The following is a 57,671-nucleotide window of genomic DNA, read 5'->3' on the forward strand; positions in this document are numbered from 1 at the left end:
CACTCACTTATCCTTAACAGAGAAGCTGGTTCATGGTTTTTCCTCGGTGAGTTGCTGATTAATCTTCCCCTGCCGATAGATCTTCCACAAGAAGAACAATGTGGACGCTGTGTCGCCTGCATGACAACCTGCCCAACCGGTGCAATTATCGCCCCTTATACTATTGATGCCCGCCGTTGTATTTCCTACCTCACAATTGAATTAGAAGGCATTATTCCTGAGGAATTTCGTCCACTAATGGGAAATCGTATTTACGGTTGTGATGACTGCCAGACTATTTGTCCTTGGAATCGCTTTTCCCAATTGACAGATGAAGATGATTTTAGCCCTCGTGCAACATTACATACACCAAAGCTATTGGATTTATTCAATTGGAATGAAGAAAAATTCCTACGAATAACGGAAGGTTCTGCAATTCGCCGCATCGGCTATTTACGCTGGCTACGCAATATTACTGTTGCTTTAGGAAACGCACCCTATCAGTACAATATCATTCTGGCTCTGCAACAGAAACTCGGATTAAACACTATGCTAGATGAACATATTCATTGGGCTATTGAACAGCAAATCATTCGCCGCAAAACGAACACTATTAATGTACAAACATCACAACAGAAACGACTTATTAGAGCGATAACCAAAGGCTTGCCTAGAGATGCTTAATTATTAGCCATCTCTATAACGTATACAAAGATTCAGATAATTTTCCTGTGAATAAAATAAAAACCCCTTGCTGATCAATGCGCAAAAAAAGCGCAAGTGATCACTATGACATTTCTTAATAAAGGATCATTCCGAAAAACTATCAACAAGTTACAAAATAAATACTCATTTTATAACATTCAAAATCAGGAAAATTCAGACGCAACAGCCTGTGGATAAGTCTGTGTGATAATTTTAAAGCATCATACTTATTTACTGAGAAACCAGCTTCCGAGCTGTGGATAAAAAATAGAAAACTGTACTATGAGGATATAATCCAAAAATCAAATCTAAAGTAAGCGAGCACAACTATTGAGGAAGAAATTTGGAGCGGGAGATAAATCCTTTGAATATCAGCTAATTCATTGATTTAACAGATATTTTTCCCACGCCTCATTGACGAAAGGAGTGCATTATGTACTACCTCAAAACGTTTGGCAAGCAGAAGTTGAAAAAATATTTTGCAATTAAAGAATAATACTTTCTTTACCCCCTATAAATACCACACGATGAACTAAATACAATCAGAATACCAATATCAAAAAAGACAAAAAATCTACAACCAAACAATACCCCTTTAGGCATAAAACATCACACAATATCGGTAAAGCCAACGCACAGATTCAGACATTCAGCCAAAGCCTTCGCTTGATCCACTGTTATTCCAGTGAGATTCTTTTTACTTAATCAAGGAGGATCTAAACAACCATGAGGAATCAATAAGCAGGCAATTTTCATGTGCGCTAATCATATTGGATGTCGCACCGCTATTGCATGCAGGTAACAGTAAGATAACTAACTAGCAATGAGGATTGAAGAATGAAAATATTTACCAAAATTGCAGTAGGTTTTCTAGCGTTAACCACGGCTCAGATCGCCTTTGCCGCTACCAGCACTTGGTCACAAACGAACCGTGCCCCAAATGTTTATGCTGCCGGCTTCACCAACTCAAATTTCTTTACTACGCCCTCTTCGGTACCGACAAAGGCAACTATCACGACAGTATCTTGGAATATCGGTTTATATAACAATGGTGCGACAACTCAGACTTTCAACGTTTGTTACACCCCACGATATTCATCCACCCCATCGCAATGCCTGGATGTCTCCGGCGCCCTAAATAGCACCACAAATGCCTTTAGCGGCCATGATGCCAAAGGTTCCTTTAGAATTAGCGGGATTCTCAACGGAGGTACTTACCCCGTTTACCCGTCCCATTACAATATGATCAAAGTTGATTATCAGTATTAAGCAACCAGACCTGAAGCCTCATGGCCTCAGGTCATTAATAGGAAAGTTACTTTAGACAATTTTTTCACGTTCTAAGCACAAACAGTATGTTCTTATCCCTCCGTGGAGTTTCAGACGAATTTATTCCAATAAATGACACTCAGCGAACCTACAAAAAACTCCTGATGGGATTTGATGCAATCACCTCTTGCGAGATAAAAGAGCTTTATAAATTCAAAATCACATTAACTCAAATAAACGAGCACGGCCTCTCTCTCCCTGAGATTTGCCTGATCCATAAAGCATTCAGCGCCTGGGTAAAATTTGATTACGAAAACGCGAGATCGCTTCTAGCCCAATATATTCGAGCATACCCATCTGATATTGGTTGGGTGACACTTTGATCTTTGGCTGTGTTTTAAGCTGGGTTGCTTATAGCGTCTTCTGCAAGAACATTGTGAACCAAATCGGCCCGCTACATACCGTTACATACTCCATCCTGGCAGGCGCTATCATGCTGACAACAACGGCTATTTCCACCGGACAAATGAGTTTATCTGCAATACATGCATTATCCATGACTGATCTCTACAGCTTACTTTATCTCGGCGCAGTCGGTTCAGCAGTGGCCTATATCTGGTATTACGACGGAATCCAAAAAATTGGCTCCACTCGCTCTGGCGTATTCATCGCGCTTAACCCTTTGACCGCTGTATTGCTCGGCGCAGTACTATTAGATGAGAGATTAACATTCCCAATGTTTATCGGAGGCGCTTTCATAATCGGAGGTATCCTGATCTGCAACAAGAGAGCAACCAGTAAAAAACTTATTCCACACGAATCTAAACCTGGGATCAACCATATGATGAAAACAAAGAGTTACAGGAGATAAACCAGAAATTTCCCCTTATCGACACTTTGGTACAGAACAGAAGCGTCGATTTTACAGAGACCTGATGGCTAGCCTGATTTTTGAACTTAAAAACCGTGAATGTAAGAAATTTCAATGGATATTTGCATATCAAAAATGGGAGCGGAGAAATGCAACTCACAAACCATCTCTAACAAGCAAAAAAATAATAATTTTTCCTACATTACCTCATGCCAATAGACTTGCTTGTTCTACTTTTACAAAATCGGCATTTGCTTAATTTGCTCAGTCATTTTACAATCAATTTATTGACTTTTTATAGTCTATATTTAGTCTTTTTTGATGTGAGGGATTCTATGCGTTATTCAGAACAAATTAAACCTATCAGTTACCTTAAAGCCAATGCAGCTACGGTGATGACGACACTCTCTGAGTCCCGCTCACCGATGATTATTACACAAAATGGCGAAGCAAAAGCGGTGATCCAGGATATTGCTTCTTATGAACAGATTCAGGAAACTATGGCGTTGTTAAAGATTTTAGCTTTAGGACAACAGCAGGTTAAAGCGGGCGAAATCACTCCGGTAAAGGATGTGGTTCAACGTTTAAAGAATAAAAGAAAGTTTTCCTAATGCCATATCAGGTGGTACTGACTAAAGATGCCGAGGCGGATTTAGAGGATATCTACGATTACATTGTCGAAAATGACAGTTCAGGGAAAGCCGATTATGTATTGGATCAGTTGCTGAAAACAGCAAACAACTTGGCTAACTTTCCTGAAAAAGGCAATTATCCCAAGGAGTTGCAGGAGCTAGGGATCCGCGATTTTCGCCAAACATTTTTTAAATCTTATCGGGTCATTTATCAGCTCATTGGTCAACAGGTGGTGATTTTTGTAATTGCCGATGGTCGGCGGGATATGCAAACCCTGCTTATGCGCCGGTTGCTGAATGGTTAGATTTTCCCTGTATGTATTACGTTATCAAACAATGGATATGAAACTCACAAGTTAAATACAAAAAATTTACCAATAACCCAGACGATGTTTACAACATCATGCAACATGTTTATCACGTGAAAATAGGACTGGCAAAGGAGAAGGATATTTAGGTTATCGACATGATAAGGAAGACTTGGAGCGGGAAACGAGACTCGAACTCGCGACCCCGACCTTGGCAAGGTCGTGCTCTACCAACTGAGCTATTCCCGCATTACTGACTGGTGATAACCTGAAATGATACATTAATTCCAAGATATCAATTGCGAATCTAAATTTGGAGCGGGAAACGAGACTCGAACTCGCGACCCCAACCTTGGCAAGGTTGTGCTCTACCAACTGAGCTATTCCCGCGTCACTAACTGGCTAATAATAACCAGAAATAACACACTAATTCCAAATCAAAATTTGGAGCGGGAAACGAGACTCGAACTCGCGACCCCGACCTTGGCAAGGTCGTGCTCTACCAACTGAGCTATTCCCGCATATCTTTTAGTACGCCATCCATACCTTATGAAATTCTTCATCGGTATGGGGAGCGCATTATACGAAAAATCGTTGCGCCCGCAAGCCTTTCAACGCAAAAAAACAAATTTTCCGGTCAAATGACGATTTAAAAGCCAAATTAGGTTAATTAATCGTCACTAAAATTCTTTAACTCACCGTTGAATAAAATGCTCCCGATAATAGGCTAACTCAGCAACTGATTCACGGATATCATCCAGCGCCTGATGAGTATTCTGTTTCTTAAATCCAGCAAGGATTTCCGGCTTCCAGCGACGGGCTAATTCCTTAAGCGTGCTGACATCCAGGTAGCGGTAATGAAAATAAGCCTCCAATTCTGGCATATAACGGAACAAAAAACGCCGATCCTGACTAACGCTGTTACCACAAATGGGGGAAGCACCTGCCGGAACCCATTCTTCCAAAAATTCAATCGTCGCCTTCTCTGCCTCACGATCATCAATTTTACTTGCTTTAACACGTTCAACCAGCCCACTGCCCGTATGGGTGCGCACATTCCATTTATCCATCAGAGCAAGTTGTTCATCAGACTGATGAACCGCAATGACAGGCCCTTCCGCCAGGATATTCAGATTTGCATCGGTGACAATTGTCGCAATTTCAATAATGCGATCCCGCTCTGGATCTAAGCCCGTCATTTCTAGATCTATCCAGATAAGATTGTGCTCACTTTTTGACATGTTATATCCTAGATTGGAGAGATAGTTCTTATTAATGGTGTATCATAGCGCTTTTAAGCAATAACAGCGATAAGAGTGGAACAAGTGAGGTTCGGTGTCTAAGCATAAACTATCCAAAGGCCAGCAACGGCGAGTACAGGCAAATCATCAACGTAGGTTGAAAAAACAGGATAATAAACCTGAAATGGATGATAGCCAATTAGGTGAACCTCAGGAAGGGCTTGTTATCAGCCGTTTCGGCCAACATGCTGATGTCGAGGCAGCAGACGGTTCTATACAACGCTGTAATATTCGCAGAACTATCCGCTCATTGGTAACGGGCGATCGGGTGGTATGGCGTCCTTCGCTGCAAACACAAACTGATGTTAAAGTGAATGGTATTGTTGAAGCCGTTCACGAACGAACTTCCGTACTCACGCGGCCTGACTATTATGATGGCATTAAACCTATCGCCGCCAATATTGACCAGATAGTGATTGTGTCAGCCATTCTTCCTGAGCTATCACTGAATATTATCGATCGTTACCTTGTTGCCTGTGAAACACTGGGCATTAAGCCATTAATTGTACTGAATAAAATTGACCTACTGGACGAAGAAAGCCGTGAATGGGTCAACGAAATCATGTCCACATACCACAACATTGGTTACAGAGTATTGAAGCTATCAAGTCATACTGGCGAAGGTATGGAAGAATTAACGAAAATTCTCGCAGGTCGAATCACTATTTTTGCCGGTCAGTCTGGTGTAGGTAAATCAAGTTTACTCAACACACTCCTGCCAGAAGATGAAGAAGAGATTCTGGTCAATCAGGTTTCAGATGTTTCCGGTTTAGGTCAGCACACCACCACGGCATCCCGCCTTTATCATTTCCCGCATGGCGGTGATGTTATTGATTCTCCCGGTGTTCGGGAATTTGGCCTCTGGCATTTAACACCGGAGCAGATAACTCAGGGTTTTATCGAATTCCGTGATTATCTGGGCGGTTGTAAATTCCGTGATTGTAAACATCGGGATGATCCAGAGTGCGCATTACGAAAAGCGGTAGAAAATAATGAAATAACCCAAGAACGTTTTGAGAATTATCACCGCATTCTCGACAGTATGGATCAAATTAAACCACGCAAAAATTTTACAGATAACGATAGCTAACTGACATCAAATGAAAGGGCGGGTACAATGACGCCTTTTGTCTAATTTTGCCAATAGAATCCAAGAGGTTGACGTGCTGGATAACATTAAAATCAGGTTGCAATATTTACTGCCTAAACAGGGGATAACTCATTTGGCAGGCTGGTTTGCTAACAAAAAAGCTGGCTGGTTGACTCAACTGGCAATCAAGGCGTTTGCCCGTGTTTATAAAGTGGATATGAATGAAGCGAAAGCGCCCGAGTTCTCAGCATACACCACATTTAATGAGTTCTTCATCCGCTCACTAAAAGATGATATTCGCCCAATCGTCAGCAATGAACACCAATTAGCGCTACCTGCTGATGGTACTATCAGCCAGTTAGGCAATATCCGAACCTACCAGATCCTTCAGGCCAAAGGGCATCACTACACGCTTGAAGCTCTACTCGCCGGCAATCATCAGTTAGCAGAGATATTCCGTGATGGGCAGTTTGTAACGACTTACTTATCACCTAAAGATTATCACCGTGTACATATGCCTTGCGATGGATTACTAAAAGAGATGATCTATGTCCCAGGCGATCTATTCTCTGTCAATCCATTGACTGCCGCCAACGTACCAAATCTGTTTGCTCGGAACGAAAGAGTCATTTGTCTGTTTGATACTCAATTTGGGCCCATGATACAGATTCTGGTTGGTGCAACCATCGTCGGCAGTATTGAAATGACTTGGTGTGGTACGGTTACACCACCACGGGAAGGCATTATCAAACGTTGGACTTACCCCGAAGCCGGTGCAACTGGTGCAATTTCTTTCAAAAAAGGTGAAGAAATGGGGCGTTTCAAATTGGGTTCTACCGTCGTTAACCTGTTTGCACCAAATCAGATACAGTTAGCCGGGCATTTGAGCAGTGGCTCAACAACCCGCATGGGTGAACTGCTAGCCCAAGCTATCATGCCTGACGAATCCACTGACAACATAAGCTAATCCCTTGCCAAAGAGAGCCCTTTATCGTGCGCCTGATTATCAGCTTATTACTTAGCCTGCTCTTTATTAATCCGGTTCTTGCTGCAATTTCACTTGATGAAAATCAGCTTAAACAAGAGCTGAAACAAATTGAATCCAGCAAAAATCCGCAGGATGCAGAAGTTGCTCAGGCGTTGCAAGGGGCGCTCAATTGGATTGCCGATACTAAATCGGCTAATGACAGAACACAGAAGTATCAGACCGCCATTGATGATTTTCCTAAAATTACTAAAGAACTTCGTCAAAAATTACTTACTGAAAGTGATACTCCCCGTCCAATTCCTGCTAACCAACCCATTGCAAACATTGAGCAACAGATCATTCAGGTCAGCAGTCGGTTGTTAGAACAAGGGGGGCAATTACAGCAAGAGCAGGACAAAGGGCGGGAAATCAGCGACTCTCTAGTACTATTACCGCAACAACAATCAGAAGCGCGACGCCTACTAACTGATGCATCCTCTCGCCTGCAATCATTAGGAACCCCATCCACCCCATTAGCAGAAGCTCAATTTGCCTTAGCTCAAGCCGAAGTCAATGCGCACAAAGCAACAGTCAATGAACTTGAAATAGCTCAACTTTCCGCTAACAATCGGCAGGAAATTTCCCGCATGCGGGTTGAACTGTTCAAAAAGCGATATCATCGACTTGATCTTGAGCTGCAACAACTTCGCAGCCAACTTAATGCGCAACGTCAGCAAAAAGCAGAATTAGCCCTAGAACATACCGAGATGCTGGCGGAACAGAGTGATCAGCTACCAAAATTCCTGCTTGATGAATTACAACTGAACCGGAATTTATCTCAGGAATTAAATCAGCAAGCACAACGAATGAATATCATCGGCTCAAAGCAACGACAAGCCGCCAGTGATATTATTCAGGTCCGGCAAGCATTGAATACCATTCGTGAACAGGCACAATGGCTCGGTGGCTCCACAACGCTCGGAGAAGCGCTCCAAACTCAGCTTGCCCGTTTGCCTGACATGTCTAAACCACAGCAACTTGATCGGAATATTGTCAAATTCAGAGTCGATCGTCTGAAATACGAAGACATGCTCGAACAGTTACAAAAAGACACAAAACCCGGACAGAAAAGCAACATTGCATTAACTGCTGAACAAGAGCGGATTTATGATTCTCTTACCCGCACCCGCAAAGAATTACTCAATTCATTATTATCTGGTTACGACAGTGAAATCCTTGAATTGACCAAACTGAAAGTCGCGACCAATCAGCTAAATGATGCGCTAACAGAAGTTAAAGAAGCCACACACCGTTATCTATTTTGGGTCGCTGACGTTAATCCTGTTTCGCTCAATTACCCAATCAGTGTTGTGCAGGATCTAACCCGTCTATTATCGCTGGATACTTTTTCTCAGCTAAGCGGCGCCCTGATCGTCATGCTGACCACTCAGGATACGCTGCTGTACTTATTTGGCACGCTATTCCTGGTTATATTCAGCATCGGCTCTCTCCGCCATTATTACGCATTCCTTGAACGGGCGAGTAACCGTATCGGCAAAGTCACCCATGATCACTTTTCCCTCACTTTACGTACCGTATTCTGGTCGGTTGTGGTCGCATTACCTTTGCCGATGCTCTGGTCCGCAATTGGCTATGGGCTGCAAAGCGCCTGGCAGTACCCTATGGCGACGGCTATCGGTTATGGCGTCAGTGCTACGACGCCCGTTCTATGGATCTTCATGCTGAGCGCCACTTTCGCCCACCCAAATGGATTGTTCATTGCCCATTTTCGCTGGCCGGAAGAACGTGTTAAACGAGCTTTACGATTTTACCAACTATCTATCTTTGCCATTGTGCCATTGGTCATGGCATTAATAACGTTTGAACATTACAGCGATCGAGAATTTGCTTCCACACTTGGCAGGCTTTGCTTCCTAATCCTGTGTATCTCCTTAAGCCTGATCACTAACAGCCTGAAACGGGCAAGAGTCCCGCTCTATCTAGATAAAAATGGTTCTGGAGAAAATGTTATCAATACCGCTCTCTGGTGGATTTTACTCTCTGCGCCGATAGTTGCAGCGCTAGCTTGCATATTGGGGTATTTCAGCACATCACAAGCACTGCTTGGGCGTCTGGAGACTTCCGTTGCTATCTGGTTCTTCCTGCTGGTTATTTACCATATTATCCGTCGTTGGATGTTGATTCAGCGACGCCGGATCGCCTTTGACCGGGCCAAACAACGGCGAGCAGAAATTCTGGCTCAACGCGCCAAAAGCGAGGACGATTCAACCGGTTCAAGCAGTATCGAAGGTTCCATTGAAGTTGAAGAGCCTATTATTGATCTGGATGCAATCAGTGCTCAATCACTAGGATTAGTCCGTTCAATTCTAACCTTGCTTGCCTTAGTTTCACTCATTTGGCTCTGGTCAGAACTTCATTCCGCTTTCTCATTTCTAGAAAATATCCGACTGTGGGACGTCACCACCACAATAAATAATGTAGAAACTGTTCAACCTATCACCGTAGGTTCTGTCTTGATTGCTATCTTGGTGATTATTATCACCACTCAACTGGTGCGTAACCTACCCGCATTGCTTGAATTGGCCTTACTACAGCATTTGGAACTGACACCTGGTACCGGCTTCGCCATCACCACACTCACCAAATACACCATTACTTTGATTGGTGGTTTAGTCGGTTTCTCGCTAATTGGTATTGAATGGTCAAAATTGCAATGGCTTGTTGCCGCGTTAGGGGTTGGATTAGGTTTTGGCTTACAGGAGATCTTCGCCAACATCGTTTCTGGCTTGATGATCTTGTTCGAAAAACCGATCCGTATCGGCGATACCGTGACTATCCGCAACCTGACCGGTAGCATCACCAAGATCAATACACGAGCAACAACCCTTTCAGACTGGGACAGAAAAGAGATCATTGTTCCTAACAAAGCCTTTATTACTGAGCAGTTTATTAACTGGTCATTATCTGACACTATCACTCGTGTTGTACTGACAATTCCTGCGCCGGCAGAAGCTAGTTGTGAAGAAGTCACCCAAATCCTATTAACCGCCGCTAAACGCAGCGCTCTGATCCTTGATAACCCGGCGCCGGAAGCTTATCTGGTTGATCTTCAACATGGCATTCAAATATTTGAATTACGTATTTATGCTGCTGAAATGGGGCATCGCATGCCTGTTCGTCATGAAGTCCATCAGCTTATTTTGCAAGGATTCCGCGAACACGGCATTACTCTGCCATTCCCACCATTTCAAGCAAGTATTGATGTTATTGGTCGGAATATTCGCAGCGCGACGACCAATATGTCAGGCCGTAATCCACCACGTCAACCGGGTAGTTTGTAAAAAGATAATGAAGCACTGAACATCCGTACTTGAATCAACTAGCCCTATTTCAGGCAGAATATGGCCTTTTATCGCCATCTTATGCTTGAAATAGGCTTTGCGAAGCAATCAATGTCGCGCCACAAGAGGTTTTCATTCCCTCCAGTGCGTACATTTGTCCATTGGAGCTGACTATTTTAGGAGTTCCTTCCACAATAGTTTGATTGCCGCCACATTTTGGACAGGATACAGCATCTCCAACCCGAGCCGCTTTCTTCCCTAACACATCAAGGCCTTGATCACCTGCTAACACCTTGCCGCCATGCGAAGTCGAATCACCAACTAAAATAATAGAACGTGACATATTTCCCTCCATCAACTAATGACTTAAATATTAATTTCAGCTTCCAACATATGGCTATCATGACGCCATAATTTGATTAAGAAAAATTTATACAAATAAAAATCATTGAAATAAATTACATAATTAAGTTACTTGAACACTTAATAAATTTACATTATTAACTGTTTTAAACAAAAAATTACACATAATTAAATTATCAACCTTGATATCCATCAGCTCAAAATATAAATTTACATTAATATTTGATCGGAAAAAAGACAAAGGTAGATATGAAAAATTTTGAGGACTTCTAGGGAAGCGCTTTCACAAATAAAGCATGATATGCACAACGCCGCACAGGAACACCCACACCTGGCTCCATTTACCCCTGAATCTGGCGACCCGGATGTTCTCCGAGTACTGGAAGGCTTTGCGTTTATAGCTGCCGGTCTTCAGCAGAAAATTGATGATGGTTTCCCGGAAGTCATCAACCCTCTTTTGCGAAAGGTATGGCCGATACCTTTACATCCGATCCCTTCAACCAGCATTGTCCAGTTAGATATTCAACCGGGCAGCATGACTGAAACTACAAACATTGCCAAAGGCAGTGAAATTTCTGCCATACAACATAAACAATCAATTACGTTCAGAACCACCCAAGATATCAGTATTGAACCAATTACCCTGATCCATAAGACGCTGACACACAGCCAAGACAAAAGCCTGATATCACTGACCTTCCAATATCATGGGCCAACTACCAAGTGGAAGACAGGGCAAGTCACGCTTTTTCTGGGAGAAGATCAAAAATTGGCGTCTTTACTGACGAAATACATCGATCAATCACTGAATAACACTTATCTGAAAACATCCCTTGAAGAGAAGGAGATGTGGCTGTCTATTGAGAGCGCTCCCCGCCAGAAGGAAAATTTGGTACTGCCGAGACCACACGACTATTTCTGGCCGTTGCAGGTGTTATACGAATACCTCTATCTGCCACATGTTAATGACTTTATGTCATTTGATTTATCGGAGGAGATCGCTGAGCTCCCTTTGGGAGAAGATAAGCAATTTACCATTATTTTAGAATTCGACTGTAACATTCCCATAGAGGATATTACACCCGCATTTATCCCCCACTGCGTACCCGTTATCAACCTGGTTCCGACAAGAACAAAACCGATAACATTTAAAAAGGGTAAATCGCGTTACGTATTAGAAGCAAATGAAATCTTTGGTATTGCTAACGTTAAACTCCAATCCGAACCTGAGGAAACATCTAGCGGATCTGATCACAGCGTTCCTCTTATTAATAACGCGCAACTGACAGCCTGCCATTTTGCCGAACCAGGTGACAAAATATTACTTTTTGACTATATACGAGAAGAATCGCCATCTGGTGGAAGTCAAATTAATCTCACGTTTTATGATCATCAAGCAAAACCCGTAACAGAACACCACTATTGCGAATTTTACTGCCAATATTACAGATTTCATAAGCAAGCACGGACATTGAGCATCGGACAGATCTGTATACCAAGCGAGCAGATACCCAGCCATATTCAGGCCAGGAATATCGTGCCGGCGTCAAAAGATCTTCCTGCCGTAGTAAACAGCCATCAGCATTGGCCGATACTATCGTTGCTATCTATTGGGCCATTTTTCCTTGGTCATATTGAATCAGTCAGATCGCTGGTCAAACAACTTGATACCTTCGCACATCTGGACGCCCCGCATAGCCGACATATTCAGCGCATGGCCGATGGTCTCAAAGCTATCTACATTGAACCATACTACCGCCTTGACAAGGGAATTCCCGTGAGAGGCCAAGCCATCACACTGCACATGACACCAGAAAATTATGAACATGAAGGAGAAATGTATGCTTTTGCCAAAACATTACACACCACTTTCTCCCTCTATCTGGTTGAAACCAGTTTTCACAAATTAACCGTTATCAATAACGGCACCAATGAATGCTGGGAATTTTGCAAGATACCTGGGCATCAGAAGATCATGTAATAAGGAAAAATTATGAAAACCGGACTCCGCTTTACCTGCACTATCGGCAACCTGGAAGCCAAAACTTTTGCCGTGGTTGATTTTACGTTAGATGAGGCGCTTTCATCGTTATTTACCCTGTCTCTGACGTTAGCGGCACCTCGTTCAGATATTGATACCGATACCCTCCTGCTCCAAACCGCGCGGTTCACCGTCACCCGTGACGATATTCTGCAACGCGAAGTGACAGGATTGGTTGAAAGCGCGGTTGTTGGGACCACAAACCGGCATCAAACCCAGTATCACCTGACAGTCAGGCCAGAAATGTGGCTTCTGACACTCGATCAGGACAGCCGTATTTATCACCAAATTAGCATTCCCGATATTTTACAAAGCCTCCTGAAACAGAAGCAACTCAGGGCCAATATACATTTGAATAACCCACATTCAACGCGAGAATATGTCACCATGAAAAGGGAATCATCCTATGATTTCTTTACTCGCCTGGCGGCTGAGGAGGGGATTTTCTTCTGGTTCGCCGATGACGGGCTCCATCTAAGTGATAGCCACCTGAACATGAGAGCGCCGGATACACTGATCTACAACCCGGACATTACCAGCGCAGTAGAAGAAAATGTTATCTACAAATGGCTGTTTGGCTCCCACATGCGCCCTGAATCTACCGATCAAAAAGACAGAAATTACCACAATCCCAATTATGCTCTGCAACACAATGCAACAGATTTTGCGGCAGAAAACGACACACTCTTTCATATTTTCGAAAGTTACGGGCGTTTTCAGAAAGATAAAGAAGCCATTCCGTTTACCCAGTACCGGCTGGAAGCCCTGCGCGCTGACAGCAAATCAGGGATAGCGAACAGTAATTGTATTCGATTAATGCCGGGCAGAATCTTCACATTAACCAACCACCCGATTGACGCCATGAATGACCGCTGGCAAGTCATCTCTTCCCAACATACAGGGCATGTCCCTGCGGTTTTAGGCGACGGCGGAACCGGCACTACCCTGAATTCACAAACCCGGTTTATACCAGGCCGCAACGATTGGCGTCCGCCATACCGCTATAAACCCCTGGCTGACGGCGATGAAATCGCAACAGTTGTCGGACCGGGCACTGAAGAAATTTACGTCAATAAAGATGGGGCGGTTCGCGTTCACTTTCACTGGAACCGTTATGACGCGCCTGACGACCGGGCTTCTTGCTGGGTGCGGGTTGCACAAGGGTGGAATGGCAACGGATTTGGTTTTCTGGCAACGCCGCGAGTCGGTCAGGAAGTGATTATCTCCTATCTCAACGGCGATATTGACCGGCCTATTATTACCGGATGCACTTACAACGGCCTTAACCGCCCGCCGCTGAATTTACCCGCGGAAAAGACGCGCACCACGTTCAGAACCAAAACACATAAAGGTAACGGCTTTAACGAATTGCGTTTTGAGGATGAAAATGGCAGCGAGGAAGTGTTTATTCATGCCCAGCGGGATATGAATACCCGGGTTCTGAATGATGAAGCCTGTAATATCGGACACAACCGGACACATCATATCAAACATGATGCCCATTTACGCATTGACAATGAGTACCGCGTACAGGCGGGCAATGATATTTCCCTATCTACGGAGCAGAAACTCCATATCAAGGCAGATGATGCCCTGTTAACTCAAAGCGGTAATGAAATTCACCTAAGTTCCGGCGCTAAAGTCGTGATTGATGCTGGCAGTGAACTGACTCTACAGGCCGCCGGGCACTTCCTTAAAATCGATGCGGGCGGTATTACCAGCAGTGCGGGCATTAACTTTGGCAGTGGATCACCCGGCAGCGGCTCAGGTTGGGGCGGCAAGCTGCCAGATAAGCTGGATAAACTGAAACAGGCGAGCGTCGTACAGGCAGAAAAAGCCCTGACGGCGCCGTTGAAAGAAATCTGTCTGACCTGCCTGATGAAAGCAGAACAGGATGGCACAGCAATGGTTATCAGGGGGCAGTCATGACGCCGGAATTACAGAAAGAATGGAGTAAATACAGAGAAATGCATCCCGAAATGAAATGGTATGCCTTAGTCAGCGGCCTACAGTATGAGCGTCATTTTTCTGAGGAGATTAAGTATATCGCCGGCACGAATAATCCTCTGTTCCGGCAATACCCGGATGCCAAAATTGCGTTCGCGGGGCCGTGGTTGTTTGATATGGCTTATGCGAAATCATGGGAAGAAAAGTTATCTGCGCTGGAAAAGGTTGCACCTTCGGTGTCTTGGCTACACACCACGCTGTCTTTGGACAAACTAACCCGTCACCTTGAAAACTACCTGAATATCGAGTTGGAAACAGGGGAAACGGCATTGCTGCGTTTTTACGATCCCCGCATCTTGCATCAGATCCGGGATATTTTCAGCCCAGAACAATTGTCGGCATTCACTGACGGTATTCATGAGTGGGTGTATTCTTTTGATAATAATGACCATTTTGTAAAAGGAGTCTAGTGATGATAAAACTCAGCAAGGAGCAGGTCGCTAAATTTATTAATGCGGAAGATGAGGCTTATGTGACCCAGATCCGACAACGTATTCTAGTTGAGCACAGTGAATTAGTCGAAAATGAAAGTGAACACAACCTACATCAGCGGTTAAAGAAGGCTTATCTGGATTTAATTGCGATGGGGTTTAAAGATGAAGCGTTGGTCCGCTCTTATTTATACTTCGTTGCGTTTAATCATGATTTTCACGGCTCATCAGAAATCCAGAATATGTTGAACACGGGAGATAGCCCAGAACAACAATACCGTGATTATTTGCGGGTCATGGATAATTTATTGAAAAGGAGAAATTGATATGCCATTACCACTTCTTGCGCCAGCGGCTCCTGCTCTTTTAGCTGCTGCTGAATGGACACTGGCTGCTTGTGCAACAGGATTAGCCGCCGTTGGTGTGATGGAAAACACCAAAAATAAAGAAGGTGAACAAGACAAGGCAAAAGCGAATACACAAACAATTGCTTCGTCCCGTACCGAATGTGAGAAATGTCCGGCAATTGGCAACGTTACGATGGTTTGGGAAAAGACCACATCGTATTCAGAAATAACTATTGCTTATCAAACAAAAATTGCCGGGACGATATACAACCCTGAATTAAACATAATCGAGACTTGGTTATGTATGGATACAAATTTCGATGGTTGGAAACCTGCACAATGCTTATTTCTTGAGGCTAAAGCGAATTACGATCAATTTTTTAAAAATGGGGAACCTAACGGTTTTTATCGTAAAGTAAAGTTAAGTAAGAAAAAACTGTCTGGACATGATAGTATGTTGAAGCAAGCCAGAAAACAAAACGAAGTATGTATCGCATTAAATAACATTCCAAAATCTCACTGGCATTTTCTACAACCTGTATCTTATTCATATTTTACAGAAGCTTTTGCTCCATATCTCAATATTAAAACTTTTAATACTATGATGTCTTAATAACCAGAATAATTTATAGGAGAATTGAAATATGTTCATTATACACCCAAGAATAAAATTATTTTATGATCTTAGAGAAACCATCACACCGGAATTAGCATTGGCCGATACGTATCAGTTAATGAATAACATTAATAACCTCAGTAACAATTCAAGTGGTTGGTATTTACCTGGATATAGTGAAGAAGAAATTAGAGAAAATAATGTATTTAATGAAGATGGCATTACTGAATATGCTTTAAAAGAATTCAAGAGAATTTATGAAGGTGACGGAAGATCTATTATAACGTCACTATTTGACAATCCTAAAATTGATAATTATGAAAGTGAAAAATTAGAAAATAATATTACATATATTGTCCAAGATGATATTCACTCTAATTATAATAGATTGGGAAAAACGAACATATCTATTAATCTTGCACTTGAAAAAGAAAAATTCAACCTTACAAACTTCATCGACTTTATTAAACATTTAATTTTTCATAGATATTCTCCATTTATTATGATAGATACTAGAGGATATAGATTGAAAAAAAAGCAAGTATTTCCAGACCGAATAAGTGCTGGCTGGATGCTCTATTTGCCAATAGAAATAGACCCGACTTTAGTCCCAATGGCGGAAGAAATAATATCTATTTCTGATAAAAATGACAAAAAAGGCTCATTAATTATCACGACAAAAGATATTTTTGATATTGAAAACCAGGAGCATATCAATAAAGCCAATGATATTGAAATCTGCTTGCGGGATCTACAAATACTCCCCTTGATGACAGAGTTATAAATATGACAAACAGAGCCGTAATCCGATTAAACGACCTAACCGATCATGGGGGTAAAGTCATTACCGCCATTGATAATTACCTGTATCAAAGCGTACCTGTTGCCGCTAAAGGTGATTTAGTAAGCTGCCCTAAATGCAAAGGGGTTTTCCCTATTGTGGAAGGAAGCAACGACTTAAAGCATCAGGGAAAACCTATTGCATTGGAAGGTATGCAAACAGCCTGTGGCGCAAAACTGATTGCCAGCCAGAAAGATTTTCTCGCTTAATGAGACGACAATCATTTTGGCCTATTTTAAGCAATACTGGCGTACTGCACCTGTCTTCTCCATTTTACCGGGCTAATACATTAATCCGGTAAAATGGAGAGACGAGAAAAATATCGTGACTATTCGCGGGTCATAGATAATTTATTGAAAAGGAAAAATTGATATGCCATTACCACTTCTTGCGCCAGCGGCTCCCGCTCTTTTAGCTGCTGCTGAATGGACACTGGCTGCTTGTACAACAGGATTAGCCGCCGTTGGTGTGATGGAAAGCAGCAAAGATAAAGAAGGTGAACAAGACAAGGCAAAAACGGATACAAAAACAATTGCTTCGTCCCGTACCGAATGTGAGAAATGTCCGGCAATTGGCAACGTTACGATGGTTTGGGAAAAGACCACATCGTATTCAGAAATAACTATTGCTTATCAAACAAAAATTGCCGGGACGATATACAACCCTGAATTAAACATAATTGAGACTTGGTTATGTATGGATACAAATTTCGATGGTTGGAAACCTGCACAATGCTTATTTCTTGAGGCTAAGGCTAAACATGATCAGTTTTTTGAAAATGGTAAACCCAAACCTTGGTGGAAATCGTCAGACTACTCAATACAAAAACAAGGAAAAAGACAACAGTGGGTGTGTACTTCATTAAATGATATACCAAATTCTCATTGGCATTTTATGCAACCTATAAGCTACGCCTACTATTTAGAGAAATTGTCTATTTATTCCAATATTAAAGTATTTCATACCCCTTATTAACCTAATAATTTCTAATAGGAAAAATGAATGACTATTTTATCTTTAGATATAGAAATATATACAGATTGGAAAAACCCATTAACTCCAGACATTGCAGTTAATGATACCTATAAAATCGTAAAACAATTGGAAGATATCTTCTTTGGATACTCTAAAATATGGTACTTAGGAGGAAATAGCCGCGAAGAAGCATTAACTCGGGTAGCTTTTGATGAGAGAGGAATAACAGACGAATGTATAAACGACTTTAAAGAAAATTATACGGAAGAAGATCCTACGGTTATATCAGGGGTCTGGGATGGAGGGGAGGATGGGCAAGCATGCTCAGTTAGTTACTTTAATTATCATGTTGAAAGACAAGGTCAAACAAAAATAGAGATTAATATATCCACTAAAGGAAAAGAGTTTCACTTTCTTAAGTTGATTGATTTTATCAAGTTTCTGGTTTTTAGTCATAATTCACCTTATATTATGGTAGAAACTAATAATTATAGAATAAGAAGAAAACAGGTCTTCTCAGATCGTTTAAGTGCTGGCTGGATGCTCTATTTGCCAATAGAAATAGATCCGACTTTAGTACCAATGGCGGAAGAAATAATATCTATTTCTGATAAGAATGACAAAAAAGGCTCATTAATTATCACGACAAAAGATATCTTTGATATTGAAAACCAGGAGCATATCAATAAAGCCAATGATATTGAAATCTGCTTACGGGATCTACAAATACTCCCCTTGATGACAGAGTTATAAATATGACAAACGGAGCCGTAATCCGATTAAACGACCTAACCGATCATGGTGGTAAAGTCATTACCGCCATTGATAATTACGTGTATCGAGGCGTACCTGTTGCCGCTAAAGGTGATTTAGTAAGCTGCCCTAAATGCAAAGGGGTTTTCCCTATTGTGGAAGGTAGCAACGACTTAAAGCATCAGGGAAAACCTATTGCATTGGAAGGTATGCAAACAGCCTGTGGCGCAAAACTGATTGCTAGCCAGAAAGATTTTCTCGCTTAATGAGACGACAATCACTTTGGCCTATTTTAGGCAATATTGGCGCACTGTACCTGTCTTCTCCGTTTTACCGGGCTAATACATTAATCCGGTAAAACGGAGAGACGAGAAAAATACCGTGATTATTCGCAGGTTATAGATAATTTATTGAATAAGGAGAAATTGATATGCCATTACCACTTCTTGCGCCAGCGGCTCCTGCTCTTTTAGCTGCTGCTGAATGGACACTGGCTGCTTGTGCAACAGGATTAGCCGCCGTTGGCGTAATGGAAAGCACCAAAAATAAAGAAGGTGAACAAGACAAGGCAAAAGCGAATACACAAACAATTGCTTCGTCCCGTACCGAATGTGAGAAATGTCCGGCAATTGGGAACGTTACGATGGTTTGGGAAAAGACCACATCGTATTCAGAAATAACTATTGCTTATCAAACAAAAATTGCCGGGACGATATACAACCCTGAATTAAACATAATTGAAACTTGGTCATGCATGGATACAAATTTCGATGGTTGGAAACCTGCACAATGCTTATTTCTTGAGGCTAAGGCTAAATATGATCAATTTTTCAAAGATGGAGAACCTAATGACTTTTATAAGAATATAAAGTTAAAGGGAAAAATGTCTGGATATGACAGTATGATTAATCAGGCTAGAAGGCAGAATGCGAGACATTAAATAATATTCCAAAATCCCATTGTCACTTCCTAGAACCAATATCTTATGAACACTTTCTTACGGCACTTTCTATATTTTCTAACATTACGGTATTTAACACTGAACTTTAATTATTCTCATAAAAAGGAGAGTTAAAAATGTCAATTATCTTTTCAAGAATAAAATTATTTCATGATTCAAATGAGGCTTTAACTCCTGAAAACGCATTACTTGATTTATATCAGATTACATGCAAGATAAATAAGTTAACAACTAGAAAAAGTGGTTGGTGTTTACCTGGTTATACTCAAGAAGAAAGATTAAAAAATAATGCATTTGATGAAAATGGACCTACTAAATACGCTATAGAGGATTTTAAAGAAACTTATAATGAAAACTCCAAATTTATTGTAAAATCATTATCTGACGGAGTCGACGAGAACAACAATAGTATTCTATATATGGGAGAAGATAAAACCCATATTAACCCTGTCAGATTAGGTAAAACTAATATATCTATAAGCATCAATTTAGACAAAGATAGATTTAATTTTCAAGATATTATTGAATTTTTAAAAAATTCAATATCGGTTCGAAACTCTCCATTTATTTTAGTAGATACAAGAGGCTATTCGTTAAAACAAAAACAAGTTTTTCCAGATAGGGTTTATGCCGGTTGGATGCTCTATTTACCAATAGAAATAGACCCGACTTTAATCCCAATGGCGGAAGAAATAATATCCATCTCTGATAAAAATGACAAAAAAGGCTCATTGATTATCACGACAAAAGATATTTTCGATATTGAAAACCAAGAGCATATCAATAAAGCCAATGATATTGAAATCTGCTTGCGGGATCTACAAATACTACCATTGATGACAGAGTTATAAAGAATACACCTTAAATGTGGATATTTATTTTAAAATTAGGATTAAAAATATGAACATAATACACGCTAGAATAGAAATGTTTTATGATTTAAAAGAAAAGATAACACCGGAATTAGCATTGGATGACACATACTGCATCATGCAACAAATAAACAAGGTATCTAATAGTTCAAGTAGATGGAATCTACCAGGATATGATCTAGACGAAATAAAAGAAAATAATGTTTTTGATGAAAGTGGCATTACTGAATATGCCATAAACCAATTCAAAGAAAGTTATGATGAGAGTTTTAAGTCTATCATAAAAACATTATTTGATATTCCAGGTGATGTAAAGTTAAAAAATAGAATTATGTATTCAAGCCGTGACTATGGTAATAGGCTAGGAAAAACGGATGTAAGCATTGATCTTAATTTCGAAAAAGAAAAATTTAATTATTCTAATTGTATTGATTTCGTAGCTTATTTAGTTAGCAACCATTACTCTCCAATAATCATGATGGATGCCAGAGAATATTCTCTAAAACAGAAACAAGCTTTTCCAGATAGGGTTTATGCCGGTTGGATGCTCTATTTGCCAATAGAAATAGACCCGACTTTAGTCCCAATGGCGGAAGAAATAATATCTATTTCTGATAAAAATGACAAAAAAGGCTCATTGATTATCACGACAAAAGATATCTTTGATATTGAAAACCAGGAGCATATCAATAAAGCCAATGATATTGAAATCTGCTTGCGGAGTCTACAAATATTACCTCTGATAATAGAGATATAACTATGGCAGGCATTTATAAAAATTTTCTATTTGTCCCAATATTAAAGTATTTCATACTATTTAACATTTAAATAAGGGTGAAAGAAATGACTACGTTATCATTAAATATGAAACTATATACGGATTGTAAAGAACCATTAACTCCAATAATAGTTCTTACCGATTTATATAAAATTACACAACAATTAGATATATTTTTTGGACGGCATAAAAATTGGTATTTACCCGGAGATACTCATCAAGAATCTTTACAACATATTGCTTTTGATCAACAAGGAGCAACAAAAGAAGCAATAAAAGAGTTTGAAGAAGAATATACAGAAGAAAATCCTATAGTTATTAAAGGAATTTGGGATGGCGAAGATGATGACCATTCATGTTCAATTTGTTATATGAATTATCGTCGAGATCGGTTAGGACAAACTCAAATAGATTTTCATATATCTATCGAAGAAAATGAATTTCAGCTATCACAATTGATCAGCTTTATTAATTTTCTGATTTCTACTCATAATGCACCTCACATTATGGTAGAAAACAATGCATATAGAATAAAACGAAAACACGTTTTCCCAGACCGAATAAGTGCCGGCTGGATGCTCTATTTGCCAATAGAAATAGATCCAACTTTAGTTCCAATAGCAGAAGAAATAATATCTATTTCTGATAAAAATGACAAAAAAGGCTCATTGATTATCACTACAAAAGATATTTTTGACATCGAAAACCAAGAAAATATCAATAAAGCCAATAATATTGAAATCTGCTTGCGGGATCTACAAATACTACCCTTGATGACAGAGTTATAAATATGACAAACAGTAAATTAATAAAAAAACAGCGCCAATAGCGCTGTAATTACAATGGATAATAAATTAAACCTGATACATTTCGCACAAATAATGGGAAACTGCATCATCAGCGTTTGAGCCAATCACTTCCATTTCTGGCAGGATATCTTTCAAGCGCTGGTGAGCATCCTGCATAATACAGCCCTTACCTGCTACCGTCAGCATTTCAAAGTCATTCATGCCATCACCAAAAGCAATACAATCACTCAGTTTATAGCCCATAGATTGGGCTACCCGCTCAAGTGCATGACCTTTCGACACTCCACCTGCCATCACTTCCAGGCAATTGCGCAACGAGAAACTCACATTGACTCTATCACCCCAACGTGTTTTGATTTTCTCTTCCAACACAACCAATAGATCATGATCTTCGCAGGTAAAATAAACTTTACATACATCATCGGTTTTAAAATTGTCACGCTCAAAAAGTTGATAATGAAACACTGATTCCTGAAAAAACTCTTTCTGCTCAGGGCATTCACGATTCATATACCAGTGATCATGGCAATAATAATTCGTCAGAATATCAGCGTTATCAAACTCCATTAAACACAAATCACGCACAATCTCAGGATCAACATTGTGACTGAAAACCAGTTCACCCATAGCATTGTGTACCCGAGCGCCATTGGAAGTAATCATATAGGCATCAATACCAAGAACATCTCGGATTTGCGCAACATCTACATGATGACGACCAGTAGCAAAAATAAAATTAATGCCTTTATTGGTCAGTAAATTAAGGGTTTCCTTGGTGTAAGAAGTTAATTTGTGATCAGGAGATAGCAAAGTGCCATCTAAATCTGAAGCAACAATGTAATACATAGTTATCATTCCTATAATTGAATCAATTCTGGTCAAAAAAATCACAAATGGCGTTGAGTGCCTGGCTACGTAATTTATCTTTTTCAAACAGGATCTCATGATGCGCACCTTGAATAATCAAAGGTGACCGTTCTTCAATGAAAGCCCTCTCTTTGTTACGTGATTCACAAAAAGCCCGTATTTTCTGATTATTAACGACTTTATCCTCACTGGCTTTTAAGATCATCAACGGTGTCTCAATTTCTCCGGCTTTTTTTATCAACATATCGCCAACCCACATACTTTCCCTCATCCAATGATATGTTGGGCCACCTATGCGTAATTCCGGGTAATCCGCGCAATAGTGGAGGTAACGGTTATAACGCTCATAACTGTGTGTCAGAAGGTTTATTAAATAAGGCAATGGACGCCATTTTCCGGTTAATATCGCATAATCGTTACGCACATCTGACCGCTTTTCTGCCCGATTTACCAGGAAAGTCGCCAACCAACGTGGCATAGGAAAGTTAATACCAAACATAGGAGCGCAAAGGGCTGCCGCATCAAACACCTGGCTGTGACGTAATAAGAATCCCCCTAATATTGCCGCTCCCATTGAATGAGCTAACGCATAACAGTGAGAATAATGACGAGGAAGAATTTCTCTTTCTATTAATATTTCAACGTCATCAATATAGTCATCAAATTTTTCTACATGCCCTTTTTGTGGATCTGCAAGCATTCTGCTGGATCGCCCCTGCCCACGATGATCAATAATAAAAACGTCGTAGCCAAGGTGATAAAAATCAAATGCCACTTCCGAGTATTTGACATAACTTTCACTACGGCCAGGAAAGATAACAACCGCTCTATAATTTTTTACTGTTGCACAAAAACGGATATAACGTATCAGTACATTATCGACCCCAATAAATTCACACTCTTCCCTGACTTGCCAAAAATCTAACAGAGGCCCGTTGGCAAAAGCAGAGAACTGTGTCTCACGATTAAGCCAACTTTGTTTCAACATTTCTGGCGTCATAAGTTACCCTCAGACTAGCCAAACTCCTCTAAATGTTCACTAATTAAGGCCATAAAGACATTACCAAAACGTTCCAGTTTCCGTTGCCCTACGCCGTTGATTAATAACAATTCATCAGCCGTAACCGGGCATTGCTCTGCCATTTCAATTAGCGTGACATCGTTAAATACAACAAAAGGCGGGATATTTTCTTCATCAGCAATGGATTTCCGTAACTTACGTAGCTTGGCAAATAGTTTGCGATCATAATTACCGCTATACGATTTACTCTGCTGAGTGCGCCCTTTTAGGCTCTGAATTCGTGGAACAGCTAGTTTTAGCGAAACTTCGCCACGCAATATTGGGCGCGCCGCTTCTGTTAATTGTAATGCAGAATAATTGGCGATGTTTTGACTGATAAAGCCTAAATGAATAAGCTGCCGCAATACACTCATCCAGTGTTCCTGACTTTGATCTTTACCAATACCATAAACCGGCAAATTATCATGTCTCATATCACGGATACGCTGATTATTCGCACCTCTAAGTACTTCAACAACATAGCCGATACCAAAACGCTGCCCAACCCGGTAAATACAAGAGAGCGCTTTTTGAGCATCCACCAAGCCATCATAATTTTTCGGTGGATCAAGGCAGATATCACAGTTACCACAAAGGGTTTGTTTACTTTCACCAAAGTAGTTTAATAACACCAAACGACGGCAAGTTTGCGCTTCGGCAAAAGCCCCCATCGCATTGAGCTTATGTCGCTCAATATCCTGCTGTGTACCCGCCTCTTTCTCTTCCAGACAACGGCGAAGCCATACCATATCCGCGGGATCATAAAACAGCACCGCTTCCGCCGGCAGACCATCACGTCCAGCACGTCCCGTTTCCTGATAATAGGATTCGATATTACGTGGAATATTAAAATGCACCACAAACCGAACATTGGGTTTATTAATGCCCATTCCAAATGCCACAGTCGCCACTACAACCTGCAAATCATCACGCTGAAATGCGTCCTGCACCCGTGCACGCTGACTGTTATCCAACCCGGCATGGTACGGCGCAACACTCAAGCCACGTTTTTGTAAACGCTCTGATATTTCTTCAACTTTGTTGCGACTGTTGCAGTAAACAATGCCGCTTTTACCTTTCTGACCGCGAATAAATAGCCACAGTTGATCTAATGGTTTGTATTTTTCTATCAAGGTATAACGGATATTGGGACGGTCAAAACTGCTGATATGGATAAGTGGATTATGAAGATTCAGTAGTCGGACAATATCATTGCGGGTAGTTTCATCTGCGGTGGCCGTCAACGCAATGACAGGTAATGTCGGAAAGCGTTGCCTGAGCTGCCCCAACGCCCGATATTCCGGCCGGAAATCATGGCCCCATTGTGAAATACAGTGAGCTTCATCCACAGCCAACATTGCCGGTTGCCATTCCAGAAGTTGTTCAAGGAAGTTATCCATCATCAAGCGCTCAGGGGCGATATACAGCAATTTAATCATTCCCTGACGGCAACGCCGGATCACATCAATCTGCTGTTCACGGGCCTGAGTTGAATTCAAGCAATCTGCCGCAACGCCATTTGCTCGTAGTTGATCCACCTGATCTTTCATTAAAGAGATCAACGGGGAAACAACCAGAGTTACCCCTTCCTGTACTAGCGCCGGAATTTGGTAACACAATGATTTACCGCCACCAGTCGGCATAATGACCAAGCAGTCACGCCCTTCAAGAATGGTATTGATAACTTGTTGCTGACCAGGCCGGAATTGCAAATAACCAAAGGTTTTCCGCAATACCTGCTCTGTCAGTGATATCGTATTCATGACCTCTGCGGTAGACACACTTTTCCTCAACCATGTTAAAAAATCACAGACGCCATCCAAAACGCCTGTACATTATGCTATCTCACTCTCGAAATAATTACAGCATGTCATTGAACATCATCTCGGATAAAAGCAGGTTTTGTTAAAGTTTATAGCCGTTCAAAAATTCTCCCCACAATTCATCTTTCTCACCCCAATGCAGCGCCATAACGCCACATTTTTGACTGCTATTTAAACAAAACCAGAGTAAATCCTTACACTTACACAGTTGTTAATGATAATAATTTGTATTAATGTTATCAAAATTGAATACCCCAAAAGTCGCCTGTCTAAGAGAACCGAAATGAATATCTGGAAAAAGGATGCTTATATTCGAAAATTTCAGAATTAAGCGTACCGATTTGTTTCCAGCGTATAGCGACTATGTTGGATATGATTTTTGATTATGAATAGGGATTGTTATCACCATGAGTTCACTACATATTAACTCTGATAATCACACTCTGCACCTCAACGCAGAGAACTGGCTCTATGCCAATCGCCATCTGGTGACAAAAATATTACGTGAGCTATGTCACGAAAAATTAATTAATCCTACCTATCATGGACAGCAACGGTATTCTCTGGCAATCGGTGACTACCAATACCATTTTCAAGCGGAGGCTTATCAACTCGATCATATTGATATTAATGCCGCTTCCGTAACCAAATTCAGGGATAATCAATCTCAGCCACTTGATGCTATTCAACTAATTATTGAGCTGCACCCGCTGTTGGAAATCCCGGAAAAAATGCTGCCGATTTATCTCGACGAGATATCTAGCACCCTCTACGGTCACGCTTTTAAATATCAGTACAACCGACTTACAGCCCAAGATTTAGCCCATGCCGATTATCAAGTCGTTGAAACGGCAATGAGTGAAGGTCATCCAGTCTTTATTGCTAATAATGGTCGCATTGGTTTTGATGCCGATGATTATCAGCGCTATGCTCCTGAAAGCGCTAGCCCCGTGACTTTAATTTGGATTGCAGTACATAAAAATAAAGCTATTTTTTCTGCACTGTCCGATCTTTCATACCAACAATTAATAGAAGAAGAATTGGGGAAATATCTGCCAGCCCAATTTGAACGTCACCTGAATATGTTGGGATTATGTCCATCAGATTATTATCTGATGCCCCTCCATCCCTGGCAGTGGCAACACCGTATCGCCATCAGCTTTGCAGCAGATATTGCCAATAATCATATTGTTTATCTTGGAGAAGGTCATGATCGCTACCTCGCACAGCAATCTATCCGTACTTTCTTCAACATTACTCAACCGAAAAAGAATTACGTTAAAACCGCCCTATCCGTGCTGAACATGGGCTTTATGCGTGGGCTCGATCCACACAGCATGGTCACAACCCCATCAGTCAATGAGTGGCTCAGCAACTTAGTCCATAATGACAGTTTCTTCCAACAGAAAGGTTTTACCGTATTACGGGAACGTGCTGCTCTCGGTTATTTCAATAACTACTTTGAATCAGCCATTAAGAAAGACAGCCCACATAAGAAAATGTTGTCAGCACTGTGGCGCGAAAGTCCAATGACGCTGTTGCAGGATAACCAACGCTTGATGACAATGGCTTCGTTACTGCATGTTGACCATCAGGGTAATTCCGTTATTGCCGCTTTGGTAAAGGATTCAGGTTTAATAGCAGAAGAGTGGGTGTCACGTTATCTCGATGCTTATCTCTCGCCATTATTGCGCTCTTTCTTCACCTATGATCTGGTGTTTATGCCACATGGTGAAAACCTGATGTTGGTATTGGACAATAACCGCCCGACAAAAATGTTGATGAAAGATATTGGTGAAGAAGTTGCTATTTTAAATGGTGATCTCCAATTGCCTGAAGAGATTAATTTCTTGCACGTCACTATCGAAGACGACATGAAAATTAACTATATCTTCCTTGATATTTTCGATTGTTTCTTCCGCTACCTGATTCCACTGTTGCAAAAAGATCTTAATCTACCTGAAGAGCGTTTCTGGTTACTGGTTGCCCGTTGTGTCCATAATTATCAATCACAACATCTGCATCAGATTGAAAAATTCCGTAAGTTCGATCTGTTTAAGCAGGAATTTATTCGTACCTGTCTGAACCGTCTGCAAATGGCGAACAATCAACAGATGATCGATCTTGACGACCGTGAAAAGAATCTTAAATTCGCCGGAACTTTAGTTAATCCACTGTACGCTTTACGCCATGAATACTCGGTTATTCTTCATCAAGCCGAGCAGTAATAAATAAAAATATCAACATAGATAAATACCAAAAGATTTAATCCGGGGATGGAATGAATAATAAGAAAGTGATGTATCCTTTTTTGCAAAAGGATTTCATGATTAAAAAAACAACTCTTGCAATAACTATACAATTAGTACTGATGGGAAATAGTTATGCAATCACGGAAAGTGCGCAAAGTACAAGTGATAAAACCGCTGCCCAAAATGAAAGCACGATTCTTGTCACCGCTTCACGGCCAGAAAATGAAGGAGTGACCGAAGACACCGGTATGTACAATACCACTTCGATGGTCACCGCCACCGGTCTGAATCTTTCAGCACGTGAAACGCCACAAACCGTCAGTGTCATCACCAAACAACGTATGCTTGACGAAAATCTGGGCAGTGTTAATAACGTCATCAATAGCACAACCGGTATGAGCATACGCCAGCTTGATAGCGATCGTTTCGGGTTTACCTCTCGAGGCATGGCCATCAATAACATCCTGCGTGATGGGGTTGCGACCTACTACGATACCCGTTTTAACTATGGTGACAATCTGTTAGATGCTGACCTGTTTGATCGTGTTGAAGTGGTACGTGGGGCGGCTGGTTTGATGGTTGGCCCAGGCAATCCTTCGGCAGCCGTTAATCTGATTCGTAAACGTCCAACCCGCGATTTCCGTGGCGAATTCTCTGCTGGCGCCGGTTCCTGGGATAAATGGCGCACTGGCCTTGATCTCTCTGGCCCGTTAAATGACAGTGGCAACCTACGTGGACGTTTCGTTACTGCCTATCAAGCGGCCAACTCCTTTATTGATCGCAATAACAACGAAAGATACCCATTCTATGGCGTCCTTGAAGCGGATTTGACAGAAAATACATTGCTGACTATAGGTGCTGATTATCAACGTAATCACACCCGTGGCGGCATGTTTGGTGGTTTGCCAATCTATTTTGCAGACGGCAGCAAAACAAATTATAAACGCAGCGACAGCTATGCACCCGATTGGGCTTTTTCAAAAGTTCGGACCTTCTCTACCTTTACCAGCCTGCAACATAACTTTGACAACGGCTGGAGTGTGAAGGGCACCTTTACTTATGATAATAACGCTCTGGACCAAAAAGTCCTGTGGGCAACAGGTTTTCCTGACCGTAATACCAATATTGGTATGGCGCCAGGTAACATGACACTGATTGATGGCAGCCGCCGCCAGAAGAACTACGATCTACAAGTAAATGGCGACTACCGGTTATTCAACCGCACTCACCATGTCAGCTTCGGCTTAAATCATCAGCAACAGGATTTCCAAAACGATTACTTCAACGCAACCTGTATGCTCAAACGCAATTGCACCGGACTGGGTGACTTCACCTCTTCGGGCTGGCAATATCCTGAACCAGAGTGGAGTAATACGCGCACTTATGGCTCAGAAGGACGTAATGAACAGACCGCAGGTTATGCAGTCACTCAGATTTCACTGGCAGATCCTCTGACCTTGATCCTTGGCGGCCGGGTAACCAGTTGGCAAACACGCGGTGATAATTTCAATACTCCACAGAATGCCAGCTACAGTGACGAATTTGTTCCTTATGGCGGGTTGATCTACAACATTACTCAAGATTTGTCGGTTTACACTAGTTACACCGAAATATTCAACCCAGAAAATCACCGTGACCGCAATAATAAACTGCTTGCTCCAGTATCTGGACAAAACTATGAAGCGGGCCTAAAAGGTGTTGCCTTCGATAATAGTCTTGATTACTCACTGGCAATCTTTGAAATCCGTCAAGATAACCTGCCATTAGTCGATAACAATGCACCGAAACTACCGGATCTCTCCATTCCTCGTTATACCGTGGATGGCACCAAAACTCGCGGGTTCGAAGCAGAAATCAGTGGTCAACTGACGGATAACTGGCGTCTTTATACGGGTTACACGCAATTCCGCGCAACAGATCCTAACGGTGTGCGAATCAATAGCAATATGCCAAACAGGCTGTTTAAGCTGTTTACCACCTACACCCTACCGGGGGAGATGAGTAATCTGACCATCGGTGGCGGCGTTAACTGGCAGGATAAAACCTGGTTGACCGTTGATGGACCTGGAAAGAGATCAATGCAAGCGGAACAAAACAGCTTTGCTGTGGTTAACCTGATGAGCCGTTATCAATTCACGCCGGATCTCTCTTTAACGGTTAACCTGAATAACGTCTTTGATAAGACCTACTACACCCAGTTCGGCCAATATTCTCAGTACTATTATGGCGCACCTCGCAATATTGAAGCGATCTTGCGTTATAAGTTCTGAGTTTAATTCGTTATAGCATTACATAGCACTATGAACGGCAAACCTTATGTTTCTATTTATTTGAAGGAAAGCGAACAATGAAATTGAAGCGTTGCAAAGGGTTTGCCGTACTGTTGGTGCTGTCGGTCAGTCTGTTGGCTGGCTGTGATAAGCCAGCCAGCACAAACAATGCACTGTCAAATAAGCCCGGTTATCCAAAAGAAATTACTACCGCATTGGGTACGGCGGTAATTCCACATCAACCCCAACGTGTTGTTGCCTTGGGCGCAGGAGCGGAAGATATCGTACTGGATCTTGGCATCGTCCCTGTCGGGATTGAATCCCATCGTTGGGGCGGAGATGAACAAGGTTATCTGCCGTGGTTTAAACAAGCGATACAACAGCGTGGCGAAACGTTGCCCGCTGTGATAGATATGTACCCCGAATTAGACATTGAGAAGGTCATTAGTCTTAAGCCTGATCTGATTGTGGCAACCCAATCAGGCATTACCCAACAGATTTATGACCACTTGTCACATTTCGCTCCGGTGATCGCTTATCCATCTGCCCCTTGGCTCACGACGCCACAACAGCAAATTGAATTAATTGCCCGTGCGCTAGATAGGCAGCCGCAAGGAGAGCAACTCACTACTGAACTGGATGCCATATTACGCGAAGCAGGTAATACCATCCCACATATCAGCGGCTATACTTTCGTCTACATCAAAGCAGGCATCAGTAGCAACATGTTATCGGTATATGTCAAAGGCGATCCACGCGTCGATACTTTAGTGCATCTTGGTTTGACGCTACTGCCATCGGTCAGCGCACTGGCCGATCCCTTCGGCAGTTTCGCCGCCAATATAGGGCTGGAAAATGCCGATTATCTTAACGGCGCGGATATCTTAGTGACATGGTTCAATAATGAACAAGAACGTAAAGCAGTGGAAGCACAGCCGTTATTTCAATCTATCCGTGCCGTCCATCAGGGAGGTTATCTCCCGTTAACCGACCAATCATTGGTTGTTGCTATGTCTTACGGTACACCACTTAGCTTGCGCTGGGGCTTATCGCAATTTATGCCCGTGCTGGCAGAGGCAATTAAATCATCATGACAAATCCTAAACGGCGATTCTTACTGCTACTTGGCCTAGGTTTCATGATATTGCTGACCTTGATTTGTATTACAGCCAGTCTGAGTCTGGGCGCAAAAACGTTGCCACTATCAACCATATGGCATCACTATTGGTTGGGCGACAGTGGTAGCTATAGCGATCTAGTGATTAATGCCCGCAAACCACGCACGTTAATCGGCATCATGGCTGGCGCAGCACTAGCGCTTTCTGGCGCTGTAACACAGGGATTGCTGCGTAATCCGTTAGCCGAGCCGGGTTTACTGGGTGTTAACGCCGGAGCTGCCGCGGTGGTTGTCAGTTTCTCTTTCATCCCCATACTGAACGAACTGCCGCGCTTCTGGACAGCATTTATTGGCGCAAGTCTGGCTACATTGCTGTTCTACCTGCTCAGTGGCGGGCAACGTAATAGCAATCCAACTCGCATGGTGTTGACTGGCGCTGCCATTAATGCCTGCCTATTTGCTTTTGTACAAGGCTTCGTATTAATGAATGCGCATGTATTGGATAGCTATCGCTTCTGGACGATTGGATCGCTTAGCGCGATGTCTCTGGCAGAAGCGAGTACGCTGATACCCTATCTATTATTTGCCTTGATATTAACTCTTTCACTCAGCTCTTCCCTGAATGTGATGGTGTTTGGTGAAGGTATCGCCAGCTCACTTGGCGCTAATGTTGCCCGCACCCGCGTGTTATCGCTTATTACTGCCACTATGCTGGCGGCAGTGGCTACCGCTATGGCAGGCCCTATTGCCTTTATTGGCTTGGCTGCTCCCCACTTGATGCGGGCTTTAGTTGGCAACGATTTCCGCTGGCTACTGCCCTATTGCCTGTTCGCCGGGCCTTGCCTCCTGCTCGCTTCCGATATATTGGCTCGATTGGTGATAGCACCGGGGGAGATCATGGTGGGAATTATCACTGCGGGAATTGGCGGACCGTTGCTCTATCTGGTTATTAAAACCCATCGTGGAGTTAATTATGTCGCGGATTAACCTATCCAGACCGGCAAAAACTCGAACCTTTATGTTAGGGAACGCTGTTTTTCTTGTACCTCCACAACGGACTCAAAAAGCAATCTTATTGATATTGTTACTGCTTGCAGTACTGTTTTATCTTTCTCTGGCACTGGGTAAACAAGGTATCGATAACCCTTGGCTAGCAACCTCAACTCCTTATCAGGAATTTATTCTCACACAGCTACGTTTACCCCGCGCATTAGTAGCTATCGGGGCGGGTGCAACTCTGGCACTCTCTGGTTCACTTTTTCAACTGACAACCCGCAACGCACTTGGCAGCCCAGATATTATCGGCGTCAATGCCGGTGCAGCCGCCGGGATCGTCGCCACTTTGATCATCTGGCCTAACGTATTGCCAATTCCTTTAGGTGCGTTGCTAGGAGCCAGCTTTGCTGTCCTGCTGGTCTATGCCGGGAACATTAGCAGCTCTGGACAGATGCAGACAACTAAGATTGTCATCTCTGGAATTGCTATCGCCGCTCTCTGTATGGCATTTGTTAATTTTGCTATCTCGAATGTGCGTATTGAACAAGCACAACAACTCGCTTCGCTGCTGCACGGTAGCCTCGCCAACCGAGGTTGGCAAGATGTTGGGTTAATTTATGGAACGACACTGTTCGTCCCCTTTCTACTCTGGTTAGGACGGCAATTAAACTACGTCAATCTCGGCTATGAAGTTGCTAATACGCTTGGTGTACCAGTACGTATAATTCAGCTCATGAGCTTGTTACTGGCGGTCATATTAGCCTCAATGGCGGTATTGGTTGTCGGGCCCGTGGCGTTTATCGCACTTTCTGCGCCGCAAATTGCCCGCCGCTTGGTACGGGCAAAAGGTTCTGCTCTGTTCTGCTCCGCATTGGTGGGAGCATTACTACTGCTCGCTTCCGATTTAATTACTTTGCTACTTCCTACTTCGGCACGTTTGCCAATAGGGGTTATCACCGCAGGGGTAGGCGGTGTCTATTTGATGTATTTGCTGTACGCTGAATTAAGGAGAACAAAGTAATGTCACTTGATATGAATTCCCCAACTAGCGCTTCACGATTGGTAGCCCAAGATCTCTCGCTGGCATACGGAAAGAAAACAATTATTGAGCACTTAAATATTTCTATTCGTGATGGTGAATTCAGCGTCATCATTGGCCCGAATGGTTGTGGAAAATCAACCCTGCTACGCGCCATTAGCCGAGGTATAACGCCACAGCACGGTGAGATCCTGCTTGATAGGCGCAATATTCGACATTACAAACCAAAAGCAGTAGCACGTGAGCTATCTCTGTTGACACAAGGGGCAACCATCACCGAAGCGTTGACAGTATATGATTTGGTTTCACGTGGGCGTTACGCTCATCAATCCTTTTTACGGCAGTGGTCAGCAAAGGATGAACAAGTCGTTAACGACGCTTTACAGGCGGTTGAACTTCAAGACATGTCGCAACGATTAGTCAGTGAACTTTCCGGCGGCCAGCGTCAACGCGCTTGGTTTGCGATGACATTGGCACAACAAACACCCATTGTACTGCTAGATGAACCAACCACTTATCTGGACATCACCCATCAGATTGAAATGCTCGATTTTTGCCAACGTCTACATTTACAAGGGAAAACGTTAGTGCTGGTACTACACGATATTAACCTAGCACTACGTTACGCCTCACATTTAATTATGATGAAGAACGGCAAAATTTACGCCGAAGGGGTGCCAGAAGAGATTATCAATGAGCAGAGTATCGCTGATGTGTTTGGTCTGGCCTGCCGTATTATTTGCGACCCAGAATCTGGTAAGCCATTGATTATCCCAAAATATAATCCTATCTGAACGGAAAATGAGCTACCTGTAATTTTATCGTATTAACAAGCAATATAGGCGCTCAAAAGATTTACCACTTGATAATGACAATGATAATAATAATAATTATCATAATTATATTTACAATGATTAGTCATATGTAAGATACTACAATCAGGTTGTACGGACGTGTAAACAGGGAGTTGGTGGTGTCAAATACAAAGCATTCAATTACACCTTTAACCATAGTGGTAATTGAAGATATCATCCAGTTATTTGAACAAACATTCAGCCATTTTACTGCCACAATGAGAGTAAATGCAGATAATATCCCTGCTACCAGCATGAGCTTTCCTCAATGGTCAGATACAAGGAAGTTTCCAGTATTAATTCAGCGCTATCAGGATGAATATTACGGTGACAATGATATAAAACCTAACCCAAAAGCCCTATATTCCTTATGGACCCAATGGTATTTTGGTTTAGTTATTCCGCCAATGATGTTAATGCTGCTGGAATATCCACAAGCAGTGGATACCCATTACAATCTTTTTCAGGTTGAATTCCATGACAGCGGCAGGCCAGATATTTTTTACTATAATTTAACCTGGCTGAATGAAGCGCCTCCATCATTACTATATCGCCATTATTCTCTCTTGGATCGTCATATTATTCCCGTATGTGAAAAGATTGAATCATATCAAGGGATAAATAGACGTCTCCTGTGGAATAATATCGGTTATCTTATGTATTGGTATCTTACCGAATTCAGTACAAGAATAAATAGCAAGTTATATCAAGAAATTATAAATGGTCTTTTTATGGAGCCGCAATTACCTGATGGTAGAGATAATCCCCTTTACCGTACGGTTATTTTACGGCATAACAATATGCAACGTCGCAGTTGCTGCCAGCGAAATAAACTACCTGGCGTCGGTAATTGTCATGATTGCCCTTTAGAATCCAAAGTAGAAAGTAAACATTAACATTCTATTCTATAATTTTTAATTCTTATCTGTTTAGGCAGAAAGAGATTATTATGATTTAATCGCGATATTATTCAATAGTTATTTAATCTAACCAAATATTACACATAATAAAATCAATTATGTTGGGCAATAACCAAATTATAACCTATATATGAGATAAAAAGGACATATAATGTACGGAGACGCTCTGCTATTAAACCATTCACTCACAGAATATAGTCATATAACGGAGGAAGATTTTTCCAGATATTTTTTAAATATGCAGAGTGCTGGAGACTATCTTGATGACGCTTATAATGTCATTACCAGAATAAAGAGAATATTACAACGGGTAGATAAGCCTTTCAGTGGGATATTACCCAATGAGTTATCTCCACTATTTTCTAAAGTGAATTTAGATCTTCCCCTCACCTCTTTAAACCAAGCTTTAGATGAGCTACAGCAACTTTATCTTAAAGATGCTGTTTATTTTCATCATCCAAAATATGTGGCTCATCTTAATTGTCCACTGGTATTACCCGCTGTTCTGGCAGAAACCATTATTGGCGCGATTAATTCTTCATTGGATACCTGGGATCAAAGCGCTGGCGGGACACTAATAGAGCAAAAAGTTCTCGACTGGACACGAGATAAAATGGCATTAGGTACAAATGCCGATGGTATCTTTACTAGTGGCGGCACCCAATCAAATCTGATGGCAATGTTATTAGCGCGGGACCATTTTTGCCATCAGCGCGATCCTGAACATAAAAACCAGTTACATGGCCTGCCGGCAGATTTCCATAAGCTGCGTATTTTTACCTCGACAGTCAGCCATTTCAGTACACAAAAAGCCGCCGCTATCCTTGGTTTGGGGTACAACGCCGTTGTCTCTGTTCCTCATGACAGTGAGTTCCGTATGGACCCTCAAGCATTGGAACAAAGCATTAACCAATGCATCGAACAGGGCAACATTCCTCTTGCCATTGTCGCGACAACCGGTACCACAGATTTCGGCAGTATCGATCCACTTCACCCTATCGCTGCTATCGCCAAACAGCATGGCATCTGGCTACATGTGGATGCAGCATACGGATGCGGTTTACTGGTTTCGCCTCGTCGCGCTCATCTACTGGAAGGCATTAATTTAGCCGATTCTGTCACCGTGGATTACCATAAGTCGTTCTTCCAACCCGTTAGTTGCAGTGCTTTCTTCGTCAAAAATAAGCAGCACTTATCCCATTTGACTTATCATGCCGAATATTTGAATCCACTCAGCGCCTCACAAGAGGGCACACCCAATCTGGTTAATAAAAGTATCCAGACAACTCGTCGTTTTGATGCATTGAAAATGTGGCTGACATTACGAATTATGGGCGCCAAACGACTTGGGCAAGCTTTTGATAAAGTTGTCGATACAGCTCAAGATGCCTATCGATTAATGGCGCAGAATCCCTATTTTGAACTGATTCATTATCCAGAATTAAGTACTTTGGTTTTCCGTTTTATTCCTAAACAAAAATTACCCGATGCAGATATTGACGCCACCAATGCAGCCATTCGCAAAGCGCTATTCCGTGAAGGTAATACCGTCATTGCAGGTACCAAAGTCAATGGCAAACAATATCTAAAATTTACTTTCCTTAACCCGGCAACAAACCAACAACATCTACAAGAAATTGTGCATAGCATCGTATTGCACGGAAACGATTTTCTGGCAACCCATAACAATAACTAATGAAATTCATATTATTCACCAGGAGAAAATTTTATGACAACTCGCCCTTATGATTTTATTGCCATTGGAATAGGTCCTTTTAATCTCGGACTGGCCTGTTTAACTCAACCACTAAAAGATGTTCATTGCCTGTTTATCGATCAAAAACCGGGCTTTGATTGGCATCCGGGAATGATGCTGGAAAATTCCACCATGCAGACCCCTTTTATGTCAGATCTGGTGACCCTCGCATCACCCACGCACCCACTTAGCTTCCTTAATTATATTAAGCAAAAAGGGAGAATATATTCCTTTTATATCCGGGAAAGTTTTTTCCTGATGCGTAAGGAATACAATCAGTATTGTCAATGGGCGGTAGAACAGTTATCCAATTTACGCTTTAACACGCGCGTTGACAGCATTAGTTACGATGAACATACCTCGCTATATACATTACATTGTTCAGATACGTTAACGGGACAACAACATCAATTTGTTTGTAAAAAATTGGTATTGGGTACCGGGCCTTCACCCTATATTCCAAAGTGCTGCCAACCCTTCGCTGATCAGATGGTGACATCTGGTAATTACTTGAAGAGCAAAGAGGCCTTACAACAAAAGCAATCTATTACCGTTCTGGGCAGTGGACAAAGTGCCGCGGAGATTTTCTACGATTTGCTCAGTGATATTGATAAATTCAATTATCAACTCAATTGGCTTACCCGTTCGCCACGTTTTCTCCCGCTGGAATATACCAAGCTGACACTAGAAATGACCTCACCAGAATATGTAGATTATTTCTATAACCTCCCGGAAGAGAAGCGTGATGCATTAAATCTGTCGCACAAACAACTTTATAAAGGCATTAATAGTTCATTAATCAATGATATTTTCGATTTAATGTACACTAAACGATTAAACGGTGAATTAAACGTTAATTTATATACCAATAGTGAATTACGGCAAGTTAGCCATACCGAAAATGAACGCGACCTGACATTAACGTTATTCCAACATGAGCAGGAGCAATCATTTTCTCTGGATACCGCAGGCGTTGTTGTGGCAACTGGCTATCAGTATCAGCCTCCAACTTTTATTGAAGGTATACGCCATCTTATTCGTTGGGATGAAAAAGGGCGTTATGGTGTACAACGTAATTACAGCATTGATCGCAACAATACTATTTTCATACAGAATGTGGAATTACATACCCACGGTTTCGTCACGCCGGATCTGGGAATGGCCTGTTATCGCAACTCTTGCCTGATTTATGAAATTACCGGTACTGAACATTACCCGATTGAGAAAAGTATCGCTTTCCAGCAGTTCAGCGTTGCTACCGAAGGAGCGTGCTAATGTCCGTCTTTAATCCTACGCTGTTTGAAAAATCCTTGCCTGAAATAGGCAGCTTTGCATTACGCCCACTGGATCTGGAACGGGATATTCCCATATTAACTGACTGGGTTAACCGGGATTACGCCCATTATTGGGGAATGCAAAATAATACTGAAAAACAAGTATGGGAGTTTTATCATGATTTAGAATCACGCCATCCGGGCAGTGTATTTATTGGAATATATCGGGAGCAACCGGCTTTTCTATTAGAATGTTATCGTGCACAAGATGATCTGATTGGAAAATATTATCCAGCACACCCAGATGATATGGGAATGCATATTCTGGTTGCCCCGCCGCAAGAAAAAATCAGGCATTTCACTTGGGGAATTTTCCAAACCATCATGGCCTTTATTTTTAGCGATCCTACTGTGGCTCGCATGGTGGTTGAACCTGATATACGTAATGAGAAAATTCACAAGCTTAATCTGCGGGCCGGTTTTGTTTATCAGAAGGCATTGGTATTACCTCATAAAACCGCCAAGTTAGCCTTTTGTACCAGAGAGCAGCATCAGATTGCGTTACAGCGGGAGCATCAAGCAATAACATCAACCTCCTCAAGCTCATTGACAACAAATGCCACACATTTGCAACCTGCGGTCTGGCAGAAAGTCAATCGTCTGCACTTGTGTAAAGCTATTTCTGAATTTTCACATGAATGTCTACTCGCGCCTCAAGAGTTAACTGAAAAAGCAGATAGTGACGGATATCGCCATTACCGTTTGGAGAGTGCTGATCATCTGGTCAGCTATACTTTCCGGGCACGGCGTATGGCACTGGATCACTGGCTGATTGATGCCGATTCGTTACAGAAAAATGCCAGCGGAGGAGAAGCAGCTCTCGATTCCTTGCTATTCATTATTGAGTTCAAACAACAACTTGGCATTAGCGACATCGTGATGCCTACCTATCTGGAAGAAATCACTAGTACTCTCTATAGCAGTGCTTTTAAGCATAACAGAGTCGGTATCAGTGCAATGGATCTGGTGAACACTGATTTTCAGGCGCTGGAAGGGGAGATGATGGAAGGACACCCTTCTTTCGTCGCCAATAATGGCCGGATTGGTTTTGATATTGGCGATTTCCAGAACTTTAGCCCCGAAGCAGCCTCTGCTATGCATTTAGTATGGCTGGCCGCACATAAGAGCAAGGCACATTTTGCTTGTATAGAACAACTCAACTATCAACAGTTGCTGGAACAGGAACTAGGCACCACCACAATGGCTGAATTTGATCAGCGGTTGATCGCGCTTAATCTTAATCCAGAGGATTACTTACTGATGCCTGTTCACCCCTGGCAATGGCAGAACAAGTTGGCATCGGTGTTTGCGCCCGATATTGCTAATCAGAAATTAGTCTACCTTGGTATTGGCGCTGATACCTATCAGGCACAACAGTCGATTCGTACTTTATTCAATCGCAGTCATCCTCAGCGATATTATGTGAAAATGGCGTTGTCTATTCTAAATATGGGATTTATGCGCGGTTTATCACCTTATTATATGGCGACGACACCGGGCATTAACGACTGGTTATTCGATTTAGTAACACAAGATCCCATCTTGCAGCATTATCGTTTTAAAATTTTACGGGAAGTCGCCAGCGTTGGTTTCAAAAACAGCTATTACGAACAAGCAATCAGTAGTGATACGCCTTATAAAAAAATGATGGCGGCGCTATGGCGAGAAAACCCATTGCAATTGATTGAATCTGGGCAGAAAGTGATGACTATGGCTGCGTTACTGCACAGAGATCAACAAGGGAATGCCCTGCTGCCGGCGTTAATTTCAGCATCTGGCCTGTCTACTCAGGAATGGTTACGTCGCTATTTAGAGAGTTATCTTGCGCCACTGTTACACTGTTTGTACGCTTATGATCTGATGTTTATGCCACACGGCGAAAACATCATCCTGGTATTGGAAAACCATATTCCACAGCACATCTTTATGAAAGATTTGGCTGAAGAGATTCTGGTCATGAATCCCGACGCTGATTTACCGGAAAAAGCGAGTCGAGTCAAAGTAGACATGCCAGAAGAGATGAAAACACTGACTATCTTATCTGATGTGTTTGACGGTATATTCCGCTATCTGGCTGCAATACTGGATGAACAGGGTGACTATTCACAGGATCTTTTCTGGCAGGCTGTAGCAGATTGTATTTTAAGCTATCAACGCAACCATCCCGAATTGAGTGAGCAATTTGTACGTTACGATCTGTTTACACCGGAGATTAAACGCTGCTGTCTAAACCGCCTACAAATAGCGAATAACCGTCAAATGCTTGATTTAGCTGATCCGGCTCAAAGTTTACAGTTTGCTGATAATCTGATTAATCCAATTGCCAAATTTGGTAATGCGTAAAATATAGTTACAGAGAACTCAGCTTCATCAGCAAATTTCTCAATTCTCTTAAGGCAGTACGATGAACAGTACTGTCTTATTTATTTACATAATTTACATATACCCGTCATCTTTCAAATTGCCTCTTTGTTGGCTGCACTCGCTCACCCCGGTCACATAGTTTGCTATGCTCCCGGGGATTCGCTCCCTTGCCGTCGCGATGCATCTTGAAATCCATAGGGTATATACATGTAATTTCAGTAGATTAAATTCCAGCGTCGATATTATTTCCCGTTTCAACTTACCTATAGTTGTATTTAATTATGTTATTCAGATTATTACCAGATATTCCTTACAAGCTAGCAAGGTTAGCAATAAAAGCATAATATTAACAAACCATTAACCATATAAATTCACACTGATAACACATACCTTTATTTAGGAATAAAATTAAATGTCTACAACGCTATTAACCCTGGAAGAAGCCCGAAAAGTGATTGGTCATGCTTTTGTTCACGATATGCCTTTTAACCAATTATTAGGACTTGAACTCATCCGATTTGAACCGGATTACGTAGAAATACAATTCCGTAACCAAAGTAAACTAGTAGGTAATATTGCACAGGAGATTCTACATGGCGGTGTAGTCGCATCAGTGCTGGATGTATGTGGTGGATTGGTCTGCATCGGTAACGCCTTACCCCGTCTGGTACCTGCATCACGAGAAGAATTAGCAAAGCGATTATCAATAATGGGAACCATTGATTTACGCGTGGATTACCTACGCCCCGGCCGCGGTGAATTATTTACTGCCACCAGTAGTATTATCCGCAATGGCAACAAAGTTTCTGTCGCCAGAGCAGAACTTCATAATGAGCAGAGAGACCATATCGCCAGTGTAACGGCGACCTATCTGGTAGGATAACAATATAATTTTAATCGCTTGCGTAATATTCAGCCCGGTGACATATTATTTTCATGTTAACGGGCTAAAAACCGGTAACACGTTTTCCACCTTCTATCTTAACATCAGGACAATATGAACAAGCCACAAACGACTAAAGGAGTACTGTACGCCTTCGGTGCCTGTTTTATCTGGGGAATCGCGCCAGTTTATTTTAAACATATCCAGCAAGTACCTGCTGACGAAATCCTGACCCATCGTATTATCTGGTCATTTTTCTTTATGTTGCTATTGCTAACATTAACTCGTCACTGGTCACAGGTAGTCAAAATTTTCCGTCAACCTAAAAAAGTATTATTGCTGGCCGTAACGGCTACTGTCGTTGCCTGTAACTGGTTGATTTACATCTGGGCAGTAAACCACGGCCATATGCTGGAAGCTAGCCTGGGTTATTTTATTAGCCCACTGGTTAACGTTTTGTTCGGTATGCTGTTTCTGAGTGAGCGTTTCCGCCGTATGCAATGGGCTGCTGTTATTCTGGCCTTCACCGGTGTATTAATTCAGCTATGGCAATTTGGGTCTATACCGGTCATTGGATTAAGTTTGGCTGTCACTTTTGCCCTGTATGCCCTGCTGCGTAAAAAAATGAATGTTGACGCTCAAACGGGCATGACGATTGAAACCCTCTGGTTACTGCCGGTTGCCGCCATTTATCTGTTTGGTTTTGCCAACACCCCAACCAGTGATTTAAGTAATAACCCAACGACTCTCAATTTATTATTGATTGCCGCGGGCATTATTACTACTGTGCCACTACTGTTATTCACCGAAGCCGCGGCTCACCTGCGTCTATCCACACTAGGATTCTTTCAGTACGTCGGCCCAACGCTAATGTTTTTGCTAGCAACCTTGGTTTATGGTGAACAGATAGGCATTGATCGTCTGATTACTTTCGGCTTTATCTGGGCTGCACTAGTGCTATTTACATTGGATGCAATATATACACAACGTAGAGCTCAGAGATAGCAAAATAAATGAGAATAACCATCAGATTAGCCAATACAACCGAACAGATCGCCCTTGAAGCTCTGCAATTACGTGCATCTCTTATGTGGGAAGAAGACAGGGAATTATTACTAGCAAATCCCCACATGATAGAACTTCCTATGAAACATATTGAAGCGGGATATGTTTATATTGCGGAGCAAGCTGATGTTATTTTGGGATTTTGTGTTGTATTACCGCTATCTGATGGAAATGCTGATATTCAGAATACAGAATACAGAATACAGAATACAGAATACAGAATACAGAATACAGAATACAGAATACAGAATACAGAATACAGAATACAATTATAATATAAATTATATTCTGTAAGTCAATGCCTTTTATCCTTACATCTACTTTATTTTCAATAATTAAATACTTTTTTTTAAATAAAAAATTTAATTTAATTCATGCCATTTTCATGTTTTATATAAATTTCAGAATTAGGAATAATAATATTTAAATTAAAAATTTAATTATATTAAATAATGGCAACACCCTCTTTAAAAATAATAATTCCATAATTAAACAGCATTAAGATTATTCTCAAAAAATAATAAAAATTTAAAATAAAATCTGAAAAACATAGATATTAAACTTTTAATATGTTATTCCCATGTCTCTATAACTGCTATGGCCGCCGTAATAAAATCATTACAGCGGCCGTATATTAAAGCCAATTCTTCCGCTTAAAATAGAGATATGGTGCAAGACCCGCAGCAATCATTAAACCAATTGCGCCCGGATAACCAAATGTCCAATGCAGCTCCGGCATAAATTCAAAGTTCATACCATAACTGGAAGCCACCAGCGTCGGCGGCAGGAATACCACAGAAACAACTGAGAAGATTTTGATAATTCTGCTCTGTTCAATATTGATAAAACCCATTGCCGCCTGCATCAAGAAATTAACTTTCTGAAACAGAGATTCATTATGCGGCAACAGCGATTCAATATCCCGCAAGATTTCACGGGCTTGCTCCAGTTGATCCCCCGGCAAACGGGCTCGTCTCACCAAGAAGTTAAGCGCACGCTGAGTATCCATAAGACACAAGCGAACCTTCCAGCCGATATCTTCCTGCTCCGCAAGACTGGATAAGGCAATGTCAAACTCATCACCCTGTTTCCCTTCCATAATGACCCGGCTCAAGGATTCCAGCACGCTGTAAATATTTTCGATAACATCAGCCAACTGCTCGATCTTGGTTTCAAATAGATCCATCAGCACTTCATAAGCATTACCATCAACTAATGTCTGATTACGAGCACGCATACGATACAATCGAAACGCAGGGAGCTCCCGCTCTCGCAATGTATAGAGACGACCATCACGAATAGTAAATGCAACTGTTGCGTTGCCTGCATGGTCTTCCGCGTCTTCAAAGTAGAAAAACGAGTGAACGTGTATCCCGTCTTCATCTTCAAAAAAACGCGCCGACGCCTCAATGTCATCCAGTTCCGGTCGGGTTGCTAGAATTTGGCCTAATTCATTTTGAACTTGTAGCCTGTCTTGCTCTCCCGGTTCAACCAAATCTACCCATAAGGAATCAGATAACTTTTCTCCCTCTTCAAACTCAAGACGGAGCAGGCGATTATTCTCTAACTTAAATGCGCTCAGCATGTATCATAAGTCTCCTTTACTCCCTACGTGATCGTAAGGCGCGAATGTTACGCTTAGAAGAAAAAGCCTGTCAACATTCAACCTGGATATTATTTTCAGACCATTTCAAGTCTGGCATAAGCAGCCACCAGCCACTTAATCCCTTCCCCTTGAAACGCGATTTGCAATCGGCTATGTTCACCACTCCCCTCCATATTGACAATGGTTCCTTCACCAAATTTAGGATGACGAACACGTTGTCCAAGAGCATAACCGCTATCATTGGCACTAATAGGTGTGCCCAACCGACTATGGCTAACCGGACGAGAGACTGTCGCACGTAACCGAACTTCTTCAATACATTCTGGCGGCAGTTCCCCAATAAAACGAGATGGCCGATGATACACCTCTTTGCCATATAAACGGCGACTTTCCGTATAAGTGATGGTCAACTTTTCCATTGCACGTGTCAGGCCCACATAAGCCAAGCGACGCTCCTCTTCCAGACGTCCACCTTCTTCAATCGACATCTGGCTTGGAAACATACCTTCTTCCATGCCAACAATAAATACTTGTGGGAATTCCAGTCCTTTAGCCGAATGTAATGTCATCAGTTGCACTGAATCCTGATAGGCATCGGCCTGACCTTCTCCCGATTCCAGCGCAGCATGGGAAAGAAACGCCTGTAATGGCGTCAAATCTTCATCCTCTTCCTGATAGCTAAACTGGCGAGTCGCTGTAACAAGTTCTTCAAGGTTTTCAATACGCGCCTGCGCTTTTTCACCTTTTTCCTGCTGGTACATCGCTCGCAAGCCAGAATCACGGATAACCCTGTCAGTCTGAACATGCAATGGCATCTCTTCAGTTTCTGTCGATAATGCGTCAATCAGTTCAATAAAACGTTGTAAGGAAGCCGCCGCTCGCCCGGCCAGCACTTTCTCTTGCAGCAATATTTGGCAACAGTCCCACAATGTTTGCTGCCGTTCACGCGCCGCCTGACGCACAATATCTAACGTTCTGTCGCCAATACCACGAGTAGGCGTATTCACTACACGTTCAAACGCCGCGTCATCATGACGATTGGCGATCAGACGCAAGTAAGCCAGCGCATCTTTAATTTCCTGACGTTCAAAGAATCGTTGACCACCATAAATACGGTATGGCATCGACGCCTGTAACAGCGCCTCTTCCAATACACGGGACTGAGCGTTGCTGCGGTAAAGTATGGCGCAATTTTTCAGAGCGCCGCCATTTTCAAGCCAGTTTTTAAGCCGGCTAACCACATAGCGGGCTTCATCCAATTCATTGAATGCACAATAAAGGGAGATAGGTTCGCCCTCTACGCCATCAGTCCACAAATTTTTCCCCAGACGATCACTGTTATTGGCAATCAATGTATTGGCAACTTTCAAAATATTACTGGTGGAACGGTAATTCTGCTCCAAACGGATAGTTTCAGCACCAGGAAAATCTTTCAGGAAACGCTGAATATTCTCAACTTGAGCCCCACGCCAACCATAAATAGATTGATCATCATCCCCGACAATCATTACTTTGCCTGTTTCCCCTGCCAACAGATGAATCCAAGCATATTGAATACTGTTAGTGTCCTGAAACTCATCCACCAGAATATTAGTAAAGCGGCCACGGTAATGTTGCAGGATCTGAGGTTTATTCAGCCACAATTCATGCGCTCGCAGTAAAAGTTCGGCAAAATCCACCAACCCGGCCCGATCACAAGCCTCTTGGTAAGCCTGATAAATTTTCTGCCATGTCGCTTCAACAGGGTTGCCATAACTTTCAATATGCTGTGGCCGCAAGCCTTCATCTTTTTTGCCATTGATGTACCACATGCCTTGACGAGCTGGCCATTGCTTATCATCCAAATTCATCGCCTTGATAATGCGTTTAAGCAGACGATGTTGATCTTCGCTATCAAGAATCTGAAAATCCTGTGGCAAACTGGCATCCAGATGATGCGCTCGTAACAAACGATGAGCCAAACCGTGGAACGTACCAATCCACATTCCCCCTTGACTGGTACCGATCAGGTTTTCAATCCGATGACGCATCTCCGCAGCCGCTTTATTGGTGAAGGTCACGGCCATAATGGAAAACGGCGAAGCCTTCTCCACCGACAACAACCAAGCAATTCGGTGTACCAGCACTCGGGTTTTACCGCTCCCCGCACCAGCTAATACCAACATATTGGTCCGCGGAGCAGCTACAGCTTCCCGTTGTTTGTCATTCAGACTTTCGAGCAGATAGGAGACGTCCATAGTTACCATCAATTGATTAGACAGCGACCAGATGTCGCTGCGTTTTTATACAGAATAATTTCTTGATTATATCAATGCTGTCAAAGAAGCCAAATCGTAAATCTCAATGTGAGGCAGTAGGCGGCTTTCCGTCGTCTGCAATAATTTTTTATTTTTAGTATTCATCCAACAAGCCTGCATACCACTACGCAGCGCCCCTGCTACATCGGTACTCAAATCATCACCGACATGTAAGATTTGCCCAAGCGGTAAACCCAGACGATCTGCGGCCAAACAGTACATATCGCTACAAGGTTTTGCACGACCATCAGGGCCAGCTTTTAGCACAAATTTAAAATAAGGGGCAAGGCCACAGGCGGCAGGTTCCGCATTACCATTAGTAATCGCTACCAGCGGCATCTGTTCAGCAAGTGCCGCTAAAGTTTTATGCGTTGATTCAGGAATCTCAATCCGATTACGCCAAAGTGTGAAATGCGCCATGACATCATCCGCCCCTCGCTCAGCGTCTTCACGGCTAAAACCGTAATGGCAAAACATCAACCTTGAGCAGTGCCAACGCCATAAAGTCATGTCATGATAAATTTCAGGATACTGCTCAAGCGTCAATTCACGGAAAGCATACAGATCCTGATGATTAAGATGACTGAACCTGGGATCATACTGCCGCACAAAATTCAGTACTGCCTCTTCCGTCTTATCCATGACTGGATGATTATCATACAGCGTATCATCCAGATCAAATGTCATCGCTAACACTGGCGCAAGAGGCCGGTAAAAACGCATTACGATTTCCCCCGTTTAGCTCTGGGATGGGCTACATCATACACTTTTGTTAAATGCTGGAAATCCAAATGAGTATAGATTTGTGTGGAAGATAGGCTGGCATGGCCTAGCAATTCCTGAACGGCGCGCAAATCACCACTGGATTCCAGAATATGAGTGGCAAAAGAGTGGCGCAATTTATGAGGATGAATATGGCTGCTCATTCCTTGGCGTATTCCCCACTGCGCAAATCGTTTTTGTACATTGCGGGTTGATATTCGCCGCCCGCTCTTTGAGACAAAAACAGCGTTATCCTCTGGCTCGAATAGTTCCCGCATCGCCAACCAATGATTAAGCCATTCAACCGCGGTACGTCCCAAAGGGACCTTCCGCTCTTTACTGCCTTTACCTGAAACCCAGACTTCTCCACTTTCAAGATCCAGATGCTGGCAATCAAGGCCCACCAACTCTGACAAACGTAATCCAGCACCATACATCACTTCCAACATCGTCCGGTCACGCACCGATAATGGATCATTGAAATCGATATTCAGCAGTTGGTTCACTTCATCCACATCGATATTTTTCGGCAAATGACGCTTGGTTCCCGGCGTGCTGACGGTTTTACTCGGATTAACGGAAATTTCGCCTTGAATCACCTGCCAATCAAGGAAACTGCGCAAGGAAGATAAACGCAACGCCAAGCTAGCTGACTGCAAACCAGCCCGACGACTACGTGTTACCAACATTCTCACTTTCGCAGGATCAAGATCTTTCCATTGGCTGACGCCCATTTCTAAAACCATCTCAGCCAATGTGGCAAGCTGGCGGCGATAATGGGTGATAGTCACTGGACTTAACCGACGCTCTACCCTGAGGTAGCGCAAAAATGCCTCAATCGGCTCTAGTAACCGGTCAATTTCCTGCATCATATTCGTTTAATCCAACGAGACAGTATATCCGGCAATAACTTAGCCAGATGCTCAAGCATGTCAGTTCCCATGCCTTCTTGATAATGTTGATGGTTCCGACTGTTAAATATCACCATACCCAGTTCGCCCCTCGTTCCCAAGAGCGATACAGCAACCGAACCGACATGCCGAACTTGCGGCAATAACAATAAAATTTCCGATCCATTTAGCATACCGAGATAGTGGTTTTTATTACCAAAACGCTGAATACGAATTGGTTCAAAAGTATTGCGGGAAAGTGCTAAATTAGGTGCATCAAACGGTGCGCCAATATGCCATTTATCATTAAAAAGACGGATGCTGGCACTATTTAGCCCCATATTCTTAGCCCATGAACTTAATCGACTAAGCATATCCTGCAAACTCTCTGCCGCAACCAAATCAATCAGTAATTTAAGCAACTGCTCAAACAGTTGTTCATTCACTCTAGCCTGCTCCATGAGCAGAGTGATATCTTCTTCCAGATAAGCAATCCGCGTTCTCTGGCGGTTCATATACCATTCAACCAAAGAAACCGTTTCTCTTACCGGGTGAGGAACCCGCATCTGTTCAACGACACATGCATTACGGATAAAGAAATTGGGGTTTTCCAATAAATAATCCACAACAGTCTGATCATCAAGTATGTCATTGATGTTTAACTGCTCTTCTTTTTTCTCCATCTTCGATGCCCCGCAGCTCAAAACAGAATCGATTACAGATGAATTGCGCCATCATAAACATGCGTCGCCGGCCCCGTCATATAGAGCGGTTTTCCCGGCCCGTCCCAACAGATAAACAGTGAACCTCCCGGCAAATCTACCCGAACATGATTGTCAAGCAGTTGCTGCTGAATACCTACTGCTACCGCTGCACAAGCACCACTGCCACAAGCTTGGGTTTCCCCAACGCCACGTTCGTAAACCCGTAAGCGGATATGACCTCGGTTTAAAATCTGCATGAAACCAATATTCGCCCGTTCAGGAAATCTTTCGTGACTTTCCAAAGCTGGCCCCAAAATTTCTACTTCGGCCGTTTCTACGTCTGCTACTTGAATCACACAATGAGGATTCCCCATAGAGACAACTCCACAAAGCACAGTTCTCTCTACTACCCGTAAAATATAGGTTTTTTCTGCCTTTAACGCACGAAATGGCACATGATGCGGCTCAAATTCAGGTTCCCCCATATTAACGCAAACCTGATCATCACTGGTGATACTCAATACCATTCGTCCCGATTGCGTGCTGACTTTAATATCACGCTTATTAATTAATCCCTTAAGACGGACAAAACGGGCAAAACAACGCGCTCCATTGCCACACTGTGCAACTTCACTACCGTCAGCATTAAAAATACGATAGTGAAAATCCATATCTGGATCATAAGGCGCTTCAACAACTAACAACTGATCGAAGCCCACACCAGTATGCCTATCTGCCAAGCGGCAGATCAGCTCTGGTGAGAAATAAACATTTTGGGTCACAGCATCAACGACCATAAAGTCATTACCCAGACCATGCATTTTGGAGAACTGCATATCATGCTCCACCTTAAGCCGCAGTCACTGACTACCGGCTTATCTCGCTTATTTCTGAGAGGTGCTATCCACTTTCTGCCCTTGCTGCTCAGTATTCGCGGGAATCTGAGATGCCGTTGTCGCTTTCCTGGTCGATGGTTGTTCTGGAGGAAAATAGAGAGGACCTTTTAGTCCGCAGCCGGAAAGTATAAATAAGGTTATGATAGCCAGAAATCCGCGTAATTTTTTCTTCATTGCATTAATGCCTGTAATTCATACGTCAATATTCTCTATAATCGCAGTTAGACCTCGAAAAGCAAATAGGAAATGAAGATGAACGACAGTGAATTTCACCAGTTAGCTGACCAACTGATGGTTTATATCGAAGGGCAGTTGGATAATTATGATGGTAATGCCGATATCGACTGTGAAACCAATGGCGGTGTCATGACCCTCAGCTTTGATAATGACAGCAAAATTATTATCAATCGCCAAGAACCTTTCCATCAAATCTGGCTGGCAACCAAAAGCGGAGGTTATCATTTTGACTACAAAGAAGGTCAGTGGATTTGTGACCGTAGCGGTGACAATTTTTTAACCATGCTAGCACACGCCATCACTGAGCAAAGTGGCGAACAATTCAGTTTTTTATGATTGAACCTACCCCGCCCTGCGGGGTAAATCAGTAATGTGACACAGAACGATAAAGTTCTGACCGCTCTTCTCCACTATTTTCCCCATCATGAGTCACACACAAATGTGAAAAAGATGTTCCACTAAATGGAATAACCTGAGTCTGCCCTTCCATTTGGACGATCTGATAAAACTGCGGCAAGTTAAAGTTAATAAAGCTTGATCCGTAAGTAAACCGATCATGAGATGAAGAATAAAACCGACTGACGTCACGTACCAACTCTTCTTTACTTCCCTCACAATGAGAATAGATTTCTACCCGGTTAGTTTCATCCAGAATATAAATATTAAAACTTTTATTATCTTGCGTATTTTCAAAGAAAAACTGAATAATGCCCTCACTGGCAAAACCATCAACTACTGCGGGCAAATGCGTCTCTTTGGTATTAATTTTCACCGGCAACCCATGCAATTTGTTATTAGAAATTGCCCCATAGAATTCCACGGCATTTTCCAATTTCTGCACCGATACATTAAGACGTTCAAAGAACAGTCCCCAAGTCTGACCAGCAATGCGTAATGCTTTAAAACGACCTGGGTCCTGACGATTGCTGGATAACCGTAATTCAATACATTCAGATACCAGTTGCTGGATTCGGGTTCGAATCAACCCTCGTAAATGTTCGCTGTAACAGAACACTTCAACCGCTGCCGGCAGTGCAGCATCTTGATGCATCTTGCCCAATATGGTCTTCAACGCTTCCAGCACAGATTGTTCACCACTAAAGTGTAAGGTTCGCACTTCATTCCATGAATTGCGGTAAAGTAAGTCAATACTTTCCACCAAACACTGTTGCGATTCACCAAAACTGAATACATCAAGTTTACGAAAATCAAAATGTACCACCTGATTAGAGAACTCAGCCGTCGGATCTTTCTCCAGATTGACAATAATTGCCAAATGGCGAATTTCACACGGACTATAAAGTGCTCTCGGTGTCGGCGCTGGCAGACGGATGGGGAAATGAGCAGAAATATCATTAACCAATTCATGTAATTTCAGCTCATCACATTGAGTTTCACCATGATGAATATGGATACACGATTTTTCTGTTAACAAGCCGTTAAAGTAGGTCCACGATACCAATTTATTGAGATAACGATTATATTCCAGAGGTTGATGACCAATGATCGATCCAATAGTCGGCGCCTGATTGTAAAGATACCAACCGCTGCGGTTTGCTCGCCCTTGAGGAACATAAATAAATGTTAAATTTTTCTCTGATAAGTCTGGCGAAATTTGCGGATTAACCAGCGTTACTTTTCCGGGCAATGCTTCAAATGCAGCATAAAGTTTACGCGTCAGCACGCCAATATCCTGTGGACTGGCACTGACACTCAGATTATTACGGCGGGCAAAACGGATAAGATTACGATAGCTCTGCATCATGGTATCGAGTAGTTCATTATGCGCATCACGAACCTGTTCAATTTTCCATGCGTTGCGGTTATCCAAAATGTTCAACCGCTCTGGCTCCCACTTCCACTCATAGACCAGTTGAGTCAATACCTGGCGTCGCCAGCCAATGCAACCTTTATCATCTTGATTAAGAGAGAGCTTTTCACAAACTTTTAAATAAAAACATCGACGTATTAGATCTAGCCGGGTTGTATCATTAATCTCCGTCAGATAACGGGTAACACGCTCAAGCATCATACTGTATGCATCAAGGCCAAAGCAGACTATTTCGCCAGCATGCAGGCGCTGTTTCATCTCCATTGCCAATAACTTACCATTGGGATATTCCCAGGAATAGGCTTCCAGTAATAAGCTTTTCAATACGGCTTTATAAGGGGAATCGATACTTTTGTAGAGTTGCCATAAGCTAGCGCCAAAGTACTCTTCAGCGGAGAGTTCGCCCAGGCCACCGAGATCAAGCCACTCATTTGGCGTCAGAACACCTTGTGCATAAAGGGATAAAACATATTCATCATAATGGCGCTCTTCTTCCACGGGCACCATTTCCCATAACAAACGCTTACCCGCCATACGTACAGCGGTACGGTAAAATTCATCAAGTAATAGAATATGCTGAGTAGAACCACAGTCCTCACCACCGAGACTACCACTCGCATTATGGCGAAAGCGGTTTTCGTCAATAAGAAAAAAATTGACTTCAATACCTAGCGCTGACGCCCACTGTTCAATAAGCGTACACTTACGTTGCAGCAACAGGCGCTCATCATTATCAAGCCATGACTGATGACATACCCAAATATCCAAATCAGAACAATTGCTCTGCCCGATTGATGAGGTACTGCCCATTGAGTAAATACCAGTAATAGGCAGTTCACCATTGGCAGGCTGTTCTATAAAGTGATCTAATTTATTTTCTAAATCATTAAGATAAGATTTTTGTGCTTCATCATGCACGAAAAAACATACGCCATAAGGAACATTACCGTTAATGTAACCTGGCATCATTGGATGCTGATAATGCAGTAATACTGGCAGTAAACTGTATACCTGCTTAAATTCCGCACTCATGGCGGTAGAGGCGCGTTCTAACCTGAGTTGGTTTATCGCATCCAGTCTCTGTTTCAGTGTTTCGATATAAAGGTACAAGACGTCTCGCCCGATTGAGTTCCAGTGCCCAGATAAATCCCCCGTTTCCGGCTGTTATAGCTTGATGGAATTATTTAGAATGATTTTTACCAATTTATTACCGGAAACGTGATCAATTTAACACCTTGTCGATAAACCGTAAAGCCAGTAAAGCAATTGAATTGCGATGTCTTGTCGTACGAAAAATCAAATAATACATTGTTATATATAGAAATAATCAAAAAAAACCATACCATTTATACTTTCTTATACGAAAGAAATTTTCTCCGTCCATTTTTTCAACCTAATACGCATAATACCTTGTTATCATCAATCCGATGAAAATGACTCCGTTGGCTATATTTTAATTAATGATTCTTTTCATTCAAAATTCCTTAATTACAGAAATAATTTACTAGAAAAGTTAATTCATAATTAAATCAATCTATTTTCATTGTTATAAAAATAATTTAAAAAATTAAAATTTATTTTATACTTTAACATAACCGGCATATCTTCTTCTTAACCCCCTAGCTGGAAAAAAAAGTGCTGAAATGTTAAAACGAGTGCTATGTTTTTCATTTATATGACGGCCGAAAAGCCTGAGAAATACAAACATCTATGTCAACTAAAACCATCCGTATCGCAACCCGACAAAGCCCTCTAGCCATGTGGCAGGCGCTGTATGTTCAGCAAAAACTACAACAATATCACCCAGATCTGGAGGTTCAACTGGTTCCGATGGTAACCAAGGGCGATGTCATTCTGGACACGCCTCTGGCAAAAATCGGAGGAAAAGGGCTGTTTGTCAAAGAGTTAGAATTAGCTCTGCTTGAAGGCCGAGCCGATATCGCTGTCCATTCAATGAAAGATGTCCCGGTTTCTTTTCCAGAAGGGCTTGGTCTGGTCACTATTTGTGAACGTGATGATCCTCGTGATGCTTTCGTCTCTGTCAAATATCACTCTCTTGATGAATTGCCAACAGGCAGCATTGTTGGCACATCAAGTTTACGCCGTCAGTGCCAAATCCGTGAATTACGTCCTGACCTGATTATCCGTGACCTTCGGGGCAATGTTGGAACCCGCCTGAACAAGTTGGATAATGGTCACTATGATGCCATCATCCTCGCCGTCGCAGGATTGAATAGGTTAAAACTGCATGAGCGTATCCGTAAGCCATTGGCGGCAGAACAATCATTACCTGCTGTTGGTCAAGGCGCGGTAGGAATTGAATGCCGCCTTGACGACCAACAAACACAAACTCTGTTAGCGCCATTAAACCACTATGATACAGAAATCTGTGTTCTTGCCGAACGTGCAATGAATACCCGGCTAGAAGGGGGCTGCCAAGTACCAATAGGTAGCTATGCCATTTGGCAGGATGGGAAAATTTGGTTACGGGCATTGGTTGGCGCACCTGATGGTAGCATTATTATTCGCGGTGAAAGAACGGCTTTACCAGAAGATGCTTGTCAGGCAGGAGTTGAATTGGCAGAAGAATTGTTAGAACGGGGCGCACGGGAAATTCTAACCGAAGTTTATCGAGGAAATCCCTCCACATGAGCATTCTGGTGACTCGCCCTGCTCCTGCCGGAGAGGAGCTAGTCAGAAAGTTACAGGCGGCGGGAAAAACAGCTTTCAGCGCACCTTTAATTGAGATTCACCCGGGTTCAGAGCTGCCACAGCTAGCTGAGAAGCTTAGCCATCTAAATACCAGTGATATGGTATTTCTGTTGTCAAAAAATGCAGTTTACTATGCAAACTCAAAGTTAAATAAAATTAATCTGTCATGGCCCGACAAGCTGATTTATTATGCTATTGGCAGATCAACCGCTCTGGCTTTTCATCAACTAACAGGTATGAATGTTATCTGGTCATCAGAGGGTGAAACCAGCGAAATCCTGCTAAAACTACCATCACTACATCAGGTTGAAAATAAACAAGCTTTGCTGCTCAGAGGAAATGGCGGACGTGAACTTATTGCCCGGACGCTGACAGAAAGAGGCGCCACAGTTAATTATTGTGAATGTTATTTCCGCCAGCCAGTAGACTACCCGGCAGCAGAATTCAGTGCCCACTGGCAAAAGTATGGAGTACAAACTTTAGTTGTAACCAGTGGCGAAATACTGCAACTGTTATATAACTTAATACCCGAAAGTGATCGAAACAGGTGGTTACTACATTGCCACCTGATTGTGGTAAGCGAGCGTCTTGCACATACCGCCCGGAACTTGGGCTGGCAGGATGTTAAAGTTGCAAAAAGTGCAGATAACGACGCCTTAATTCAGGCACTAGAATAAACTGACATGGGATGCCCACTATGACGGAGCAAAAACAGTCCGCCGAGACAGTTGAACAAACAAAAACTACGGTTGAAAACTCGCAACAACCCGAAACAGTGCTTCAAAAGCAAGAACGTTCTGGCACGCTAAAAAACATTATTGCTATTGCAATCATGCTGGCAATCGGTGGCGGTCTTTATTATTACGGACAGCAACAAAGCCATTTACTGAGTGCAGAGAACCACGAGCTACGCCAACAACTGGAATCACTGAAACAACAGCAATCACAGGATAAACAGCATATTGAAGCGCGGTTCAAAGAACAATCACAGACTTTAAGCCATTTTGCCGCACAAAATGAGCAACTAAGTAATAGCCTACAAGAGTTACAGGCCAAAATCTCTGCGTTATCCAGTTCTGATGTAAAAAGCTGGCTATTGGCACAAGCTGATTTTTTGGTCAAAATGGCAGGTCGTAAATTATGGAATGACCAAGATATAGTCACCGCCGCCGCTCTGTTGAAAAATGCAGATGCCAGTCTCGCTGAAATGCATGATCCAAGCCTGATTGAAATCCGCCGTGCAATCACACAAGACATCAGTACATTATCTGCCATTAGTCAGATTGATTTTGACGGCATTATTCTGCGGGTTAACCAACTTTCTAACCAAGTAGATAACCTGCGTCTGGCTGACAATACAACCGATGGCTCGCCAATGGACGAAGATAATGATGAATTAACCGGTACATTATCTGAATGGCGCCAGAATCTGAGCAAAAGCTGGAAGAGTTTCATGGATAATTTCATTACCATCCGTCGCCGGGATACCGCAGCAGAGCCATTACTGGCACCAAATCAGGATATCTATCTACGAGAGAATATCCGTGCCCGTCTGTTGATTGCCGCTCAAGCAATACCTCGTCATCAAGGTGAAGTTTTTAAACAGTCATTAGAAACGGTTTCAACTTGGGTTAGAGCTTACTTTGATATCAACGATCCCAATACCAAAGCATTCCTAGAAGAAATTGATTCATTAAGCCAGCAGCCTATTTCCATCACTGCGCCAGATCAACTTTCAAGCCAGCCTTTACTGGAAAAACTGATGCAAACCCGAGTTCGTAGCTTGCTTTCCCAATCTTCTGAAACTAATCAGGAGGGCTAAGCTATGCTGAAAGTTCTATTACTGTTCGTGGTACTCATTGTTGGTATTGTGCTTGGTCCAATAGTTGCCGGCCATCAGGGATATGTTCTGATTCAAACTGACAATTACAACATTGAAACCAGTGTTACCGGCCTGTTCATTATATTTGTTCTTTTACAACTGGTACTCTGCTTCCTCGGCTGGTGCTACCGCAGAGTTATACGCACAAGCTCACGTACCCGCGGCTGGTTCCTTGGACGCAAACGCAGCCGTGCCCATGCTCAAACCAAAGAAGCGCTGATCAAACTGGCAGAAGGTGATTTCAAACAAGTTGAGCAATTACTGACCCGTAACGCTGATCATGCAGAACAACCGGTAGTCAACTATTTACTAGCGGCTGAAGCAGCCCAACAACGTGGGGATGAATTCCGTACTAATCAATACTTACAACGCGCGGCAGAAGTCGCAGATAATAACCAGTTGCCTGTGGATATTACCCGTGTACGTATTCAACTCACGCAAGGTGAAATTCATGCAGCTCGTCATGGTATAGACAAGCTATTGAATCAAGCTTCTCGCCATCCAGAAGTCCTACGTCTGGCTGAACAGGCTTATATGAAATCAGGAGCCTACCAGTCACTGATTGATATAATACCGGTAATGGAAAAAATCCATCTACACGATGAATTACAAATTCACAAATTGCGCCAGCAGGCGTATATCGGCCTGATGAATCAGTACATGGCAGAACAAGGCAGCGAAGGTTTAAAACATTGGTGGCATGATCAAAGCCGAAAAATTCGCCATGATGTGGCTTTACAAGTTGCAATATCTGAACATTTAATTGAATGTGATGACCATGAAACTGCACAAAAGATCATATTAGAAAGTTTAAAACGTCAATACGACGAACGTTTACTCTTATTGATCCCACGCTTAAAAAGCGAAGATCCAAAACCGATACAAAACGCATTGGATCATCAGTTAAAACAACATGGTTCAACTCCCCTGCTAAACAGTACGCTCGGACAAGTTGCTTTGCGCCACGGAGAATGGG

At 42.4% G+C, this 57,671-nt stretch carries 53 protein-coding genes and 3 tRNA genes (1 of these 56 running past the window's edge); 40 read left to right on the plus strand and 16 right to left on the minus strand.

Going from position 1 to position 57,671, the window contains the following annotated elements:
* From queG to TI10_RS21500, 5 genes are all read left to right on the plus strand, one after another.
* Positions 1-663 (plus strand): tRNA epoxyqueuosine(34) reductase QueG (gene queG / locus TI10_RS21475; RefSeq protein ID WP_049585366.1); only part of this gene is annotated, 663 nt, incomplete at its 5' end.
* Positions 664-1,521: 858 nt separating this feature from the next.
* Entirely contained in the window at positions 1,522-1,953 is a 432-nt protein-coding gene (locus tag TI10_RS21480; protein ID WP_049585367.1) for a flagellar protein FlhE, read from the plus strand.
* A gap of 379 nt (positions 1,954-2,332) precedes the next feature.
* Positions 2,333-2,824, plus strand: coding sequence for a DMT family transporter (locus TI10_RS21490; protein ID WP_244161687.1), 492 nt, complete (start codon positions 2,333-2,335; stop codon positions 2,822-2,824).
* 335 nt (positions 2,825-3,159) lie between these two features.
* A complete protein-coding gene (locus TI10_RS21495) occupies positions 3,160-3,435 on the plus strand; it encodes a type II toxin-antitoxin system Phd/YefM family antitoxin (protein WP_049585369.1) in 276 nt (91 codons plus the stop codon).
* Positions 3,435-3,761, plus strand: coding sequence for a type II toxin-antitoxin system RelE/ParE family toxin (locus TI10_RS21500; RefSeq protein WP_049585370.1), 327 nt, complete (start codon positions 3,435-3,437; stop codon positions 3,759-3,761). Before TI10_RS21495 ends, TI10_RS21500 begins: the two co-directional genes overlap by 1 nt.
* Positions 3,762-3,937: 176 nt before the next feature.
* On the opposite strand, the gene TI10_RS21505 is transcribed toward TI10_RS21500, so the two are convergent.
* The 4 genes from TI10_RS21505 to orn form a co-directional block, all read right to left on the minus strand.
* Positions 3,938-4,013: transfer RNA gene (locus TI10_RS21505), tRNA-Gly, on the minus strand.
* Positions 4,014-4,078: 65 nt separating this feature from the next.
* Positions 4,079-4,154: transfer RNA gene (locus TI10_RS21510), tRNA-Gly, on the minus strand.
* A 55-nt stretch (positions 4,155-4,209) separates the two neighbouring features.
* Positions 4,210-4,285: transfer RNA gene (locus TI10_RS21515), tRNA-Gly, on the minus strand.
* Between the two features lie 174 nt (positions 4,286-4,459).
* Positions 4,460-5,005 (minus strand): oligoribonuclease, encoded by a 546-nt coding sequence (orn, locus tag TI10_RS21520; protein ID WP_049585371.1) that lies wholly within the window; start codon positions 5,003-5,005, stop codon positions 4,460-4,462.
* Between the two features lie 94 nt (positions 5,006-5,099).
* On the opposite strand from orn, the gene rsgA reads away from it, so the two are divergent.
* The 3 genes from rsgA to mscM all read left to right on the plus strand — a co-directional run bounded on the left by rsgA (position 5,100) and on the right by mscM (position 10,484).
* Entirely contained in the window at positions 5,100-6,155 is a 1,056-nt protein-coding gene (gene rsgA / locus TI10_RS21525) for a small ribosomal subunit biogenesis GTPase RsgA (protein ID WP_049585372.1), read from the plus strand.
* A gap of 73 nt (positions 6,156-6,228) precedes the next feature.
* The gene (gene asd, locus TI10_RS21530; protein ID WP_049585373.1) at positions 6,229-7,122 is read left to right on the plus strand and encodes an archaetidylserine decarboxylase; all 894 of its coding nucleotides are present in this window, start codon (positions 6,229-6,231) and stop codon (positions 7,120-7,122) included.
* Between the two features lie 26 nt (positions 7,123-7,148).
* On the plus strand, positions 7,149-10,484 hold the full coding sequence (gene mscM / locus TI10_RS21535) for a miniconductance mechanosensitive channel MscM (protein ID WP_049585374.1): 3,336 nt from the start codon (positions 7,149-7,151) through the stop codon (positions 10,482-10,484).
* A 79-nt stretch (positions 10,485-10,563) separates the two neighbouring features.
* On the opposite strand, the gene TI10_RS21540 is transcribed toward mscM, so the two are convergent.
* Positions 10,564-10,827 (minus strand): PAAR domain-containing protein, encoded by a 264-nt coding sequence (locus tag TI10_RS21540; protein ID WP_049585375.1) that lies wholly within the window; start codon positions 10,825-10,827, stop codon positions 10,564-10,566.
* A gap of 321 nt (positions 10,828-11,148) precedes the next feature.
* On the opposite strand from TI10_RS21540, the gene TI10_RS21545 reads away from it, so the two are divergent.
* The 14 genes from TI10_RS21545 (at position 11,149) to TI10_RS21610 (ending at position 22,257) form a co-directional block, all read left to right on the plus strand.
* Positions 11,149-12,828 (plus strand): type VI secretion system baseplate subunit TssF, encoded by a 1,680-nt coding sequence (locus TI10_RS21545; protein ID WP_074524946.1) that lies wholly within the window; start codon positions 11,149-11,151, stop codon positions 12,826-12,828.
* Positions 12,829-12,840: 12 nt separating this feature from the next.
* The gene (gene tssI / locus TI10_RS21550) at positions 12,841-14,817 is read left to right on the plus strand and encodes a type VI secretion system tip protein TssI/VgrG (protein WP_049585376.1); all 1,977 of its coding nucleotides are present in this window, start codon (positions 12,841-12,843) and stop codon (positions 14,815-14,817) included.
* Entirely contained in the window at positions 14,814-15,305 is a 492-nt protein-coding gene (locus tag TI10_RS21555; protein ID WP_049585377.1) for a DUF4123 domain-containing protein, read from the plus strand. The genes tssI and TI10_RS21555 overlap by 4 nt, the downstream gene beginning before the upstream one ends.
* 2 nt (positions 15,306-15,307) lie before the next feature.
* Positions 15,308-15,652 carry a hypothetical protein gene (locus tag TI10_RS21560; protein WP_049585378.1) on the plus strand — a complete coding sequence of 115 codons (345 nt, stop codon included), beginning with the start codon at positions 15,308-15,310 and terminating at the stop codon, positions 15,650-15,652.
* Between the two features lies 1 nt (position 15,653).
* Positions 15,654-16,286: a restriction endonuclease fold toxin 5 domain-containing protein gene (locus TI10_RS21565; protein ID WP_049585379.1), complete on the plus strand. Its 633-nt coding sequence runs from the start codon at positions 15,654-15,656 to the stop codon at positions 16,284-16,286.
* 31 nt (positions 16,287-16,317) lie between these two features.
* Positions 16,318-17,073, plus strand: a complete 756-nt coding sequence (locus TI10_RS21570) for an immunity 52 family protein (protein WP_049585380.1) — start codon at positions 16,318-16,320, stop codon at positions 17,071-17,073.
* 2 nt (positions 17,074-17,075) lie between these two features.
* On the plus strand, positions 17,076-17,339 hold the full coding sequence (locus TI10_RS21575; RefSeq protein WP_049585381.1) for a PAAR domain-containing protein: 264 nt from the start codon (positions 17,076-17,078) through the stop codon (positions 17,337-17,339).
* Between the two features lie 163 nt (positions 17,340-17,502).
* The gene (locus TI10_RS21580; protein ID WP_049585382.1) at positions 17,503-18,105 is read left to right on the plus strand and encodes a restriction endonuclease fold toxin 5 domain-containing protein; all 603 of its coding nucleotides are present in this window, start codon (positions 17,503-17,505) and stop codon (positions 18,103-18,105) included.
* A 27-nt stretch (positions 18,106-18,132) separates the two neighbouring features.
* Positions 18,133-18,858 (plus strand): immunity 52 family protein, encoded by a 726-nt coding sequence (locus tag TI10_RS21585; protein WP_049585383.1) that lies wholly within the window; start codon positions 18,133-18,135, stop codon positions 18,856-18,858.
* A gap of 2 nt (positions 18,859-18,860) precedes the next feature.
* Positions 18,861-19,124, plus strand: a complete 264-nt coding sequence (locus TI10_RS21590) for a PAAR domain-containing protein (protein ID WP_049585384.1) — start codon at positions 18,861-18,863, stop codon at positions 19,122-19,124.
* Positions 19,125-19,288: 164 nt separating this feature from the next.
* Positions 19,289-19,798 carry a restriction endonuclease fold toxin 5 domain-containing protein gene (locus TI10_RS21595; protein WP_244161685.1) on the plus strand — a complete coding sequence of 170 codons (510 nt, stop codon included), beginning with the start codon at positions 19,289-19,291 and terminating at the stop codon, positions 19,796-19,798.
* 137 nt (positions 19,799-19,935) lie between these two features.
* Positions 19,936-20,670 carry an immunity 52 family protein gene (locus TI10_RS21600; protein ID WP_049585385.1) on the plus strand — a complete coding sequence of 245 codons (735 nt, stop codon included), beginning with the start codon at positions 19,936-19,938 and terminating at the stop codon, positions 20,668-20,670.
* Positions 20,671-20,719: 49 nt separating this feature from the next.
* Positions 20,720-21,448, plus strand: coding sequence for an immunity 52 family protein (locus TI10_RS21605; RefSeq protein ID WP_049585386.1), 729 nt, complete (start codon positions 20,720-20,722; stop codon positions 21,446-21,448).
* 86 nt (positions 21,449-21,534) lie between these two features.
* Positions 21,535-22,257, plus strand: coding sequence for an immunity 52 family protein (locus TI10_RS21610; RefSeq protein WP_049585387.1), 723 nt, complete (start codon positions 21,535-21,537; stop codon positions 22,255-22,257).
* Between the two features lie 66 nt (positions 22,258-22,323).
* Here TI10_RS21610 and yigL read toward each other — a convergent pair whose 3' ends face one another.
* From yigL to recQ, 3 genes are read right to left on the minus strand one after another with little or no spacing between them, the layout of a single operon-like run.
* Entirely contained in the window at positions 22,324-23,124 is an 801-nt protein-coding gene (yigL, locus tag TI10_RS21615) for a sugar/pyridoxal phosphate phosphatase YigL (RefSeq protein WP_049585388.1), read from the minus strand.
* A 22-nt stretch (positions 23,125-23,146) separates the two neighbouring features.
* A complete protein-coding gene (pldB, locus tag TI10_RS21620; RefSeq protein WP_049585389.1) occupies positions 23,147-24,145 on the minus strand; it encodes a lysophospholipase L2 in 999 nt (332 codons plus the stop codon).
* Positions 24,146-24,159: 14 nt separating this feature from the next.
* Positions 24,160-25,986: an ATP-dependent DNA helicase RecQ gene (recQ, locus tag TI10_RS21625; RefSeq protein WP_049585390.1), complete on the minus strand. Its 1,827-nt coding sequence runs from the start codon at positions 25,984-25,986 to the stop codon at positions 24,160-24,162.
* Between the two features lie 449 nt (positions 25,987-26,435).
* Here recQ and TI10_RS21630 point away from each other — a divergent pair, with 449 nt between their 5' ends.
* The 13 genes from TI10_RS21630 to TI10_RS21690 all read left to right on the plus strand — a co-directional run bounded on the left by TI10_RS21630 (position 26,436) and on the right by TI10_RS21690 (position 43,153).
* The gene (locus TI10_RS21630; protein ID WP_049585391.1) at positions 26,436-28,256 is read left to right on the plus strand and encodes an IucA/IucC family protein; all 1,821 of its coding nucleotides are present in this window, start codon (positions 26,436-26,438) and stop codon (positions 28,254-28,256) included.
* 53 nt (positions 28,257-28,309) lie between these two features.
* The gene (locus TI10_RS21635; protein WP_139180544.1) at positions 28,310-30,550 is read left to right on the plus strand and encodes a TonB-dependent siderophore receptor; all 2,241 of its coding nucleotides are present in this window, start codon (positions 28,310-28,312) and stop codon (positions 30,548-30,550) included.
* A 77-nt stretch (positions 30,551-30,627) separates the two neighbouring features.
* The gene (locus TI10_RS21640; protein WP_049585392.1) at positions 30,628-31,644 is read left to right on the plus strand and encodes an iron-siderophore ABC transporter substrate-binding protein; all 1,017 of its coding nucleotides are present in this window, start codon (positions 30,628-30,630) and stop codon (positions 31,642-31,644) included.
* Entirely contained in the window at positions 31,641-32,654 is a 1,014-nt protein-coding gene (locus TI10_RS21645) for a FecCD family ABC transporter permease (RefSeq protein ID WP_049585393.1), read from the plus strand. Before TI10_RS21640 ends, TI10_RS21645 begins: the two co-directional genes overlap by 4 nt.
* On the plus strand, positions 32,641-33,684 hold the full coding sequence (locus TI10_RS21650) for a FecCD family ABC transporter permease (RefSeq protein WP_049585394.1): 1,044 nt from the start codon (positions 32,641-32,643) through the stop codon (positions 33,682-33,684). The genes TI10_RS21645 and TI10_RS21650 overlap by 14 nt, the downstream gene beginning before the upstream one ends.
* Positions 33,684-34,496 carry an ABC transporter ATP-binding protein gene (locus TI10_RS21655; protein ID WP_049585395.1) on the plus strand — a complete coding sequence of 271 codons (813 nt, stop codon included), beginning with the start codon at positions 33,684-33,686 and terminating at the stop codon, positions 34,494-34,496. The genes TI10_RS21650 and TI10_RS21655 overlap by 1 nt, the downstream gene beginning before the upstream one ends.
* A gap of 179 nt (positions 34,497-34,675) precedes the next feature.
* Positions 34,676-35,452, plus strand: coding sequence for a siderophore-iron reductase FhuF (fhuF, locus tag TI10_RS21660; protein WP_049585396.1), 777 nt, complete (start codon positions 34,676-34,678; stop codon positions 35,450-35,452).
* Between the two features lie 175 nt (positions 35,453-35,627).
* Positions 35,628-37,172 (plus strand): pyridoxal phosphate-dependent decarboxylase family protein, encoded by a 1,545-nt coding sequence (locus TI10_RS21665; RefSeq protein WP_049585397.1) that lies wholly within the window; start codon positions 35,628-35,630, stop codon positions 37,170-37,172.
* Positions 37,173-37,205: 33 nt separating this feature from the next.
* The gene (locus tag TI10_RS21670) at positions 37,206-38,507 is read left to right on the plus strand and encodes a lysine N(6)-hydroxylase/L-ornithine N(5)-oxygenase family protein (RefSeq protein ID WP_049585398.1); all 1,302 of its coding nucleotides are present in this window, start codon (positions 37,206-37,208) and stop codon (positions 38,505-38,507) included.
* Positions 38,507-40,909, plus strand: a complete 2,403-nt coding sequence (locus TI10_RS21675; RefSeq protein WP_049585399.1) for a GNAT family N-acetyltransferase — start codon at positions 38,507-38,509, stop codon at positions 40,907-40,909. The genes TI10_RS21670 and TI10_RS21675 overlap by 1 nt, the downstream gene beginning before the upstream one ends.
* Before the next feature lie 433 nt (positions 40,910-41,342).
* On the plus strand, positions 41,343-41,813 hold the full coding sequence (locus TI10_RS21680; protein WP_049585400.1) for a thioesterase family protein: 471 nt from the start codon (positions 41,343-41,345) through the stop codon (positions 41,811-41,813).
* A gap of 114 nt (positions 41,814-41,927) precedes the next feature.
* Entirely contained in the window at positions 41,928-42,818 is an 891-nt protein-coding gene (rarD, locus tag TI10_RS21685; RefSeq protein WP_049585401.1) for an EamA family transporter RarD, read from the plus strand.
* A gap of 8 nt (positions 42,819-42,826) precedes the next feature.
* Positions 42,827-43,153 carry a hypothetical protein gene (locus TI10_RS21690; protein WP_049585402.1) on the plus strand — a complete coding sequence of 109 codons (327 nt, stop codon included), beginning with the start codon at positions 42,827-42,829 and terminating at the stop codon, positions 43,151-43,153.
* Positions 43,154-43,512: 359 nt separating this feature from the next.
* Here the strand turns inward: TI10_RS21690 and corA are convergent, their stop codons facing one another.
* The 7 genes from corA to lptM form a co-directional block, all read right to left on the minus strand.
* Positions 43,513-44,463 carry a magnesium/cobalt transporter CorA gene (gene corA / locus TI10_RS21695; protein WP_049585403.1) on the minus strand — a complete coding sequence of 317 codons (951 nt, stop codon included), beginning with the start codon at positions 44,461-44,463 and terminating at the stop codon, positions 43,513-43,515.
* Positions 44,464-44,558: 95 nt separating this feature from the next.
* Positions 44,559-46,721, minus strand: coding sequence for a DNA helicase II (gene uvrD, locus TI10_RS21700; RefSeq protein WP_455430409.1), 2,163 nt, complete (start codon positions 46,719-46,721; stop codon positions 44,559-44,561).
* A gap of 66 nt (positions 46,722-46,787) precedes the next feature.
* Entirely contained in the window at positions 46,788-47,504 is a 717-nt protein-coding gene (gene yigB, locus TI10_RS21705; protein WP_049585405.1) for a 5-amino-6-(5-phospho-D-ribitylamino)uracil phosphatase YigB, read from the minus strand.
* On the minus strand, positions 47,504-48,415 hold the full coding sequence (gene xerC / locus TI10_RS21710; protein WP_049585406.1) for a tyrosine recombinase XerC: 912 nt from the start codon (positions 48,413-48,415) through the stop codon (positions 47,504-47,506). The genes yigB and xerC overlap by 1 nt, the downstream gene beginning before the upstream one ends.
* The gene (locus tag TI10_RS21715) at positions 48,412-49,116 is read right to left on the minus strand and encodes a DUF484 domain-containing protein (protein ID WP_049585407.1); all 705 of its coding nucleotides are present in this window, start codon (positions 49,114-49,116) and stop codon (positions 48,412-48,414) included. The genes xerC and TI10_RS21715 overlap by 4 nt, the downstream gene beginning before the upstream one ends.
* A gap of 32 nt (positions 49,117-49,148) precedes the next feature.
* Complete coding sequence (gene dapF, locus TI10_RS21720; protein WP_049585408.1) at positions 49,149-49,973, minus strand: diaminopimelate epimerase; 825 nt, start codon at positions 49,971-49,973, stop codon at positions 49,149-49,151.
* A gap of 48 nt (positions 49,974-50,021) precedes the next feature.
* Positions 50,022-50,207, minus strand: a complete 186-nt coding sequence (gene lptM, locus TI10_RS21725) for an LPS translocon maturation chaperone LptM (RefSeq protein ID WP_049585409.1) — start codon at positions 50,205-50,207, stop codon at positions 50,022-50,024.
* A gap of 78 nt (positions 50,208-50,285) precedes the next feature.
* On the opposite strand from lptM, the gene cyaY reads away from it, so the two are divergent.
* Positions 50,286-50,606, plus strand: coding sequence for an iron donor protein CyaY (gene cyaY, locus TI10_RS21730; protein WP_049585410.1), 321 nt, complete (start codon positions 50,286-50,288; stop codon positions 50,604-50,606).
* A 28-nt stretch (positions 50,607-50,634) separates the two neighbouring features.
* Here the strand turns inward: cyaY and TI10_RS21735 are convergent, their stop codons facing one another.
* Entirely contained in the window at positions 50,635-53,211 is a 2,577-nt protein-coding gene (locus TI10_RS21735; RefSeq protein ID WP_049585411.1) for a class I adenylate cyclase, read from the minus strand.
* A 600-nt stretch (positions 53,212-53,811) separates the two neighbouring features.
* On the opposite strand from TI10_RS21735, the gene hemC reads away from it, so the two are divergent.
* The 4 genes in view from hemC to hemY are tightly spaced (at most 20 nt apart) and all read left to right on the plus strand, a layout consistent with a single transcriptional unit that may run on beyond the window.
* Positions 53,812-54,753: a hydroxymethylbilane synthase gene (hemC, locus tag TI10_RS21740; protein ID WP_049585412.1), complete on the plus strand. Its 942-nt coding sequence runs from the start codon at positions 53,812-53,814 to the stop codon at positions 54,751-54,753.
* Positions 54,750-55,490 carry a uroporphyrinogen-III synthase gene (gene hemD, locus TI10_RS21745; protein WP_049585413.1) on the plus strand — a complete coding sequence of 247 codons (741 nt, stop codon included), beginning with the start codon at positions 54,750-54,752 and terminating at the stop codon, positions 55,488-55,490. Before hemC ends, hemD begins: the two co-directional genes overlap by 4 nt.
* A 20-nt stretch (positions 55,491-55,510) precedes the next feature.
* The gene (hemX, locus tag TI10_RS21750) at positions 55,511-56,635 is read left to right on the plus strand and encodes a uroporphyrinogen-III C-methyltransferase (protein WP_049585414.1); all 1,125 of its coding nucleotides are present in this window, start codon (positions 55,511-55,513) and stop codon (positions 56,633-56,635) included.
* Positions 56,636-56,638: 3 nt separating this feature from the next.
* Positions 56,639-57,671 carry the 5' portion of a protoheme IX biogenesis protein HemY gene (gene hemY / locus TI10_RS21755; RefSeq protein ID WP_049585415.1) on the plus strand. 200 nt of this gene lie beyond the right edge of the window, so the window shows 1,033 of its 1,233 coding nt (coding positions 1-1,033); it begins with the start codon at positions 56,639-56,641; its stop codon lies off the right edge, out of view.

Origin of the sequence: Photorhabdus luminescens subsp. luminescens, assembly GCF_001083805.1 — a bacterium.
GTDB lineage: Bacteria > Pseudomonadota > Gammaproteobacteria > Enterobacterales > Enterobacteriaceae > Photorhabdus > Photorhabdus luminescens.

Bases quoted from the DNA above. Each gene is read 5' to 3' on its own strand.
- TI10_RS21600 (WP_049585385.1), top strand. From the start codon at position 19,936: ATGTCAATTATCTTTTCAAGAATAAAATTATTTCATGATTCAAATGAG.
- TI10_RS21570 (WP_049585380.1), top strand. From the start codon at position 16,318: ATGTTCATTATACACCCAAGAATAAAATTATTTTATGATCTTAGAGAA.
- TI10_RS21605 (WP_049585386.1), top strand. From the start codon at position 20,720: ATGAACATAATACACGCTAGAATAGAAATGTTTTATGATTTAAAAGAA.
- TI10_RS21595 (WP_244161685.1), top strand. From the start codon at position 19,289: ATGCCATTACCACTTCTTGCGCCAGCGGCTCCTGCTCTTTTAGCTGCT.
- TI10_RS21610 (WP_049585387.1), top strand. From the start codon at position 21,535: ATGACTACGTTATCATTAAATATGAAACTATATACGGATTGTAAAGAA.
- xerC (WP_049585406.1), bottom strand. From the start codon at position 48,415: ATGATGCAGGAAATTGACCGGTTACTAGAGCCGATTGAGGCATTTTTG.
- hemX (WP_049585414.1), top strand. From the start codon at position 55,511: ATGACGGAGCAAAAACAGTCCGCCGAGACAGTTGAACAAACAAAAACT.
- pldB (WP_049585389.1), bottom strand. From the start codon at position 24,145: ATGACGCCAGAAATGTTGAAACAAAGTTGGCTTAATCGTGAGACACAG.
- TI10_RS21680 (WP_049585400.1), top strand. From the start codon at position 41,343: ATGTCTACAACGCTATTAACCCTGGAAGAAGCCCGAAAAGTGATTGGT.
- rarD (WP_049585401.1), top strand. From the start codon at position 41,928: ATGAACAAGCCACAAACGACTAAAGGAGTACTGTACGCCTTCGGTGCC.
- TI10_RS21580 (WP_049585382.1), top strand. From the start codon at position 17,503: ATGCCATTACCACTTCTTGCGCCAGCGGCTCCCGCTCTTTTAGCTGCT.
- TI10_RS21675 (WP_049585399.1), top strand. From the start codon at position 38,507: ATGTCCGTCTTTAATCCTACGCTGTTTGAAAAATCCTTGCCTGAAATA.
- TI10_RS21540 (WP_049585375.1), bottom strand. From the start codon at position 10,827: ATGTCACGTTCTATTATTTTAGTTGGTGATTCGACTTCGCATGGCGGC.
- TI10_RS21480 (WP_049585367.1), top strand. From the start codon at position 1,522: ATGAAAATATTTACCAAAATTGCAGTAGGTTTTCTAGCGTTAACCACG.
- tssI (WP_049585376.1), top strand. From the start codon at position 12,841: ATGAAAACCGGACTCCGCTTTACCTGCACTATCGGCAACCTGGAAGCC.
- TI10_RS21650 (WP_049585394.1), top strand. From the start codon at position 32,641: ATGTCGCGGATTAACCTATCCAGACCGGCAAAAACTCGAACCTTTATG.
- hemC (WP_049585412.1), top strand. From the start codon at position 53,812: ATGTCAACTAAAACCATCCGTATCGCAACCCGACAAAGCCCTCTAGCC.
- TI10_RS21565 (WP_049585379.1), top strand. From the start codon at position 15,654: ATGCCATTACCACTTCTTGCGCCAGCGGCTCCTGCTCTTTTAGCTGCT.
- TI10_RS21585 (WP_049585383.1), top strand. From the start codon at position 18,133: ATGACTATTTTATCTTTAGATATAGAAATATATACAGATTGGAAAAAC.
- TI10_RS21715 (WP_049585407.1), bottom strand. From the start codon at position 49,116: ATGGAGAAAAAAGAAGAGCAGTTAAACATCAATGACATACTTGATGAT.
- orn (WP_049585371.1), bottom strand. From the start codon at position 5,005: ATGTCAAAAAGTGAGCACAATCTTATCTGGATAGATCTAGAAATGACG.
- hemD (WP_049585413.1), top strand. From the start codon at position 54,750: ATGAGCATTCTGGTGACTCGCCCTGCTCCTGCCGGAGAGGAGCTAGTC.
- dapF (WP_049585408.1), bottom strand. From the start codon at position 49,973: ATGCAGTTCTCCAAAATGCATGGTCTGGGTAATGACTTTATGGTCGTT.
- TI10_RS21690 (WP_049585402.1), top strand. From the start codon at position 42,827: ATGAGAATAACCATCAGATTAGCCAATACAACCGAACAGATCGCCCTT.
- yigB (WP_049585405.1), bottom strand. From the start codon at position 47,504: ATGCGTTTTTACCGGCCTCTTGCGCCAGTGTTAGCGATGACATTTGAT.
- TI10_RS21555 (WP_049585377.1), top strand. From the start codon at position 14,814: ATGACGCCGGAATTACAGAAAGAATGGAGTAAATACAGAGAAATGCAT.
- TI10_RS21500 (WP_049585370.1), top strand. From the start codon at position 3,435: ATGCCATATCAGGTGGTACTGACTAAAGATGCCGAGGCGGATTTAGAG.
- TI10_RS21560 (WP_049585378.1), top strand. From the start codon at position 15,308: ATGATAAAACTCAGCAAGGAGCAGGTCGCTAAATTTATTAATGCGGAA.
- cyaY (WP_049585410.1), top strand. From the start codon at position 50,286: ATGAACGACAGTGAATTTCACCAGTTAGCTGACCAACTGATGGTTTAT.
- TI10_RS21670 (WP_049585398.1), top strand. From the start codon at position 37,206: ATGACAACTCGCCCTTATGATTTTATTGCCATTGGAATAGGTCCTTTT.
- TI10_RS21630 (WP_049585391.1), top strand. From the start codon at position 26,436: ATGAGTTCACTACATATTAACTCTGATAATCACACTCTGCACCTCAAC.
- TI10_RS21645 (WP_049585393.1), top strand. From the start codon at position 31,641: ATGACAAATCCTAAACGGCGATTCTTACTGCTACTTGGCCTAGGTTTC.
- TI10_RS21665 (WP_049585397.1), top strand. From the start codon at position 35,628: ATGTACGGAGACGCTCTGCTATTAAACCATTCACTCACAGAATATAGT.
- TI10_RS21495 (WP_049585369.1), top strand. From the start codon at position 3,160: ATGCGTTATTCAGAACAAATTAAACCTATCAGTTACCTTAAAGCCAAT.
- TI10_RS21635 (WP_139180544.1), top strand. From the start codon at position 28,310: ATGAATAATAAGAAAGTGATGTATCCTTTTTTGCAAAAGGATTTCATG.
- TI10_RS21545 (WP_074524946.1), top strand. From the start codon at position 11,149: ATGCACAACGCCGCACAGGAACACCCACACCTGGCTCCATTTACCCCT.
- TI10_RS21575 (WP_049585381.1), top strand. From the start codon at position 17,076: ATGACAAACAGAGCCGTAATCCGATTAAACGACCTAACCGATCATGGG.
- TI10_RS21590 (WP_049585384.1), top strand. From the start codon at position 18,861: ATGACAAACGGAGCCGTAATCCGATTAAACGACCTAACCGATCATGGT.
- TI10_RS21640 (WP_049585392.1), top strand. From the start codon at position 30,628: ATGAAATTGAAGCGTTGCAAAGGGTTTGCCGTACTGTTGGTGCTGTCG.
- lptM (WP_049585409.1), bottom strand. From the start codon at position 50,207: ATGAAGAAAAAATTACGCGGATTTCTGGCTATCATAACCTTATTTATA.
- corA (WP_049585403.1), bottom strand. From the start codon at position 44,463: ATGCTGAGCGCATTTAAGTTAGAGAATAATCGCCTGCTCCGTCTTGAG.
- uvrD (WP_455430409.1), bottom strand. From the start codon at position 46,721: ATGGACGTCTCCTATCTGCTCGAAAGTCTGAATGACAAACAACGGGAA.
- TI10_RS21655 (WP_049585395.1), top strand. From the start codon at position 33,684: ATGTCACTTGATATGAATTCCCCAACTAGCGCTTCACGATTGGTAGCC.
- yigL (WP_049585388.1), bottom strand. From the start codon at position 23,124: ATGTATTACATTGTTGCTTCAGATTTAGATGGCACTTTGCTATCTCCT.